Below are 57671 nucleotides of genomic sequence, written 5' to 3' on the forward strand. Positions count from 1 at the left end.
GGGGTTTAACAAACTTTCACTGGTGGCCTCAAGTTCCAGTTTCGGCTTAATTATGGGTAAGTACCCGGACATGATATAAGCATCTGATCGGAAAAATCTGCGATCGAAGTTATGCCGAAAAAGCCCGTTCCGCGACCAGAAGATGAAGAGTCGCATTTGAAGAAGCTCGGGGAAGAACTGGAGATGAGTCAGGAAGATTTGGCGCGAGAGCTTGGCGTTTCGTCGCAAACCATCAGCCGTTGGGAGTTGGGAAAGAAGGTACCCACGTTCACCGTTAAGCAGATGAAAGCTTTGGAGAAATTGCTCGCTAGCATCGGCAGGTCGATCGGCGATTTGCCAGACAATCTCTGATGAAACCATTAAACAAGCCCACGGATAAATCTGTGGATCACTTTTTCCAATCTAAAATCTAAAATCTAACATCTAAAATCACTCGATCGCGCCCTTTGTCTTTAGCTTGATAAAGCGCGCGGTCTGCCGCTGCAATCAAGTTTTTTTGTGCAGTGGACGATCGAGGAACCGTACTCGCTACCCCCATACTCAGCGTCACGGAAGAACACACCTCCGAATTAATGTGTTCTATTTCTAGTTCTTTTATCCACAGTCGAATTTTCTCTGCAATCGAGACAGCTATTTCAGGTGAAGTCCGAGGCAAAATCACTGCAAATTCTTCGCCTCCGTAACGAGCTACCAGAGTCTCCCCCGAAACTTCGCGTGTTGAGTAATTTACAGCCTCAACAATAGTTTTCGCTACCTGTTGCAAACAAGCGTCTCCCGCTTGATGTCCGTAAGTATCGTTGTATTGTTTAAAAAAGTCAATATCGCATAAAATTAAAGATAGTTCTGCTGCTTCTTGTCCCAATTCCTGCCATTTTTTCTCGAAGAATTCGTTAAAACAGCGGCGGTTCGCCACCTGAGTTAACCCATCTGAGTTCGCAAGGCGATACAATTCGGAATTAGCTGATTTTAATTGAGAATTAGCTGCTTCTAACTCGGCTTGTGTTACCGATAAATTGTAATACAGTTGCCTAATATACCCAGTAGCTTGTTGGTGAATTTCGGATAAAGCTACCAATACTTGATGCACGTCTAATAGTCGGTAAACTTGAGCTTCTAACTGCACAACAATCGGCTCGTAAAGCAGTTCGGGCTGCCGCTGCATGGCTCGCTGAGCTGCCACGACAATTAAGGCTACTCCTGGTAAAATCAAAATATCAGTTTGAGCTATTTGATACAAAGCCATAATTGGTCGGCCAGCAAATGTATCTAGTCCGTAAGGGCGGCTCATGCGTTCCATAAATCGCCTGCGCGATATCATCCCTAAAAATTCGCCATTTACGGTCAAGATAACTCCCGGAAGCAGCGGGTGAGCTTGAAAAAACCGGGCTACTTCTTTGGCTAGGGATGAAGCTTCAACTTGAAAATTTAATACAGCCAAATCCTTAAGAGTAGACTCTAAAGATAGATTTTTTGGTAGTTTTTCTGGTGAGTTAGATGGCGGGAGAAATTCAACAGACACAGCGCAGATCCGAATAAACAATAAAGCAGCAACAAAGCTTGTCTCAACTATTAACTTATCTTAGTATTTGTTTCGTACCATTGGCTGTATTTACTACACTATCTAATATTTAAGAGAATAAACTAACGCCTGACTTTATTCCCTGCCTGCATTGCATTGATTCATCATTACTACCTTAGAGATTTATTAAATTATTACTTGATTGTTTACTGTTAATTTGGGCGGAGTAAAAAACCGATTTGAGCGCCATTCCTTAACTCATTCACGCGGCCAACAAACTCAAGAAATCTGGTTGTTAAAAAGGGGTCGATGCTTGTGAAAAGGTTTTGCGTAAAAAAACGTGGTTTCTGCCCCTGTTTTAAACTCAAAACTCAACACTCAACATTCCCTCACCACCCCCAAGTTCCTGGCCCTCCCTTAAACGGGCCCACAATATCTTTGGTAATCCAGCCGCCGTAAAAATCCCCTGGTTGAGATTGCACTAATTCCCCGTCCACATAACAGGCATCCATCTTGCTCGGATAAAAAGCCACATAATCTTTAATAGCTGCAAAAACCTGATTAGGATTGGGATAAAACCAAGCCGCATTTACTACTTCTTTGGACTCTACCGTCACAGTGTAATAACCGGCTTGTCCCTTCCACTCACACCAAGAGCCCTGTAAAGTTTTGTGCAAATATTCCATTTTGATGTCTTCGGGGCAGATATAGTAAACCGGAGGGTGGCTTGTCTCCAGTACCCGCTGAGGGCGGCGCGTGTCTGCGATCGTCACTCCATTAAAAACTATCTGTACGTGTTTGGTCGATTCCTCAAGGCGAGGGGGACGCGGGTAATCCCAAACAGACTCTTCACCAGGGCCCGGCTCTATTCGATCGAAGTTCATTTGCACAATCTCCCCTGAAAACAAACAATTAGCGACTTAGCATTACAATTTAATGTACCCTTAATCGAGTCGCTGCTTCAGACCAAACCAGCTTTTCTCAACTCTTCGTAATATGAGTATTCGCGGTATAGATGTTTCCGACTACCAGCCCAATATCAATTGGCAAGCAGTTGCCCGGGATGGTATTGCCTTCAGTTTTGTCAAAGCGACGGAGGGTGCAACGTTAGTGGCCCAAACTTTCGCCCGCAATTGGGCGGCTATGAAAGCAGCGGGGATTCAACGCGGTGCTTACCACTTTTTTCGACCTGCAAGCAGCATTCAAGGACAAATAGATTTGTTCTTGAAAACTGTAAAACTCGAACCTGGGGATTTGCCGGCAGTCTTGGATTTGGAAACTACAGGCGGTTTGAGTGTGGGTGAATTCTGCGATCGAGCCGCAATTTGGCTAGAAGCAGTCGAAAAAGCCACCTTGATGCGGCCGATTATCTACACGTACCCCGGTTTCTGGGACAACCTGGGGACAAAACGGTTTGCGGATTACCCGCTGTGGATTGCTCACTATACCAGTGCTGAAGAACCTTGGGTTCCCGGCGGCTGGAAAACTTGGACTTTTTGGCAGTACAGCGACACCGGCAGCGTGTCCGGCGTCTCGGGCAATGTAGACACCAATATTTTTGAAAGCGTCCGAGAAGGCGCCCTAAGTTATAAAGTTGCAGACATCCAGAGGCAATTAAGAATTAAAGGTTTTTATCAAGGCGCGATGGATGCTAAATTTGGAGCCACTACCACAGCAGCGCTCATCTCGTTTCAGAAATCTCAAGGTCTCAATCCAGACGGCATTGCAACCCTCAAAACTTGGGCCGCTTTGATGCGAAAATCTCCCAAAGTAGTTGTCCCCCCTCCAACCCCGACTCCCGCTCCGACTCCCACTCCCATATCAGGCGTGCGACTGACTCAGGTATTCTCGTCTTATAAAGCTAGCGCTAGCCAAGATACTGCCTTAATTTGGCTGCAAAGTCAGGTTCCTACCTCTGTTTTAGGGGAATTTGCTCAAAAATGGCGGGCAACTGCCTTACCTCAAGACAGTAATTTGCGATTGATAGATGTGGGCAAATTTTATCGCGGTTTAGCACAACAAGACCAAGCTTTAGATTGGCTGCAAAAACAAATTTCTCCGGCTATTATTACCGAGTTTGCACAAAAATGGCGCTCTCAATCTATTGTCACTAATTCTCCGATTCGGCTGATAGATGCGTGCAAATTTTATCGGGCCGCCCCCCAGCAAAACCAGGCTTTAGATTGGCTGGAAGGGCGAATTTCGCCGGCAATTCTATCGGAGTTTTTTCGCAGGTGGCAGGATGCCAATCGATGATTGATTTTAGATTTTAGAGAGACTCTACAGATGAATCTTGCGATTTTAGAGTTTTTTAGATAGGAGATTGACTCGACAAATGAATCTGGGGGTTTGACCGCTCTGTAATTGAAAAGCCGCCAAATCTTGCTATTTGAGATTTGAGAGTTCTCCACATCAAAACTGGTCAAATCCTCTCCCTCTCTCCCCGCCTCTCCATTAGACTCTCGAACATAACAGACAATATCTCGCTTAGCTACAGCTTGCTGCCATCTTTGACGCCAAGAGAATTATCTGATAAAGTTATAGCGACTATCAAGGTTTTTTAATCTTATTGGGAAAAATGCAGGGCCGTGCCGAGTTTGTAAGCTGCGCCGAAAATAGCGCCTGCACTCCAATTACCCGCGATCGAACATTTAAAACTAAGCGGGCAGCCTGTAACAATTATATCTATGGAAATCCCCTTTAACATCACCCAGTTGATGGTCATGACCGTCATCTGTGGCATCAGCGCTCAAGTTCTGGCCGCTTATCTGAAAGTTCCGGCGATCGTCTTTTTGCTATTGTTTGGCATTTTAGCCGGCCCAGACTGCTTGGGAGTGCTGCACCCGAATCTGCTGGGCAGCGGTTTGGAAGTTATGGTATCGCTTTGCGTAGCGTTAATTCTGTTTGAAGGCGGCTTGAATTTGGAATTGCGAGATTTAGGAAAACTTTCCGGCAGCATCCGCAATTTAGTTACAGTAGGCACTTTAATTACGCTAATTGGCGGCGGAATGGCCGCACACTGGTTGGGGGAATTTCCCTGGCCGATCGCATTTCTGTATGCTTCTCTAGTAGTCGTCACCGGCCCGACGGTAATCGGCCCTTTGCTCAAACAAGTATCCGTTGACAAACAAGTCGCCGCCTTGCTAGAAGCAGAAGGCGTTTTAATCGATCCTGTCGGGGCAATTCTGGCAGTATTGGTGCTGAATATTATTTTGAACGGCAATGCTGATTTGCTGGTTTTGTTCCGAGATTTAATCGTGCGACTATTAGTTGGCACAGTCGTCGGAGTTGCGGGAGGTTGGCTGCTGGGATTCATTCTCAAGCGATCGCAATTTCTCTCAGAAGACCTCAAAAACTTAGTAGTTTTAGCCGGTTTGTGGGGATTTTTCGGCTTAGCAGAAGAAATCCGCAGCGAATCGGGACTGATGGCAACTGTCGTATCCGGCATCGTCCTCAGAGCCGCTGCTGTGCCGGAAGAAAGGCTGCTGAGGAGGTTTAAAGGTCAACTCACAGTCCTGGCTATTTCCATGCTGTTCGTGCTGCTGGCGGCTGATTTATCCCTCGCTAGTGTGGTCGCCCTCGGTTGGGGAAGTTTGTTTACAGTTTTAGCTTTAATGTGGGTAGTGCGGCCGATCAACGTTTGGCTGTGTACTTGGAACAGCGGACTGAATTGGCGGCAGAAATTATTTGTTTGTTGGGTAGCGCCGAGGGGAATTGTCTCAGCCTCGATCGCATCTTTATTTGCAATTTTGCTCACCCAGCGGGGAATCAACGGCGGCGACTCGATTAAAGCCTTAGTTTTCCTAACAATTATTATGACAGTTTTCGTCCAGGGACTAACAGCCGGAGGGATCGCTCAACTTTTGGGCATCACCTCAAAATCCGCAACCGGTGCTGCAATTGTGGGGTCAAATCCTTTGAGCAGATTAATTGCTCGCTTGTTTCAAGAACGCGGAGAATCTGTGGCAATTATCGACACCGACCCGGAAGCTTGCGCCCAAGCAGAACGAGAGGGTTTGCGGGTGTTTTTGAGCAGTGCTCTCGACCACAGCGTTTTAGAAGAAGCCGGACTAGATTCGATGGGAACTTTTCTGGCAATGACTAACAACGGCGAGGTAAACTTAGTGTTAGCTCAGCGAGCGGCAGAAGAGTTTGCGCCGCCGAGGGTTTTGGCAATATTCCCCAAAGATCCGCAAGCAAATACGCCTGCAAATCAGACTAAAATCAATCAAGCTTTTGTATCCGATTTGTCGCTGAAGGATTGGAACGTATATTTGAGCGATAGCGAAGTAAAATTGGGAGAAACTGAGTTAAAAAGTGAGGGATTGCAGTTTCAGATTGCTCACTTGCAAGCTTTGGTTCAAGCCGGGGAGTTGGTGCCGCTGCTGCTGGAAAGGCAAGGGTACTTGCAAGTAGTGTCGGCGACTCAGATTTGGCAAGCAGGCGATCGAATTATTTATTTGCTGTACGATCCGACACCAAAATTGTTGAAAAGATTGTCTGGTTCGTCGCAGTCTCGTTTGACTTTGGAAAAGCATCAGCTAGTTGAAGAAGTGCCCATTCCTTCTCCGGTTTTAGAGGAGGTTTTGGAGTCAGCGGAAATAGCAAAGGATGCTAAAGTTTTGCAGCCACCAGTTTCGCGATAGGGGCAGTAAGCTGTCGTGCATCTAGATTGTCTGTGGTATTAGAGGGGGAGAGGGGGAGAAGGGGAGAGGGGGAGAGGATTTGACAATTTTTGATATGGGATTGAAATATACAATTTCAATGCACAACATATATCAGATCGCTCGCGACAAGCAGATTAGAGCGATCGTCCTTACTCTGCCTCCCCAATTAAAGTAAATGCCGCCCAATTTCGCGGCTGGGGATGAGTTTTCATCGTGGTTAACATTGCCTGCCGAAGTGCCTGTGCTTTGTCGGGATTATTTTGCAAATTTTGATAAAACGACTGCATCAATTCCGATGTCGGCGCATCGGGAACCGCCCATAAAGAAACAATTACACTCGGCACTCCTGCCGAAATCAAAGCGCGCGACAAGCCAATCACCCCATCCCCGGTAATTCTTCCTTCTCCGGTGTTGCAAGCACTCAAAACGACTAAGTTTGCTTGCAGTTTCATGTCGAAAATCTCTTCTGCTGTCAATAAGCCGTCATCGCTACCAGAAGGAGCCATAGCGATCGCACTTGCCAATCCGCGCACATTATCCAGCAATCCATGCGTTGCTAAGTGAATAATCGATGCTTGGGGCATTTTTTGGACGATCTGGGCTTTTGTCCCTTGTGCGCCTGTGATGGCTTGGGTATTGAGCAGAGGGGCGATCGCGATCGCTTCAGCTTCGGCCCCAGGTAGAGCAGACAATTGCTGTTTGGGCTCTCCCAGAGAGAGAGACACGCTTGGCATAGTAGGATTGCCCAATACTAGAGCCCTGCTGCTGTTGACTGGCTTCTGTGCTAACTTCTGTCGTTGTTGTCGAGTCAAATCCAATACTTGAATCGAGGGGGCGGTGAGAATGGTGTGTTTTTCGATTAAGTAAGTGCCGTTGGCATCTTGCAGGGCGGGAAAAGGTACTTGGAAAAGCGATCGTTGGGGAATGAAAATGACATGGGCATTGGGATCTTTTGGCAAAAGCGTTTCAATTGGGTCAATCAGCAGTTGATGCAGCGTCGGTAAGTTGGGTTGGGGTTGAATAAAACCAGTGCTGCTGCGACTGCGAACGGCAAGAAACTCCTGATTGCCAATAATTAGATCGGCTAGAGAGGCGTTGTGCTGTTGCCAGAGGGGTTTGAGGTCTACTTCGCGGAATGTGATTTCGCCCGTGGGTTGAATCACCCAAATGTAGAGGGCGGATTCACGCCCTACTTGTTTGCCCTGAATCTGGAATTCGTCGTAGATGATAGAATACTGCACCAAAGTGGCGTTCTGTGCTTTGGCGATTTGGCGGATTTGCTCCTGGTTCGGAGAAGTGTTAATCACCGGATTGGTAGAACCTGACGATAAGCGCTGTGTCAGGAGATCGACAAAGGCACGGGCACGCCCCCGTTCGGCAATTTCTAACGCTGCGATCGGGTTATTCTGAGCCACCCGGACTTCTTGTAAAGTCCGATAAGTCATAGCTTGTCCTTCAAAGATGGAGACTTTATACGCGTCGTTAGAGCCGAGCATTTGACGCATCGATTCCCAAACTTGAATCGCATTGAGGAGCATTTTCTCAGCTTCTGTGGGGTTGCCAGCCTTTAAGAACGCCGCTCCGAGGTTGTTGAGCGCCACACCCTCCGTCCGAGGGTCTTTAATTTCGCGGGCGATGGCTAACTGTTGCTGTGAATACTCAATGGCTTTGGCATAGTTGCCCAGAGAGTAGTAAGTGATTCCCAAATTGCCCAGTGACGCAGCCTCCCCAGAGCGATCTTTAATGGAGCGGGCGATAGCTAACCACTGCTGTGAATACTCAATGGCTTTGGCATAGTCGCCCAGATAGCGGTAAGCGACTCCCAAATAGCCCAGTGCCATACCTTCCCCCTGACGGTCTTTAATTTCGCGGGCGATCGCTAAATATTGCTGTGCATGCTCAATGGCTTTGGCATAGTCGCCCAGATCGATGTAAACGAGTCCCAACTGGCCCAGTGCCCCACCCTCCCCTTGGGGGTCTTTAATGGAGCGGGCGATGGCTAACCACTGCTGTAAATACTCGATGGCTTTGGCATAGTTGCCCAGATAACTGTAAGAGATTCCCAACTTGCCCAGTGCCCTACCTTCACTTTGGCGGTCTTTAATGGAGCGGGCGATGACTAACCACTGCTGTGCATACTCAATGGCTTGGGCATAGTTGCCCAGAGAGCCGTAAGCGACTCCCAAATTGCCCAGTGCCCTACCTTCCCCTACGCGGTCTTTAATTTCGCGGGCGATCGCTAAATATTGCTGTGTATACTCAATGGCTTTGGTATAGTTGCCCAGAAAGCGGTAAGCCTCTCCCAAACTGCCTAGTGTTAGACCCTCCAACCTACGGTCTTTAATTGCGCGGGCGATAGCTAACTGTTGCTGTATATATTCAATGGCTTTGATATGGTCGCCCAGATAAAGGTAAGCGACTCCCAAATAGCTTAGTGCCAGACTCTCCTGCTGGCGATCCTTAATTTCACGGGCGATCGCTAAATGTTGCTGCGAATACTCAATGACTTTGGCATAATTGCCCAGAGAGAGGTAAGCACCTCCCAAATTGTTTAGTGCCAGACTCTCTTGCTGGCGGTCCTTAATTTCACGGGCAATAGCTAAATGTTGCTGTGAATACTCAATGGCTTTGGTCGAGTTGCCCAGATCGCGGTAAGCGGCTCCCAAATTGCCCAGTGCCACCTTTTCACTGTCGCGGTCTTTAATTTCGCGGGCGATGGGTAAACTCTGCTGTGTATATTCAATGGCTTTGGTATGCTCGCCCAGTTTGAGGTAAGCGGCTCCCAAATTGGCCAGTGCCCTACCCTCCCTCTGACGGTCTTTAATTTCGCGGGCGATGGGTAAACTCTGCTGTAAATACTCAATGGCTTTGGCATAGTTGCCCAGATAAAGGTAAGCACGTCCCAAAGTGCCCAGTGCCCAACCTTCAGTTTTGCGATCTTTAATTTCGCGGGCGATGGCTAAACTTTGCTGTGAATATTCAATGGTTTTGGCCCAGTTGCCCAGAGAGTAGTAAGCACGTCCCAAATCGGCCAGTGCCAAACCTTCTGTTTGACGGTCTTTAATTTCCCGGGTGATGGCTAAATGTTGCTGTGCATATTCAATGGCTTTGGCATAATTGCCCAGAGATTGGTAAGCCATTCCCAGATTGCCCAGTGCCCAACCCTCTCCTTGGCGGTTTTTGAGGGCGCGATAAATTGGCAGTGCCTGTTGCCAGAAATTCAGCGCTGCTTGGAATTGCCCAGTCTGATATTGTTGGGTGCCCTGCTGCAAGAGCCGATCGGCCTCTGCTTCACGAGCATCGGTAGTTTGAGCGATCGCTGGGAATTGAGAGTCAGGATTAGTTAATAGAGACATAGTGGCAAGCAAGAATAGGGAAATGGAAGCTAGGAAAACATTAGTGAGCCTATAGTGGGTTGATTTGAGTCGCTTAAATGGGGAATACAGCATAGGATTCTAGAGTTGGATTTTAGAGAATTAGCCCGATCGCTCTTTCTGCCGTCGTCGTGCGATCGCCTCAATCTGCCACAGGCGATCGACCTTCATAGAAGCTTACTCTGTCTCCCCGATCTCGCCGCAGGGATGGGGACTCTAATCTGGATTAGACGACAATTTTAGCGATCGCCCGATCGGTTTGAATCAAACCATTACCCACTGGCATAGTCAAGTCCAAAATCAAAACCTGGCGTGTTTAGATCGTCCATATCCAGAGCCGTCTGCTCTAATGCTCGATTAATGTCCGCAGGACTTAAGTGGGGATTTGCAATGCTATCCTGTCAACCCATTTCGATTAGCTGTTGTCGTCAAAATGTTCTCAACTTGAGCCGGAGTTAAAGTCGGATTAGCATTCAAAACTAAAGCCGCTACACCCGCTACTTGTGGCGTTGCCATAGATGTGCCAGTTAGGGTGTCATAGGAGCTATAGGGAGTTGTAGAATAGATGTCTACTCCCGGAGCAACTAAGTAATCTAAAGGTGTGGAGCCCGCACGGTTCGAGGTGTCTGCCATCCTGCCGTTTATATCAATGCTGCCCACTGCAATTCCCAAGCTATCGGCATTACGAGCTGGATAATCTGGTTGGTCAACACCCGAGTTTCCGGCTGCCATAACCACAACAGAGCCTTTGTTATTTGCATACTCAATTGCGTTATTTACTACGTTGGAAGGGACAAACTCACTTCCCAAGCTGAGGTTAATTACATTGGCTCCATTATCAGCAGCATAGCGGATTCCAGCAGCAATATTATTCCCCGAGCCACCACCAAAGGCGGGCAACACTCTAACAGGCATAATCTTAGCATTGGGCGCAACTCCTGTGATGCCAAAATTATTTCGTTCTGCCGCGATCGCACCTGCTATGTGAGTCCCGTGACCGTGGAAATCCATATCCATTGGGTTGTTGTCACTAGCCACAAAATCCCAACCCCGAATATCATCAATATATCCGTTGCGATCGTCATCGATACCATTTCCAGCAATTTCATCAGTATTTTGCCAAATATTGCCATCCAAATCGGGATGGGTGTAGTCAACACCAGTATCCACGACAGCTACAACAATGCCATTTCCTGTAATGTTTTGATTCCAAACTTCCGGCGCATTTATCACATCTAGCGCCCACTTATTCCCCCCCAGATCGGGAATATCGGGGAAAAGACTTGAACGATTTAAGGTATGGGAAACTGCGGCATTTGCATTCACTAAACCGTAGCCGTAGTTAGTATTATAAACACCATTAGTTGTGGTAATATCTGGCACTACAGGAATAGATATTGCAGAACAATTCAGGTTGTAATTAGTAGAGTTGTTGAAGAAGCTAGAGACTTGAACATAGTAGGTTCCTGGAACCAGATTGGGTACATTAATCACGTCCGGGATGGTGCCAATCTCAATAGAGCTGGCAATAGTTTCACCACGATCGACACCACCGTTGCGGTTTCTATCGTGAATTAACCTGACATTAGCATCCCTGGTTAAACCATCCAGACGCAGGTTAAAATTGCTCTTAGTGTTGATATCGAAGCGGTAGAAATCGTCGCGATCGCCTGTGCCCACAAAATCAGTTAAGTTGATGCTACCATTTTCAACACCAACAACATTACGAGCTGTCGAAAGAGAGTTACCTGGATCTGCGAAATTCAACTGGGAAGCAGATAGCGTTCCTGTTAGCGGATCTGCGTTTGCGATCGCCGATTCTGACTGCGGTTTGAGTTGAGAATCGGCGACATCGCCAGTAACTCGATCGCTCGCAGAGAAACTGAGGTGATCGCCTGCATGAGCTACAATAAAATCTGCTATCTGTGTCTGTTGGTCGATGCTGGATGCTGCGGGATTAGTCAAGCTAGATTCAGCACTATAACCAGGAATATTCAATGGCTCGATCGCTCCGTTGAGCAAGTCGCTGTTAGTCGGAAATATTGATGTGGCGAGATCGTTTGGCTGTTGATTTAAATAAAGGCGATCGTTAGGATTGGTTTTGATGTCTAACATAATTTAAAAACCCCGATGTTTCGATTCATTCTTTAGTTAAATCTTAAGCAGCCCAAATGGAAAAATCATTCGTTCTACCCACAGACTTCATGAAGTACCGGGTGCAAAATAGATTGCGGGAAAGTGCAAAGTATGTGAATATGTAGAGTAGATGGTTCACTTCCATCAGTTTTGAGATTGAGACGCGAGCGCGAACAAAGATTCATTCCACAGTCCGCCAGAGAATTAATTCCCTGTCTCATAGCACAAGTCCTCTAAAAGAGGACTGAAGAATATAATTCATTAGTCCTCTTTCAGATATAAATGAATTCAACTATCAAATAGAAATATCGCTCTTCCTGACAGCGAGCTAACAGTTCCGGTATGCGATCGTGCTTGCCCAATTTTCACAATACTCGCGCTTCCCGCTCGAACAACTTGGTTGTTTCGATCGACTGAATTTTCAAACGTTTGACTGCACATAAAGGGCGATCGGGCAAATCTTCATCTCCCGCAAGATAAGTATCGCTAAACTCGGTACTTACCAACTGTTCGGTAATTCGATAACGCATTCGCAGTTTTCTGTCCAGCATCGGATCTGGCGGTACGGGGGGTTGACTTTTTTGTACAGATTCCGACTGCACGCTTTGCTGTGCCACTCTCATCGCGGACTCCCACAAATTTTTGTTGCGGACTCTTTCGTCCGGGTCGATAATTCCTGCATCTTTCAATACCTCTGTCAGCAATTTCCACAAATGATAAGCAACGTATCGCGCTAAGTAGCATATTTGATAGTTCCGCGCGATCGCATAATTATTCTTGATTTCTTGGTATGTCAAACCATCTAACACTCCTTGAATAATTGCTCGCTGTAAGCGGTTCAAGGGTTGGCCTCTCTTTTCCTGTACCAGGTTATCGAGAATGTTTGTAGCTGATTCTGCATTCATAAAGTTACGCAGTAAGTTGACAGTTGACCGTTGACCTGTGGTAGGGGCGGTGCCAAGAGAGCCCGCCCTCTTAGTTGAGAGTTGACAGTTGACAGTTGATATAGCAATCCTAAATGAGTCGTAAATTTTTTACCCCGATCGACAAAGTAACAAATTCGGATGTATTGTCGCCAATTAATCGTCGAGATTCTGAGGGATAGGCTTGTAAAGCCATAAAAAAATCCTCTTAACACTTGACTTAAATCTTAAGCAACCCACATGGGAAAATCATTCGTTCTACCCACAGACTTGATGAAGTACAGGGTGCAAAATAGATTGCGGGAAAGTGCAATGTATGTGAATATGTAGAGTAAATGGTTCATTTCCATCAGTTTTGAGATTGAGAAGATAACTCGGCGGTTGAAACCGCGTCTACACAAACAAAGTCTGCCTGCGCGGACTAAAGAATAAAGATCGTTTCCGATTGCATCGGAATTATTAGTATCCGAAAAGGATACGGCAGTGCCGTTTCCCTACAATGTTATTTTGGGTAGGGAAACCGCACTGCCGTCTGCTCTATCATTCCGGTACAACCGGAATTGATATAATTTAGGATAAAATTTAGGATAAAAACATGGAGCCAATTCGCTATTAATAAAAACTTACTCGGCCTCCCCAATTAACGTGAACGCTGCCCAATTTCGCGGCTGGGGATGAGTTTTCATCGTGGTTAACATTGCCTGCCGAAGTGCCTGTGCTTTGTCGGGATTATTTTGCAAGTTTTGATAAAACGATTGCATTAATTCCGATGTCGGCGCATCGGGAACCGCCCATAAAGAAACAATCACGCTCGGCACTCCTGCCGAAATCAAAGCGCGTGACAAGCCAATCACACCATCCCCGGTAATTCGGCCTTCTCCAGTGTTACAGGCACTCAAAACGACTAAATTTGCTTGCAGTTTCATGTCGAAAATCTCTTCTGCGGTCAATAAGCCGTCATCGCTACCAGAAGGAGCCAGGGCGATCGCACTTGCCAATCCGCGCACATTATCCAGCAATCCATGGGTTGCTAAGTGAATAATCGATGCCTGGGGCATTTTTTGGACGATCGCAGCTTTTGTCCCTTGTGCGCCTGTGATGGCTTGGGTATTGAGCAGAGGGGCGATCGCTCTAGCTTCAGCTTCGGCTCCCGGTAGAGGAGACAATTGCTGTTTGGGCTCTCCCAGAGAGAGAGACACGCTTGGCATCGTGGGATTGCCCAAGACTAGAGCCCTGCCGTTGTTGGCTGGCTTCTGTGCTAACTTCTGCCGTTGCTGTCGAGTCAAATCCAATACTTGAATCGAAGGGGCGGTAAGAATGGTGTGTTTTTCGATTAAGTAAGTGCCGCTGGCATCTTGCAGGGCGGGAAAGGGCACCTGGAACAGTGACTCTTGGGGAATGAAAATGACGCGGGCATCGGGATCTTTGGGTAAGAGGCTGGCAATCGGATCGATCAGCAGTTGATGCAGCGTCGGTAAGTCGGGTTGGGGTTGGGTAAAACCAGTGCTGCTGCGACTGCGGACAGCCAGGAATTCTTGATTGCCAACGATTAAGCTGTCTAGAGAGGCGGTGTGATTCTGCCACAGGGGTTTGAGGTCTACCTCGCGAAACGCGATCTCGCCCGTGGGTTGAATCACCCAAATGTAAAGCGCGGATTCTAGCCATACTTGTTTGCCCTGAATCTGGAATTGGTCGTAGATGATGGAATACTGCACCAAAGTGGCGTTCTGTGCTTTGGCGATTTGGCGGATTTGATCCTGGTTGGGAGCAGAGGCGATGACCGGATTGGCATCACCAGTTGATAAGCGTTGTGTGAGTAGATCGACAAAGGCACGAGCACGTCCCCGTTCGGCAATTTCTAAGGCTGCATTGGGGTTATTCTGAGTCACCCGGACTTGTTGCAGATGGCGATAGGTGCGAGCTTGTCCTTCAAAGATGGAGACTTTATTCGCGTCGTTGGAGCCGAGCATTTGACGCATTGATTCCCAAACTTGAATCCCATTGAGGAGCATTTTCTCAGCTTCTATCAGGTTGCCAGCCTTTAAGAATGCTGCTCCGAGGTTGTTGAGCGCCATACCTTCCCCCTGGCGGTTTTTAATTTCGCGGGCGATGGCTAAATGTTGCTGTGTATACTCAATGGCTTTGGCATAGTTGCCCAGAGAGTGGTAAGCGATTCCCAAATTGCCCAGTGCCCCACCCTCCCCTCGGCGGTCTTTAATTTCGCGGGCGATGGCTAAACTCTGCTGTGTATACTCAATGGCTTTGGCCGAGTTGCCCCAATAGACGTAAGCGACTCCCAAATTGGCCAGTGCCCCACCCTCCAGGTGGCGGTCTTTAAATTCGCGGAAGATGGTTAAACTCTGCTGTATATACTCAATGCCTTTGGCATAGTTGCCCAGAGAAATGTAAGCGCCTCCCAAATTGCTCAGTGCTCCACCCTCCCCTCGGCGGTTTTTAATTTCGCGGAAGATGGTTAAACTCTGCTGTGTATACTCAATGGCTTTGGCATAGTTGCCCAGAGAGCGGTAAGTATCTCCCAAATTGCCCAGTGCTGCCCCTTCCCCTCGGCGGTTTTTAATTTCGCGGGCGATGACTAACCTTTGCTCCCAATACTCAATGGCTTTGGCATAGTTGCCCAAAGAGAGGTAAGCGAGTCCCAAATTGTGCAGTGCCCCACCCTCTCTTGGACGGTTTTTGAGGGCGCGATAAATTTGCAGTGCCTGTTGCCAGGAATTCAACGCTGCTGGGAATTGGCCGGTCTGATACTGTTGGTTGCCCTGCAGCAAGAGCCGATCGCCCTCTGCTTGACGGGCATCGATCACCTGAGCAACAACCGGGAGTTGAGAGTGCCGAGGAATGTAAAAGGCAACAGACAACAGGCAAAAGGCGAGGGGAAAGAGGAAGCCCGATCGCACTTTACGATCGCGGGATTTAAGCAGTTTTAGCGAGAAAGATTTCATAGGATTTAGTCTTTGGAGTGCGAGGCTTAGCGCTGTCCTTGGCGTTGTTGTTCGATCGCTCTAATCTGCTTCAATCGATCGCTCCAATCTTTCAAAGGTTCGGCTTCCGAACTAGCGAGAGAATCTAGCAGTTCCAGCACCGCCGCTTGGCTTTGAGAAGTCTCAGAGGCTTTGCGCGCTTCTGCGATCGCGTCATACCACAGCCCCGCCCCCGCATACAGGTCGATCCGCTGCTGGGGAGTTTGGGCGGCTGCAAGTTGAGACTGCAACGACGCCGCAGGCTGGACTACTTGGATTTCTCCCGTCGCCACCACATTCCTCGAAGGAACCATCGGATCGCAGACCAACACCACTTGCCACTGATAGGATTGCCCGATCGACAGTTGGGGCAGATTTGAGGGCAAAGCAACCGACATAATCCCTTGCTGACTCTGCATCTCGGTTCTGTAGAGCAGTTGTCCCGTGCGAGTAAAGAGCCTCAATTGCAGCGGACGAGGAGTGCGATCGGGTACAAACCAGGTAAAGGTGGGATGCCCAGAAATCGTCTCTCCCACATGGCTAAACGGCACCAAGACAGTCAATCTCGCCGATGAATTAGCTTCGCAACTGCCGCCGCGAGTGGTATTCGTCCCGGTGTCTTTCGGTTTAGAAGGGTTTTCAGGAGGAGTATATTTTGCCAGCGCTACAGGAGCGATCCAGAACGAAACACTCAGCATTAAACTCGCAATGCCGGCACAGTAAACCGTTCGACGTTTCAACTCGTGAGTCATCATCTGAATCCTCATCTGTAACTATCTTCTAGAGTAATCACGAATACACAAACACAATAGAGGACTCTCCGCAAGCTTAGTTTGCGGGAAGGTGCAAAGATATTGGTATCAGCTTAAGGGCAAACCCTCAGTCCGGCAGTCCGGCAGGGGTTTAAACCCCTGCCTCAAAGCGAAAGTCGTCTGAAGACGACTAATGAGTTCTTCAGTCCTCTTTGAGAGGACTTTCGCTCTGAGACAGGGAATTCATTCCCTGGCGGACTGCCGGGTGGGCGGGAGGACTGGGTGGACTGACAGCTTAAGTTGACACGCTTTGGGCATTGCCGTATCCAGAGTTGCCGTGTTGTCGATCGTTATATCTAAGCTCTTAGACCATTCTCAAGAACGGGCAAGATGCCCGTTCCACAAAGAGTGAATTTCTTGTGGAACGGGCATCCTGCCCGTTCATAAATGCCTTATTGAAAAGGGTGCAATATCTCATCTCAATTAGCTCCGATTTGACAAGGGTGAACCCAACCAATCACCAGAACCACCGCCGTTTTGCTGGCCAGGTTAACTCGCACACTGTCCCCTTCGGTTGATTCGGGTAGCGCCGAAATGCTCCGCCTAACTGTTTGGCTAAGTTCTTTGCAAGCTGGGTTCCTAATCCTGAAGGTTGAAGTTTAGGGTTTGGATCTTCGGTTATTTCCCTGTCTCGATCCATTGCAGCCAAGCTAAGCGTTTCTGACTGAGACTGTTTCCCCCTACCATTATCCGCCACCCGAATCACCTGCCGATCGCCTTCCTGAGTGCAAATTACAGTCAAGCGAGTGGCTTCGATCGCGTGTTTCCCGACATTGCAGAGCGCTTCTTCCAGAAAGCGGCAGAGTGCTCGCTTGTGTTCCAACCGCAGATGCGAGGTGTTCAAGGGATCGAACTGCACAATTTTGAATTTGATCGTTTTGAGGTAGGGCAATTCTTGTTCGAGCGTGTTGGAATAGACTTTGTAGAGCAATTCATGCAATGGAGCCTGCAGGGCCAATTCGATCGCACTCCCCATGCGGAGATGCGGTTCATCCGCGATCGCGTCTCGTTGCACAGAGCCGTAAACTGCCCGCAATTCTTGATTCAAGCGTTGCAACTCCGGTAGAAATAACGGCGGTGTGGCTTGTTCTTGAGCAGTTCTCAAAATTCCAACCAATGTTTGTAACGGGCCGCTATGAATTGCATTAAAGGTCTGCTCGATCGCAAACTGACGTTCCTCCAACCGCAGTCGGAGTTCTTGTTCGTGGCGATAAAATAACGCTGCCATCAAACCAGCCCCATTCAACACCAGCACGAGCAACACAGGTACGATCGGCACCCACCATCCCAAAAGAATCAGCCAGTAACAGAGCGCGATCGAGCTGACACTGGCGACTAAGAGCCCCAACAAAATTTTCCAGGGCGATCGCAAAAACCGCCCCAGACTTATCCCCAAAAGTCCCCATGCCACAATCCAGAGATATTCCCATGCGTCTGCCCAAACCCGAAGCAACGATCGCCCATCGAGCACCGCACTAACGATCTGGCTAGTGGCGTGCGCCTGGATTTCGACTCCGTAAATCCGTCCCGGATTGATGCCAAGGATCGCACCTGAACTTGCCAAATCCTTCGCGCTAAAAGACATCATCCCTATCAGCACAATCCTGCCTCGAATCCAATCCGGGTGCACCTGTCCCGATTTGATTTGCGAGAGAGAAAGCACGCGAAACGGCATTGTCCCGCTGCGAACATTGAGTAAAATCTGGTTGCCGCCAGCATCCGCCCCCACATATCCGCCAGAGTTTGACTGCACTCTGGTCAATTCAATGCTGCCAAAGCGCTTCGCGTCTGGGTCGCGAATTCCATTACCCAACTCAATTCCTCGGGCTGCTAAATAGCGTTCTGCCAGCCGGATCGCCAACGAAAAACGGTATTCCTGCTGGGGGTTGTGAGCGCCCAATAAACTGCGGCGCTGGTAGCCATCCGCATCGAGAACGGCATCTGCAAAGCCAACCTGTTCCGATCGCAGCGCGGGCGGAGGTGCGACGGTAAAGCCACTGCGATCGGGCAGGGCAATCTCCACTCCGATCGTATTCTTGCTGCTGCGAAACACCGATGTTAGTTCAGCATTACCCGGCTCAACCGGAATATCGCGTACAATATCCAGCCCGATCGCGATCGGTTGATACGTCTGCAAAGATTTGACAAGTTCAGCAATTTCACGATCGGGAATCGGATAAGTTCTGGCGCGTTGAATATCTTCCTCGGTGATACTTACGATTACAGTCCTTTCATCCATTGGCTCAGGAGGACGCAGCAGCAGAAATCGATCGAACGTCACCAACTCCAAAAACTGAAGCGCACCGGTCAATCGAGCCATCATCACAGCGACAATCACCATCACCCCTGGAAGCGCTCCTCGTCCCCAAGTCGTGACCCCCGCTTTCACTGCTTGCCATCGATCGGGCTTCATAATAATGTCCGGTTGAATAGTTATCATACTTTTGTACGACTGTTTGGCCGATGCCCGATGCCCGATGCCCGATGCCCGATGCCACTACAGGATTTATAAGTAATTAACCAGACTTGATACCACTAATCAATCAACCCTTGTTCCCTAGCTCGCACTTCCGTTTGAATCCGCAGATTCTTATCATCATCCTTATACACCTCTAGCACATCTCGAATCTTAGTCCAGTAACACTGTACAGTGCGTTCAGAAACATTCATCCGTTTGGCGATCGCAGTATCCTGCAAGCTTTCTTGAAAAGCAAATTGCAACACCTGCATCCAGGCGGGTTTGAGTTGCAGCCCATTGCGGATCTCTCTGGGTGTATAAATCCGCTCGTGCAGCGCCCAATCAACCATTGCCAGCAAGTCTTTCATCGGCTGGCTCTTATCGACAACTGTGAAGCCGCCCATGTGATTGTCGATCGACGGTTTCAGCCAAACTAAAGTCCGAACATGGGCACTCTGCACCACAATATTCAGACTCGGATACTGCTCCATCAACGTTTTGAGGAGTAGAAGCCCTGAATTTGCTTGAGCTATGGAGCCGATCGTCTCTGGCATCACCAGATCCACAATCACCAAATCCGGGGTCGTCTGCGCTATTTGCTCAAGGGCTGCCTGAGCCGTCGGAGCCGTCAGAATGTCTGCCTCTGGATATTCTTGCTTCAGAATGTTAAGCGTGCCACCTAACACCATCGCATGGTCATCCACAACTAAAAATGTTCGTTTCTCCGGTTGAGGTAAAGTCTGGGGCATAATTGATTCGTTGCCACACAACATCGTCAGTTTAAGTAATCCGTCAACCCATTTTAGATTTGGGATTTACGATTTTCGATTTGTGACCTAGTTGAAACTAGGGGCTTTAAACCGCTGAAATTCTCATTCAAGATCCCAAATCCCAAATCTAAAATCGTCTCGGTCATCTTCTTACAATAGAGGAATTACCTGGCTCCCGTCCTGCATCTGTCCGCCAATTGGGGTTGGGGATGTCCGCAACGAGAATTGCGCTAAAGCGCAGTTCTATTATAATCTAAGTGTCCAAGCAAGAATAAAGATGATTTTATGGCAGCCGAAGGTTCGTATCAAGCCAGCACGTACAATCTGGAATTTGAGGGAGAAATTCAGCGGTTAAAAGCTCAAGTTCTCCTCAGTTGGGAAAAGGAAGCGCGCACTTTAAAGTGGTTCGGTTTAGCCGACGGGATGAATGTTTTGGAAGCGGGTAGCGGACCAGGATTTTTCACCGAAAAACTGTTAGAATTACTGCCAAACAGTGCGGTAACAGCGGTAGAAATTGACCCGCTACTGCACGAAAAAGCAGTAGGATATTTGCAAGACAAAGGGGGCGATCGAGTAAATCGCATCCAAGCATCAGTTGCGGATACTGGTTTGGCGGCGAACACTTTCGACTTTGCGATCGCCCGTTTGCTGTTCGTTCACCTCCCAGATCCCGTCGCAGCAGCTAGAGAAATGTTCCGCATTTTGAAACCGGGCGGCAAACTGGTGATTATTGATAACGATGCGGATCTGTTTTGGCTGACAAATCCGCCTTGGTCAGTCGAGATTGTCCGCGAGAAATTCAAGCAGGTGATAGCATCGCGGGGCGGCAATTTATGCGTCGGCCGCAATCTGTGTCGCATACTCAAAGAAGCTGGGTTTGTTAGCGTTGATTTAGAAGCGGTTGTCAGCCACAGCGATTTAATTGGAATTGAAGCGTTTGAACCTTTGCTGGACTCCGGACCCATTTTGCAAATGGTCAAACAAGGGTTGATTTCCGAGTCGGAAATAGAAAGCTATCTGGTTTCGCGGGATGAGTTTGTAGCTGCGGGCGATCGATCGATGATGAGTTTTTGGTTGATGGCTTGCGGGAAAAAAAATGAATAAAATTAAGACAATTTTTTTCACCACACATTGATGTTCTGCCGCAGCCAAAACTCTAGCACAATCGCTAAATTTTGAGTTAACAAAGCCAACTTATCTAACAGTAAAAAACGAAAAACTTCCGAATAAATTCTCCCCTCAGAATTAGGTTAAAGCTGCACGTATAGCTCTAGAATCGTATCATATCAAATCCGGTAGCATCGTCGGGCGTCAAATCTAGTCAACAGTCAGGAATCAGGAATTGTGCAACCAGATTTGATCTAATTCGTCTGCGTTAATCTGTGTTTATCTGCCCTCATCTGCGGTTAAAAAATTCTCTTTTTTTAACCGCAGAGGACAATGGATTGACGCTGATTCACGCAGAGGTCGAGAAGAGAAATAGGAATAATTCCGATTCTAAAAGATTTCATATAAAAGCTATAAGTTTTCATATTTTTGAGCTTAGTAACTTTACACCTACCAGTCTAACAAATCCTTGGAGCCGATCGCGCAAAGGTTATTTGTGAGAGCCAATGGTTGTCTGTCACATTTTAGCTTAACCAATCAAGCCCTTAGCGAAGCCCTCGTAGACGATCGCACTTTTTACCAACTCCTCAGCATTCAACCCACTTGCCGAACCCCATTAAGAAACTCAGTCCTTGCCTCAATCCTTGAAGGCATTAAAACGCAGCTTACCAACAATTCTAAATCCAATTCCGGCAGCAACTCACTTCTTGAAATTTGCTCATAATTATCCTCGCGCAGCCCATAAACAGAAAGCCGATTATTTTCCCAAAACCAAACTTCTGGAATGCGAAGTCGCAGATATTTAGCTAGTTTATTTGTGCTACCGCTAGTAATCGTTACTTCCACGGCTAGATCGGGATGCTCTTTTCTTGAACCTATATAATAAGATTCGTCTGGTTCAAAGGATACATCTCTTGCCCGGTCTCTGCGAGTTGCACTCCCTACAGGAATATATTCAATTCCCATTTCACAAAAGTAGAGTTGTAGCAAAAAATTAAGAATACAACTGATTGTCTCATGTTCTTCGCCCAGTGTCCTAAACTCGATCCACCCATCAAGATAAGTTATCCGTAAACCCGGAGAGTCGGCCATCAAAGATTCGAGATCCTCAAATTGCTCCCAAGTATAATAACCGGGGAGAATCAATCGCTGTTCTGCAAGCGTACCTATTTCTTCTAAAATTTTTGCTGTCATAGGTATCACCATCCTATTTTAAATATTACTAGCCCCTACCCAGCACAAACCAGGCAGGGGCATTCACTCAAATTCTAACTTAATGAACTAGCTCGATCGCCCTTTTAGTCAACGCCTCAGCAGTCAACCCATTAAACGCCATCAACTGACCAGCACTAGCAGTAGTTTCCCCCCGCTTCCAAGCGAAAGTATCCCGCTTGCAATTGCTCCGTAGCATCACTGGTTCCAACATCCCAGAAGCACCGCCTGTCACGCCAATCAAGGCATCTCCGGCAAACAATTGGGCAAATTTATCATCGCTCAAAAAGCCGCCGTCAGCTTCCGAACAAGTATCCCAAGCAACATCGCTAGCACGGTACAAACGCCGGGGATTCACAATAGAAACAATCCGCACTCCAATCCCTTCTGTTTCCAAAAATGCCGCCGCTTCAAACACTGGCATTAACGTCATGTCGCCGACAACTGCAAACACAACTTTCTTGCTCCCCCCTTGATTGTGGGGAGCTTGGGGCGAATCGACTTCGTGCAGCACTATTGCACCGTCTTGCAAACCTTGGCGAGTCTGTTCAAAAGTAGTGCGAATTGGCAGCGGCGACTTGCTCGCAGTAATCACAACTCCCTTATTTTTAGCAGCCAAAGCCCACTCATAACAAGCTTGAATGCTGTTAGCATCGGGTGGAAACAAAGGAAACACATTTCCGTTCCGCATCATCGCCGCAAAATAAGCCTCAATTTCCGGCCGCTGGTGCGTCCAACCGTTGCGGCCTTGTTCCAATGCACCCGCTGTAAATAAGGTGACAGTTGCCGGAGTTGGACGGCGCAATTCTGCCATTGCTTGAGTTACAGTTTGCCAAATTGGTAAACCGTTGATGGCAAAAGATTCGTAGGAGCACCACAAACTCCGCGCTCCAAATAGCGATAAACCTACGGCTAAACCAGCGCAAGCATCTTCGCTCAAAGGTTCGTAAACTTGACCGTTTGGCGATTGATTGTACAGGTCATCTGTCGTCGGGTGAATAATCTTGAGAGCTTGGTTGATATTGGCAATTGCCGATGCTTCATTGCCGTCAGCATTAGTGACAACAAAAGTACGATCGCGCTCGCCCACTTTCCCTACCAAAACCCCCATTGCTGTTGTCGAAATCTTCGGTTCTCCCCCAACTGCAAATTCTTCCAAAGGCAATTCGCCTAAATCTGCCAGCGGCAATGTAAACTCAGTAACAACTGTTTTAGCCGCCGGCCCGCCGCCCGCACGCTCGCAATTTGTCCGCACCAACTCCCAAGCAGCAGCAGTCAAAGCGCGCTCTTTTAAAGCACTGATAATGTGCGGAGCATCCAGCGTATCTTTCGGATAAAGGTTGTGAGATTTTGCTCCGCGCGCGTGGACGCCGGCACCTTTCAACTGTTTGATAATAAACACAGTTAATTTGCCGCCGAGAGCAGATTTTGCCGCTTTGTCAACTCCTTGTAAAACAGCTTTGGTAAATGCCATGCGCTGTTCGAGCGAAAAAGCAGTGCTGTCGACATAATCTTCCGGTTGATTTTTATCGTCAAATTCCTTAGCATCAACTAAGATAACTTCTTCAAAACCGTTGCCTTGCCAATAAGCAATCATTTCAGCATTAGTTTTAGTCGAAACCATGCTGTGATGTTCCTGAGAATATCCGTTCCAAACCAACACAGGCAAAAAGTTAGTAACGCTGGGATAAGCAGTGTGGAAATGCCCCATGCTGCTCATCGGATAGGGTTCGCCCATGCCGCCGTCGCCTATTGTGAAAGCAAACAATTTTTCGCGGTGCAAAAGCGCTCCTGCCATTGCGAAATGCTGCCCTTGTCCGAGGGGACCGGCCGGTGCTAAAAGGCCGGGAATGAAACCGGAAAGATGTCCTAACAAACCGTCTTTTTCTCGGAATTTATCGCGCACTTGCTGCACGTTAACAATTCCCATATCCTCCAAAGATCGATCGAGAAACATGGCGCTGTAAAATCCCGGCGCGTGATGGCCGACTTCGGTGACAATGTTCTTGTGTCCGAGCATTACCAAAGCGGCATAAGCCTCAGCTTGGCTAGCAAAACCCCCCGGATGTCCCGATGCCTTGCTGGCGGTAACTTGCAGTGTCAGGTAGCGCAGGGCGTCTGCTCCCAGCATCGTTTGAAAGACGGCGACGGGATCGGCAGGATCGGCGATCGACTTGCTCCCCTCGGCGATCGCAGGTGCTTTCCCATAAGTCTCAAAACCAGGGAGTGTTTCCGAAAAATATTGAATGCCTTCGCAAAAAGCGGGCGTTGTTGACGTTGCCTGCGGGGTAGTTGCTGTCATGCTTGATACCTAAAAAATTTGAATTCGATTAATGTAAGAGTAATTTTATAGCTTCCGCGTTCCAAAAAATCATGAGTTCTATTATGTCAGTGATAAATAAGTAAAATATCTCAATTTTTAAGCTAATAAGTAGTTATTTGAGAACCCCGACTTATTAAAAAAGTTGGGGTTCTGTGTTTACCCATTACTAATCCATCTCAAATCCCAAATCTAAAATTGTTCCAGCCGTTCCCGGACATCGATATAAAGCGGAGTACCGCTTTCAGAAAGAGAAGGCACAGCCTTTTGATTCCCCAGCCAAACAAAAAAACTGCTAAGTGCAGGAGTCGGGTCTTGATCGCGGCGCAGCGTGTAGATCAAACCTTCGCAAGGCCCATTAACGCGGCTAGTCGTGCAAATCGCTTTCTGGTTATTTACAATACCCACCGTGACATAATTTAGCTGTTTATTTCGGTTATAATTTTCAAGGCGCTGAGTAACTTGTTGGCAGCGAGTTAGAGGATCGTAGCCAGAACTAGAAAAGAAATTAGAATTCCAGCGAATCCAAGGCTCCCTGAACCCTTGCGGATTTTGATACACAGTCACCGGCTCGCCCGTCGAGGTATCGCACACAAATCCTCCATAACCCCGATTCGGTTGGTTTTGACCAGAGGCGCTGCTGAGAGAAAGATTGCTGAGAATATCAAAGCCGTTATGCTTATTTTGTGATAGCAACTCTTTAAAAGCATCGATCGGGATTGCCGCGTTCAACCCCGTTTTTATCTCCTCAATCTGACCGTTCCACTGACTCCTAATTGTGCCAACAGTATCCCCCTGGCCGTGAATTCCTACCACCCTGCCATCAGCATCAAATACAGGCCCGCCACTCATCCCGCGCCTGGTGACAGCTTGGTAGCGCAGACGATACCCTGATGAGGCGCTGCCCAAGCGAGAAGAGATGATACCAGCAGTAAACTCAAGTTTTCGTTCAAATCCCGAAATTGGCAGCGGATAGCCAGAAACGTAAATAGCAGAACCGACAACAGCACGTTCTGACTCGCCCATTGGTGCTACTGGATACTGTTCTCGGCTCTGAAACTGTATCAAAGCCAAGTCTATATCCCGGTCATTTTTCGGGAGGCGCTGTATTCTAATCGCAGCATAATCCTTCTCCAAATGAGTGCGAATGCTGTATTTTTGAGCGAGGCTTGCCACCACATGATTAGCTGTCAGAACAGTGTAAATATTACCCTGTTTGGCAATAATTACTCCCGATCCACTAGCCAAAAAACCCAGCGTATTGTTGACTTCCACGGTTGTCAACGTCGCTAGCTGGGCAATTTCTTCGGCTGTTTTGGCACAGGCAGCATATTGTTGGCTGACAACCGCCGTCACTGTTAATGCACCTGTCAAGATGATTGTCAGCGCGTCAAACCGCAAACTCCACACATTCATCGATAACTCCCTAGATGAAACGAGGCGAACTGCAAATATATACTAATCGGAATTCCCCAACTGGATTTAACCTTTTTCTCCGATAATTCCGCTGTTGGTTCACTTCGATCTTCAAAAGCATAGACGCCAAAATTTGGCTCTCGATACTTGCCCCTACCGTTAATGCCAACCAAGAAACCTTTGGCATTAAAAATCGGGTCGCCACTCATACCGATTTTAACCTCATTTGTATAGCCCAAGCTCCTTGAGGCAAAGATTGGGGTAGCAGCACCGAAACGAAGCCCGCGTCACCGCCAAAGTCGCAACCTCAGCACCCGCAGGAAAGCCGGCTGCCAGCACGGGATCAGACACCGCTCCGGGTTCAATGGTAAATGGTGCTATTTTATACTCGCTCGCGCTGCGAAACTGAACGATCGCCCCATAGGTATTGCCCAGCCGCCTCAGAACTCCTAGCAGTGGGTGGAGGAGGCCGTCGTCGGTGACCATTGTCCGATCGCCACAACGTGCTAGTTAGTCAGCACCGTATAGGTTTGGCCCTGCTGCCGGGCGATCGTCCCGGAACCAGAAGATTTCCCCGTCCGGATGCGAACCGCTGTTTGATGCGCCAAGTTTTCCACCTCAATCCTGGGAATTGGTGATGGGATGGAAAATTTGCCAATCTTTAAGGCTGTCCGAACGGTGAGGAAAAGGGGGCAGTTGCGCCTCATCGGCAGTGTTTTCCCCTAGCTTTTCGCTGACATCAATGTAAGGAATTTTACTGGCTTCATCAAAAGACGACATCCCGACATATCCTTGGCGCCAAGCCAGCAAATTATATAAAGAGCCGATCGGGTCTTGGCCGGGTCTGAGGGTATAAATCAAATTTTGACACCGCCCATTGACTTGATTCGCCGTGCAGATGACGTTCTGGCCGTTCATTTGGCCTGCAGTAATGTACTTAAGCATTCGTTGGCGGCGATAGGTTTCGAGGCGTTGACTCACTAATTGACACCGAGTTGCCGGATCGTAGCCCGAACCGGAGAAATAATCGGAAGTCCACTCAATCCAAGGCTCTACGGCACCTTGAGCGTTTTGGTACACCGTCACCGGCGCACCGGTCGAGGTGCTGCACCAAAATCCACTTTCCCCCGGTGCAAGCCTACTGTAACTCGGTTGAGAAGCAACCGTCAGGCCGCTGAGGGCGATCGCTGTTGTCGCCAAAACTTTTGTCAATAATTGCTGTTTCATGATGTGTTCACTCTTTTTTATGGGATTGGCGACAAAAATCACCAAATGCTGCCATAACACCCTTGACGCGCCAGTTCGTTACAGATCCGCTGACTGGGGAATTATGTGATTCGCGACTTGACCAGAAACCAGGTTTTTTTACGAAAACACTTCGTTGCAGCCCTTATGCCTGGTTAAAAAACCCGGTTTTTTTGCTCTTGATGCGTAAGTTTTGATATTGTTCGCGACTTGCACGATCCCTCTAACCGCGATTTCGGCGCTGTTAAAAAAGCGCTCCGAAGCCGAGCTTAAAATGCGCGCGCAAGTCGGAATTCTGTCCTCATTACTACTAATCAAACTCAGGCTTTTACCAACGGGAAAGAGGCTTTTCACCTCAGACCTTGGAAGGGATCGAGTTGCAACGGTACATCACACCACTGACAAGGTATTTGATATCACTTACGAGCTGGGTCGCCAGCTTGATCTGCTGAGACAGGTAAACTGCTGGGTTACACCACTGAGGGGTAAAACCCCTACTACCTGATCTAACACTAAAATCAACGTATTAACAAGAACTCTTAACTTGTTTTCATCTCCGTACTGGGGGAAATACTTCTAAGTGAGTGTAATCAGGGTCTAAGTGCTTTCTACAACCAAAATTCACCCTCCATACACTGACGTTTAGTAAAGTATTAAAAACTATGAACCGTATCTGCAAACAGTTAGGATATTTAGGCGTTTGGTTAATTTTGATGGGCGGTAGCAGTTGTTCTAGCTCAGATGCAGCTACCTCAACCGAAAACCAGAGCCAACTCTCAGCCAACGCCCCTCAGTTCCAAAACCTACAGCTAACGGGAAATCAAATTGAGGCTCAATTGAGTCAATTAACGCAGCCTTCTAACTCTGTTGCCTCAGTTTTAGGCAGTGCTGCCCTCTCAGAAAATACTGCCACCGTTACGGTTTATAAGGTAGATAATTTGTGTCAAACTCTGAAGCCGGAAACAGTTACAGGCCCAGAGAACCAGTTAATGTCATCGGCGGTTAATGAAGTGTTAAAGCAGCAGATTTTCGATAGTCTTGGTTTGGCTGGTTATCGCCTCAAGATCGATCGCGACCTCGGAATAGCTACCGTGGATCTGCGAGCCTCCGGAAATTCGCGGCAGAAATTGCAAAATCTGTCGAGTTGCCAGATGTTAGGTTTGTTCGGGGGCGTGCGCCAAACTTTAACCAGTTATGCTCCTTGGCAAATCAAAACTGTTCGTTTTACAGAGCTTGGAGAGGATATTTTGAGCACCGTTCGAGAATAAGCTATTAAAATTATTGGAGATGGGACTTACGCAATTCTCCCCTTAAAAACAAGGGTTGGGAGAGATTGAACAAACCTTCATATCCTTTGAGATTTGTTGATACTGCTAAGTCCTGTGACCCAAACCCCGGTAATTCCTATGACACTACCTAACGGCCCCAAAGCTCCACCCCTTGTGCAGCTAATTCAATGGATCGGCGATCCGCTGAGATACATGGATAAATGTGCCAAACAATACGGCGACATTTTCACAGCTCAAGTGAACAACGGGAAACCATGGGTGATGATCCACCACCCCCAAGCTGTCCAGGAGATGCTCAATAGCAGCGCGTTTCACGCTCCAGGCAGCCTGAACAGCCTCCTAAAACCCTTGATGGGAGAACAATCCATGATTCTTCTCTCAGGAGAAAGGCACAAACGATCGCGCCAATTATTGATGCCACCTTTTCACGGGGAACGGATGCGGAATTACGGCCAACTAATTTGCGCTATCGCTCAAGATGTGGCCAGCAAGTGGTCGGTCGATCGACCTTTTGTGGCCCGCAGCGCCATGCAGGAAGTCACCATGCGGGTAATCTTACAAGCTGTCTTCGGCCTGGATGACGGGCCGCGGTTGGAAGAGATCAAGCCCCTACTTACCTCAGTCCTGGATATGACTGGTTCTCCGTTGCGATCGAGTATGCTGTTTTTCGGCTGGATGCAGCAAGATTGGGGCTCTTGGAGTCCTTGGGGACGCATGAAACAGCGGAAGCAGAAACTTGACGATCTGATATATGCCGAAATTGAAGAACGCAGACTGCAACCAGACGCCAACCGCACCGACATTCTCAGCTTAATGATGGCCGCCCGCGACGAAAACGGGCAACCAATGACCAATGAAGAATTGCGCGACGAGTTGATGACGCTGCTGCTTGCAGGCCACGAAACCACAGCAACGGCCCTAGCTTGGGCGTTTTACTGGATTCACCGCTTGCCCTCGGTGCGCCAGAAGTTGCTGCAAGAATTGGACAGTTTGGGGGAAAATCCCGATCCGATGGAGATTTTCCGCTTACCTTACCTGAGTGCAGTTTGTCAGGAGACGCTGCGAATTTACCCGGTCGCAATGCTGACGTTTTCGCGAGAAGTTCTCACGCCCGTGGAACTGATGGGACACCAACTCGAACCGGGCACGGTTGTCATCGGCTCGATTTATTTGACCCACAGACGGGAGGATTTGTATCCAGAACCGCTGCAATTTAAACCGGAACGGTTTTTGGAGAGGCAATTCTCGCCTTACGAGTATTTGCCGTTTGGAGGCGGCAGCCGCCGCTGTATCGGCTTGGCGCTGGCGCAGTTGGAGATGAAACTGGTGCTGGCAACCATTTTGCGGAATTTCGACCTAGTATTGGCCGAGAAAAAGCCCGTACAGGCCAAACGCCGAGGGGTGACTTTAGGACCAGCAGGCGGCGTGCGGATGGCCCTGCTGGGGCGGCGGACGCCGCAGCAGAAGCCTGAACCTGTCGCTAGTGGGGTTTGAAGTCGCAGCGGTTACAGCAGGCGATCGAACTTTCTGCTTTGAGTGCCCACCATTTAGGGAGAAGGTGCGATCGTCCGCCAAGGCCACCATTTTTTGTAGCACCCGCTACAGATAAATAGCTAGAATCCTTAACCTGTAACCCTCGCCCCCTCTTACTTTTCAAATTTTCAGTCTAAAATGATATGAACCTTGCAAACACAGCCTGAAAGCAAAAGTGGGTGATTGCAATAGTCCTCTTGATATCTCAAAAGCCTGCCTGCCATACTTTAAAAACATATGCATACCCTGTTATTCAGCAAGGTCGGAAGCGTGTTGGCATTGCCAGCAATTTTCCGGCCTCTTTATTTTTTGGGCTACTTGAGGCATTGGAGACAAGATGTAGAAGGCAAGGCAAAAGTATAAATTCTCCCCCTGTCCTCGTCTCCCCCTGTCCCCAATCTAGAGCTTCTGCCTCTAATTCCAATAGAATCCGACAGCAAGTTTAAGGAATCACTAAGGAATAATTAATAACTTGTTAAATTATCTCCTTCTGCCCTTCTCTCAATCTTCTGTTTTCAGAAATTCCGATACCGAGACAGACTTCGGGAGACTCTCCAGATCTTGAATTTCGCTTTCGTGGGCAAAAAACTCGACTTCTTTGTCGTCAATCTGGATCTGATAGCTAGCGGTAGCTGTCACAACCCGTCGCTTTTTTTTATCTTCTATTAAAACCCAACACACGACAGGTCTTACCCATCTCTCAACGTGCTGGCTTTGCTTCGTGCTCCCAAAGGCATACCAGCCTTTAGCTTCAATAATTTGAAGCACTTTAAAATCGTTATTTGCCATATATCTCTATCGCGTTAACTTCAGTATTCTTCTTAGATAGAACGGCTAGCTTGCTAAGCAGGGCATAGGTTGAGCAATTCCAAGCCGCACTAGATAACCTGATTTTTACTCAGGAGAAGCGGGTTTGCCGGGCCTTGTCTGCGTTGTTGCTTGCTAAATGTATTGCGAGCTTTTTGGACTCTCCCACAATTACCGTAAAGTATCTATACCGCATCCTCAAAAATTATTATCGCATTAGCCTCAACAGCAGCAAACTAGACCTTAGCTAGCTGCATCTAACTGGACGCCAACTGCTTCAAACGCCTGGTTGGTGAGAGCGATCGGCATACAATCTTGTTAAGACTTTTTGGTGCAATCAACTATCATCTTTACCCGATGGGGTAAAACTTAACTAGAGGTTGCTGCTTTCAATTCTAAGCCTCGGCGCGCCTAATTCCTAATTAATTGTATGGTGTAGTTGATAATTGCCAAACCGTCGATCGCACTAAACTACCGTGTCTGACTCTTCAATTACCGTCACAGTTAAACTGTTCGCCGCCTTCGGTGAAGCCTACGGCGTTTCGGAACTTACATTAGAACTTCCTCCCGAAACCCCAGTGTCTCAAGTGCTCGAAAGGTCGATCGCCCAATATCCTCAATTAGAACAATGGCGCGATCGCACCCGCTTCGGCCTCAACCTGGAATTCGTCTCCCCCGACACCATCCTCCAAGACGGCGACGAAGTTGTACTCATCCCCCCCGTCAGCGGCGGGTAGGCTAAGTTGGTTAATCTGAAATGTTGCACCATTCTCAATAAGCTTTTTATGAACAGGCTTTCCGGCCTGTTCCACAAGAGATGAATTTTATTGTGGAACAGGCGGGAAAGCCTGTTAAGCGAGAATGGTGCAACATCTCAGTTCATCAAAAATTCGAGGTTTTGTAGTTGTGTTCGATCGCACGACTGATTAATTGTTAGCCCAAAAAAGATTTATTAAGTTTTGTAACAATTCCGTCGGCAAATCATCCTTGAGCTCGATCGGGTTCGCGTGCCAGCCTGACAATCTGGATTCCCAGCCCGATCCTGAAAACAAGTCAAATCCTTGTGGGGTGGGCGTCCCGCCCGCCCAACTATCAAAGTTAAATACACCACTTTTTAACTCAAAAGTAACTGAAAAATCAATCCCGACTAAAAAAATCGGGTATGGTTGACGGGGTAAATTGACCGTGCTAATCTTGCACAAGAATTAGAAAACATCGCAAAACTAGAGAGTTGAGCTATGACCCAGGCGACCAGAACCCAATCCACAGCAGCAACCTTCACAGCCCTTAAATGTAAAGAATGCGGTGAAGAGTACGAACTCCAAGCCAAGCACGTCTGCGATTGCTGTTTTGGCCCGCTTGAAGTCAAGTACGACTACGATGCCATCCGCCGCACCGTCACTCGCCAAACCATCCAAGCCGGCCCCAACTCGATCTGGCGCTACCGCGCATTTTTACCAGTCGCTACAGATAACGTCATTGATGTCGGCACTGGGATGACTCCTCTATTAAAATCCCACCGCTTGGCGCGCCGCCTCGGTCTAAAAAATCTTTATATTAAAAACGATGCCGTCAATATGCCCACTCTCAGCTTTAAAGACAGAGTGGTGTCAGTCGCCCTCAGCAGAGCGAGAGAATTGGGTTTCACAACGGTATCCTGTGCCAGCACCGGTAATTTAGCTAACTCTACGGCTGCGATCGCCGCCCACGCCGGACTCGACTGCGTAGTCTTCATCCCCTCCGACTTAGAAGCAGGCAAAGTCCTCGGCACTCTGATTTACAATCCAACTGTCATGGCAGTTCACGGCAACTACGACCAAGTTAACCGTCTCTGTTGCGAAGTCGCCAATACCCATGGCTGGGGATTTGTCAATATCAACTTGCGTCCCTACTATTCTGAAGGCTCAAAAACCCTCGGTTACGAAGTTGCCGAACAGCTAGGCTGGCAATTGCCAGATCACATCGTCGCTCCCCTCGCCTCCGGCTCTTTGTTCACAAAAATTTACAAAGGTTTTCAAGAATTCATCGAAGTCGGTTTAGTTGACGAAAAGAAAGTTCGGTTCAGCGGCGCCCAAGCTGACGGCTGTTCCCCCATCGCTCAAGCATTCCGCGAAGACCGTGATTTCGTAAAACCGGTGAAACCGAATACAATTGCTAAGTCGATCGCGATCGGCAATCCAGCCGACGGTATGTACGCCTTGGAAATCGCCCGCAAAACTAACGGCAACATTGAATCCGTCAGCGACACCGAAATCATCGAAGGCATGAAACTGCTAGCAGAAACTGAAGGCATATTCACAGAAACTGCAGGTGGCACGACAATCGCAGTCTTGAAGAAACTCGTAGAAGCAGGTAAAATCAATCCCGATGAAACCACCGTCGCTTACATCACCGGCAACGGTTTGAAAACGCAAGAAGCAGTTCAAGGCTACATCGGCGAACCCATCACCCTCGAACCGAAATTAGAAGCGTTCGAGCGCGCCCTAGAACGCGCCCGCACGCTCGAACGCTTAGAATGGCAACAAGTTTCGGTTTAACAGCTATTAGCCAGTAGTCGGCAGTCATTAGTCATTGCTTGTTAAGCTGTTGACTGATGACTACTGACTGATTACTGAGGACTAATGACTGAGGACTAATAACTAATAAATGACTACTGACTAAGGACTAAAAAAATGACCGTCAAAGTTTTAATTCCCACTCCCCTGCAAAAATTTACCAACAATCAAGCCACCATCGAATGCGCCGGCGATAACATTTCCGAACTAATTGAATCGCTGGAAACAAATTGTCCCGGCATCAAAAAAAGCCTGTGCGACGAAAAGGGAGAACCCCGGAGATTTCTCAACTTCTACGTCAACAGCGAAGACATCCGCTTTTTAGATGGCTCAAAAACAGCCCTCCAAGATGGCGATGAAGTCAGCATTGTTCCTGCTGTTGCTGGTGGCTGATTAATTTTAAAATAAACGCAAGTGAACGCAGATAGTTATTTAAATCTATCTGCGTTCACTTGCGTTTATTTACGGTTTAAAAACTACTCCTTCCCTAACCGAGAAAATCCTACAAATCCCGGATTTGGTAAGTAGCTGTCATCATGTTTCCATTCCGCTTAAAAGGTTTGGGAAAGAGACTCGCAGAGTAAACCGTGCCCAAACACAGCATTAAAAATAATCCCAAAAACACCAAAATCCACCGGCTTTTTCCTGTGGGCATTCCAAAAACTTGTAGCGATTGAGGGCTTTCTCTAAGACTGCTTCCTAAAATACATCGAGTCGCAACTCTTCAATCTTGACAAGTTTAAATGGCTTAGCAAGATAGAGCTCATATCAAATCCGTTGGCATCGGAATGATTCATCTCTCTCTTCCCTTTCTCTGTATCCTCTGCGCCCTCTGCGGTTTAATCATTCCAATACAACCGGAATTCATATCAGGAGTTACGTCAATCTATACTGACATTTTTTGAGGTGGAGGTACTTATGAAATCAAATCTAGGTTTGTAGTTGCGCTTGGGTACCCAAGCGCAACTACAAAACCTAAAACTCCTTTCTTGGTTCGCAGTGCGTCGGAGAATTATCGCCCTAAGAAGCTGCCCTTGCAGCAGTCCGGGGACGGCGCCGGCCCGTCACCTGATTGGCAGGAGATGGCAAGGATGGGGATGATGGCGATGATGGGGAGGGCGATGAAGGCGAGGATAATAGCTTAGGTGCTTCCAAGGAACCTGGAGATACTGCTGCCTTTTCAGATCGCACTGCTTCTTCAGGAATTTGCATCAGGAATACCAGCATTGGATTGCTTTGCAGTTCGCGGCGCATTACCCGCTGAATTGCTTTTTCTATTTGGGTTTGCACTCCTACCCAGTCAATGTCAACTTGCGAGTCAGCAGTGGCGGGTTTGACAAATTCTGACCAGCGATCGCTCAAAACTGTTTCAATGGTTTGAGTGATTAATTTGATCACCTCCGCGCGATCGGCTGATGTCACTACACCTTTCAAGTGTACTTCCGGCTTAGCAACTAATTTGCCTTCCCAATTCAAAGCGGCTGCTACAGTTACAACGCCATCTCCGGCTAACTGCTGACGTTCCTTGAGGACGCTCGCTTTGACAACGCCCGATCGAGAAGAATCTACTAATTCAATTCCTGAAGGCACTTGACCAGCGACTCGGATTGAATTTTCGGTCAACTCTACGACATCGCCGTTGTCAATAATCACCATATTGCTAGCGGGAATGCCCATGCTTTGAGCCGTCTTGGAGTGCTGGATCAGCATCCGGTGTTCCCCGTGAACCGGCAAGAAGAACTTGGGACGAGTCATGTTAATCATTAACTTTTGGTCTTCTTGACAACCGTGACCCGAAACGTGAATGCCTTTGTCGCGGCCGTAAACCACGTGTGCTCCCAGCATCATCAGTTTATCGATCGTGTTTACCACTGCGATCGTATTTCCCGGAATCGGATTAGCTGAGAAAATGACTGTATCGCCCTTTCTGATTTTCAGTTCGTGATGTTCGCCGTTAGCAATGCGAGTCATCGCCGCCATCGGTTCGCCTTGGGAACCTGTAGTTAAAATCAGTACCTTGTCTTCAGCCAAATTGCGGATTTCTTTCAGCGGTTTGAAAATACTATCTTCGCATTTGATGTAGCCGAGATTGCGGCAGTGAGCGATGACGTTAAGCATCGACCGGCCAACCACTCCGACATACCGATTGTTTTTCTTAGCCAAGTCCAAAACAATTTGCAATCGGTGTACCGACGAAGCAAAAGTCGTCAGCATCACTCGTCCCGGTGCTTGAGCGATAATTCTGTCTAAATTCGGCGCCACAGAACTTTCCGAAGCGGTAAAACCGGGAACTTCCGAGTTAGTAGAATCGCTGATCAAGCACAGCACGCCTTTCTCGCCGTACTCGGCCAGCTTTTGCAAATCAAAATGCTCGCCGTCTACAGGAGTGTGGTCAATTTTAAAGTCTCCCGTGTGGATCACAATTCCAACGGGAGTGTGAATTGCCACAGTAAAACTGTCGGCCATCGAGTGAGTGTTGCGAATGTATTCGACTAAGAAATTCTTGCCAATTCTGACAGTATCTCTCGGTCGAACCGTTCTCAATTCAGTGCGGTGAGACACTCCGGCTTCTTCGATTTTTCCGGCTAGCAAAGCCATCGCCAAACGGGGGCCGTAGATGACCGGAATTTCAAATTGTTTGAGGTGATAAGGGATGCCGCCTATGTGGTCTTCGTGACCGTGAGTCACGATCATACCTTTAATTTTGTGGCTGTTTTCCCGCAGGTAAGTCATGTCTGGGAGGACAATATTTACCCCGTGCATTCCATCTGTCGGGAACGCTAAACCGGCATCTAAAAGAATGATTTCGTCGCCGTACTCGAACACACAAGTGTTTTTACCGATTTCGTGCAGCCCGCCGAGGGGAATAACTTTTAGAGCAGATGCAGTTGTATTTTTGTTGATCATGCGTATCCTTTGTTAGTTATTTTTGTTATTGGTCTGTGGTCTGTGGTCTGTCGTCTTTCGTCTTTCGTCTACTGTTCGTTGGTAGGGCGATATTTTTCCAAATATTTATGGAAAACTCCCTGGCGGGTTTTACTATCCCGTACAGTCAGTTGTCTTAGGCCTTCATTCTTCTATCTTCAGTCTTTAATCCTTGACTGTTAGCTACTGACTAACACTTAATTACTAATGACTGATGACTAAGAACTAATGACTGATAACAACCAATATTCAGTTGTCTGAAAACTCGTTCTCGCTCGTCTTGCTAGCTGATACTGCGGCTAGCTGATTCAGTACGTCCTTTAACTTTTGAGTTACCTCAACGGGCGGATCGCACAGTGGCGGACGGGTGGAGCCTACATCCCAGCCTTGAAGTTTGAGAGCTGTCTTGACGGGAATGGGATTTGTGGTGAGAAAAAGAGCTTTAAACAGGTCAAAAAGTTGCAAGTGAATCTGGGTAGCGACTTGAACTTGACCGGCCTCGAAAGCTTCGATCATCTGTTGCAGTTGCTCTCCTACCAGATGGCTGGCTACGCTAACTACACCAGATCCTCCTACCGCCAACATTGGCAAAGTTAGGGAATCATCTCCAGAATAGATGGCAAATTCAGGGGATGTCAAGCACCGAATTTGACTTGCTTGATCCAAGTTGCCACTTGCTTCTTTTACGGCCACAATGTTGGGGATTTCTGCCAATCGAGCCACCGTCTCCGGCAACATATTCTGACCTGTGCGACCGGGGATGTTATATAACATTATAGGCAATTCTGGAGCAGATTGCGCGATCGCCCGGAAATGATTATATAAACCTTCTTGCGGGGGTTTGTTGTAATAAGGAACCACCTGCAAACAGCCGTCTAACCCGAGTTTAGCTGCTTTTTGGGTAGCTGCGACTGCTTCTGAAGTAGAATTCGATCCGGCTCCTGCGATTACCAACGCCTTACCGACCACCGCCTTTTGTACCACCTGAAATAATTCGTACTCTTCATCCCAGGTCATAGTGGGAGACTCGCCTGTAGTGCCGCACACTACCAAGCTATCTGTACCGTGATCGGCTAAATGAACTGCCAATTGTTCTGCTACCGCATAGTTAACGCTGCCGTCTTCCTTAAACGGCGTAATCATTGCAGTCAGAACCCGTCCAAACTTTACCACACTTTCTCCGATTTTAGACTGTTGATTTTTGATTTTAAATTTTAGATTTCAGATGAAAGGTTTATCTAAAATCCCCACTTTCAATTTCCCAATTGCCAGAATTTCCGCTAATTAGAAGCCGCGGCCACTTGGGTTCGCAACAAATTTTTTTCTACCAGCAACTCAGCTATCTGCACCGCATTTAAAGCCGCCCCTTTGCGAATTTGATCGCCCGACAGCCACATCTCCAACCCGCAGGGGTGAGAAATATCTTGGCGAATCCTGCCCACTAACACCTCATCCTTACCGCTAGCTTCTGCGGGCATCGGGAAATAATTAGCTTGCCAGTCTTCTACCAGCTTAACCCCGCTTGCCTGCTTTAAGATTTCCCTGGCCTCGCTCGCGCTAAAAGGCTCTGCAAACTCTAGATTAATCGCTTCCGAATGAGCCCGCAGTACGGGAACCCGCACACAAGTTGCCGTAATTTTAATCTCGTCCGTACCAAATATCTTCCGAGTTTCGTTTACCATTTTCATCTCTTCTTCACAATACCCCAAATCATTAATCGGGGTGTTGTGCGGAAACAAATTAAATGCTAACGGGTAGGGAAATATATCTGTTTTGGGCGTTTCCCCCTGCAAAATTGCTCTTGCTTGAGCTTTCATTTCCTCCATTGCCCTTGCCCCCGCCCCGCTGGCAGACTGGTAAGTCGCTACAACGATGCGCTGTATCGGCCTAACTTTGTGAAGTGGCCAAACGGCAACTGCCATCAAAATAGTCGTGCAGTTGGGATTAGCAATTATACCTCGGTGAGCTGCAGCCGCTTGGGGATTGACTTCTGGAACCACTAGCGGTACGGTCGCATCCATGCGGAAAGCGCTAGAATTGTCAATTACCACTGCCCCGGCTGCCACCGCTTGCGGAGCCCATAACTTAGAAGTAGAGCCGCCGGCAGAGGCGAGCACCAGATCTACATTATCAAAAGATCGCGCCGAAACTGCTTCGACCGGCAGCATCTCACCGCCAAAAGGCAAAGTTGTGCCTGCTGAACGTTCCGAAGCCAGCAGCTTCAAGTTAGAAATCGGAAAACTCCGGCTGTGCAATAGTTCTAGCAACTCGGCACCGACTGCGCCGGTAGCTCCTAAAATGGCAACTCGATAGGATTGAGACAAATTAGTTTCCTCCACAAATTAAAGTCTAAACGATCGAAATCAAAAATTTAAATAACTGCAATTCTCAATATCAAACTTAATTAATGTTATGCGACATCAGGAGCATGAGAGGATAGCAATGGTGCAGTTAAGCGAAAAGGGCGATCGAACTTCCCGATCGATCCGTGCGATCGCACCCAATGCCAGTTTAGCATCTTTTGCCAATCGCCCACGCCCAATCCGCATCCGGTTAAGTTTTGCGATATATCTGCATTTTCGCAGGCGCATCCATTGACTTTGACTGGCCGCAGAGGCCGGCAAGATTGACATCACAGGGCGATATGTGCTATGGTGCATCGGCAATTAGTGGACTTAACCTCCACATTCCTAGCAGCAAAAGCTAGTATCCTCAAACCAAAACTATTTGGCAAGAGCCAAAAAAGTAGCCGGAAATGACTTACAGTCTCATCCGGTAAAGGTGTTGTAGTTGTGCCGTTACGAGTCAAAGCGTACAAAATTAAAATGCAGGCAAAGTCAGATTTGTATGTATTTTATCAAGGAAATTGGGTCTAAAACCCTGTCCTTCTAGGACGGCTTTAATTTCTTAAATCCCTTCCTAAAAGTCAGGAAATTTCTAGTAGACTACAGTAGTCAAGGTTAAACTCCTGCGCCATAGTGCATAAAAACAGTTAACGACACACTTTTAGGCGTAAACCGGGGGACAAAGAGCGGCGAAAACTCTATAAACAGCTAGGGGCTTAACACAGTTCCTTTAACCAGAGAAACCAACTATTTAGTCTTGTTAAGTAGGGTAGGGCATACCCGAACTCTAGGTAAATATCCTAGTACGCTTTTGGAGATAGACCCTCTGGGATGACTGCGAATCAGGCTCGTTAATTGGTAGGATTTCTACGGTTAAAAAGTTTGAGTATTGCCGAAAGGACGCAACATTTTAAGGTCAGTCGCTGAATTAAGAATCCCTGTCCTTTAGGTCAGGGAGTGTCAATACACTATTGTTAAATATCAAAAAAGCCGATGAAAGTAACCCAGGAAAAACTTCCAGCTAGCCAAATTGGTCTGGAAATCGAAGTACCGTCAGAAAAGTCAAAACAAGCTTACGAGCAAGTAATTAAACAATTTGCTCGCGAGGTTAATATTCCTGGGTTCCGCAAAGGCAAAGTTCCCCGTCAAGTTTTGCTACAGCGCCTAGGCCAGACTCGCTTGAAGGCGACGGCGTTGGAAAATTTGATTAATGATTCCCTGCAAAAAGCCCTCGAACAAGAAAAAATTGCCGCAATTGGCAGTTTTGAACTTCGCACCGAGTTTGAAGAATTACTAGCTAAGTTCGATCCAGAACAGCCTCTGATTTTTTCGGCAAAGGTTGATGTACAACCAGAAGTGAAAATGGGTCAGTACACAGGTTTGCAGCTTCAAGCAGAAGAAGCTAAGTATGATGAGGCTCAGGTAGATGAGGTTCTGGCAAAATATCGATCGGACAAAGCTGCTTTAATCCCCGTAGAAGGCCGGCCAGCTCAGTTGGGAGACATGGCTTTGGTTGATTTCTCCGGTAGATTTGCCGAAGCACCTGAAGGCGAAACTCCCGCAGAAATTCCCGGCGGTCAAGCAGAAGACTTTCAAGTAGAATTATCGGAAAATCAGTTTGTACCGGGCTTTATCCAAGGCATGATCGGGATGAATCCAGGAGAAACTAGAGAAGTTTCTGTACAGTTCCCAGATGAGTATAGCAGTGAAGAACTAGCAGGAAAACCGGCAGTCTTTACGATTACTCTCAAAGAACTTAAGGAAAAAGAATTGCCGGAGTTGGACGACGACTTCGCCCAAGAAGTCAGTGAGTTTGAAACTTTAGCAGAACTGCGCGAATCGCTCGAAACTCGGTTTAAAGCAGACCAAGAAAACAAGACATCAGCAAATAAGGAAAAAGCTATATCAGCAGCCCTCGTGCAGCTAATAGACGTGGAAATTCCCGAAACAATGGTCGATCGCGAAATCGATTATTTGTTGAATCAACAAGCCGTCCAATTGAAAAATTACGGCATAGATATCAACCAACTGTTTACCGAAGAAAATATGGGCCCGATGCGGGAACGCTCGCGCCCGGAAGCAATCGAGCGCCTCAAGCAGAATTTAGCTCTGGCAGAAATAGCCAAGCTGGAATCCTTATCTGTTGAACCAGCAGAAGTAGCAGCCGAAGTAGCCAAAATCAGAAAGCAGTTTCCCAAAGGAGATTTTGACCCCCAAAGGTTGCAGGAATTTGTAGCAGAAGACTTGCTAAAACAAAAAACCCTGAAATGGTTGGAAGAAAAAGGGACAATCGAACTCCTACCTGAAGGCTCTCTGACTCCTGCTGCTGCAGAATCAGAAGAATCAGACGCTGAAGATTCAGCAGAAGCAGCCACGAGCGTTGAAGTGGAAGTCGTAGGCGAAGAATAGAACTTAATGCGTTCAAATGTCCTAATTGGGGGCATGAAATGAACCGTGATTTTAACGGCGCACCCGATCCTTAACTACAAGCTCCGGGTGCGCCCGATCCTTACTAAAAGCTCGCGGTGTCCACTAGAAGCAGCGATGATTTACCAGTAAGTATTTTAACTCATTCACCCCGCGAGCCTTGCGAGTCACTCCAGCGTTGCGCCCAGCGCAGAAAGCACTTTCAAAACTCAAAACTCCCCATTCCCCCGATATCCGTTCAGAAGAGGCATAATAGTTAAAAGCTGGCGGCTTAATTTAAAGCTTTCATCAGCAGCAGCAAATTGTCTAGAATCCTTGACTGGTGTCTTATGGTTGTATCTCAATCTTCCAATTACCTAATTACAAGCTATAACGATTTTGATGTCAGTTCCAGCCCCAGCAATGTAGTGCCGATGGTGCTAGAACAGTCGGGGATGGGCGAGCGGGCCTTTGACATTTACTCGCGCTTGCTGCGGGAGCGAATTGTGTTTTTAGGAACTCCCGTAACCGACGAAGTTGCTGACTCAATAGTGGCTCAGCTATTGTATCTAGATGCCGAAGACCCAGAAAAAGATGTCCAAATGTACATAAATTCCCCCGGCGGCTCGGTGACGGCCGGCATGGCAATTTATGACACAATGCAGCAAATCCGCCCGGATGTGGTGACGATTTGTTACGGTTTGGCAGCCAGTATGGGCGCATTTCTGCTGACAGCAGGAGCCCACGGTAAGCGGATGTCTCTTCCGAGTTCCCGGATTATGATCCACCAGCCGCTTGGAGGCGCTCAAGGTCAAGCAGTTGATATTGAGATTCAAGCCAAAGAAATCCTTTATCATAAGCGTAAGCTGAATCAACTGCTAGCGCACCACACGGGTCAACCGATCGAGAAATTAGAGGCTGATACAGAGCGCGACTTTTTTATGTCAGCCGAGGAAGCCAAAAATTACGGTTTGGTCGATCGAGTTATCGCTAAAGAAAACCTTCCGGCGGCGGGAGAGAATGTCACTGCACTGAATTAAGAGGCTGTTATGTCTAAGTACGACTCCCATCTAAAATGTTCGTTTTGTGGCAAGTCTCAAGAGCAAGTACGCAAGTTGATCGCAGGGCCCGGGGTGTATATCTGCGACGAATGCGTAGACTTGTGCAATGAAATTTTAGATGAGGAGTTGTTTGATTCGAGTGCAGTGCCTGCAACGGCGGTGCCCCCGAAGCAGGAAACGACGCAAAAGCGCCGCGCTACCTCGGGCAAAAGTATGTTGATGAGCCAAATCCCGAAGCCGAGGGAAATTAAAAATTACCTCGACGAAAACGCGATCGGGCAAAATGAGGCGAAAAAGGTGCTCTCGGTGGCTGTTTACAACCACTACAAGCGCCTGAGCTTTATCCATGCCAAAAATAGTGGCAAGCACCCGCCGGAAGAAGTAGAACTGCAAAAATCGAATATTTTGTTAATCGGGCCGACGGGCTGCGGAAAAACTCTGCTGGCTCAGACGTTGGCGGATATGCTGGACGTACCGTTTGCGGTGGCTGACGCGACGACGCTGACGGAAGCAGGCTATGTCGGGGAAGATGTGGAAAATATTTTGCTGCGGCTGCTGCAAGTGGCAGATATGGACGTGGAAGAGGCGCAGCGCGGAATTATTTATATTGATGAAATTGACAAAATTGCCCGCAAGAGCGAAAATCCTTCGATTACGCGGGATGTGTCGGGTGAAGGCGTGCAGCAGGCGCTGCTGAAAATGCTTGAGGGGACGATCGCGAACGTACCTCCCCAAGGCGGGCGCAAGCATCCCTACCAAGACTGCATCCAAATTGATACTAGCAATATCATGTTTATCTGCGGCGGTGCTTTTGTCGGTCTGGAAAAAGTGATAGAGCAGAGAACTGGCAAAAAGTCAATGGGTTTTATTCAGCCCGGAGAAGCTCAGCCGAAGGAAAAGCGGGCTGCTGATGTACTCAAGCAACTGGAACCCGAGGATTTGGTGAAGTTTGGGATGATTCCTGAGTTTATCGGGCGGGTGCCGGTGGCGGCGGTGTTGGAACCGCTGGATGAGGAAACGCTGATGGCGATTTTGACGGAGCCCCGAAATGCTTTGGTTAAGCAGTATCAAAAGCTGCTGAAGATGGATAATGTGCAGTTGGACTTTAAGCCAGAGGCGATTCGGGCGATCGCCCAGGAAGCATACCGCCGCAAAACAGGAGCGCGGGCGCTGCGGGGAATTGTCGAAGAATTGATGTTGGATGTGATGTACGAGTTGCCGTCGCGCAAGGATGTTGCCCGGTGTACGATTACTAAGGAAATGGTCGAGAAGCGATCGACGGCTGAGTTGTTGGTACTTCCGTCTTCGCTGCCCAAGCCAGAGTCAGCTTAAAAGTAGATATTCACAATCACTAGGTGACTCTAATTAAACCTAAAACTTTTAGGGTATTAAGAAACCTGGAAGGGCGGCCACTCTTAGCAGCGCCCCTACTAAAAAAAACCGGGTTTCTCGGTTTTTTTTAGTGATCTATAGCAATCCTTGCATCATTGGTGATTTCTTACTCCCTCCCCGCGGGTTCGGGGAGGGTTGGGGTGGGGTAAAAAATTTACGACTCCTGCAAGGATTGCTATACTTACCAATCTATAAAATCATCCTCACCTAACTCAGAAGATAACTCGGGAAAATCCGGTTCAGATTCCAATCTAAAAGTTTCCGACTCCCAAATCTCCAAGTCATCCGACAAATCGACTACTTCCCCGTCAAACATATCAGCCAATTGCCTAGCCGTATTCGCGACATATTGAGCGTCATCACGCACCGCTATAGCCTGAGCGTTAAAGTCATTTTGAGAGTCTGTAGAACCGTTTGTGGGCGATCGCGATTCGGAAATTGCCGGCACATTAACGGCGGTATTTTCAGGCGTTGGCGGGTGCTTTTGTTCTTCTCCACCATTCCCCAAAAAATCATCTGTAATCTCAGAATCCGCCGACTTCTGCACCTGTTGGCCCGCATCACTCACAGGATGAGAATTCCTAGGATTTTCGGCAACACGTCCGTTAGAAGTAGGCAAATCCTTGGCGCGGGAACTATTAGTTTCAGCGGGATTTGTCAAGCCCACTTTTACTGTTACTCGACGGTTAAAAATTTGCAAAAAAGCTTCTTCAATATTAGCTACTTTGTCTTTAACCATATTGAGCAACGGTTGCGAACTAATCTTAACATGAGCAGTATTATTGCTGAAAATTACTAGCTGTCCATGTTGGCGAAGCAGCGATTGAGTTCCATGCGGCCGCACGCGCTCAAGTACCTGTTCCCACACTCGATTTAAATCGATTTCATCGGCTGAATTAGTCTGTGAATAATTTGTTTGATTCGTTTCAGCAGTTGGTACAGGTGCGGGAATCGCTGCAGGAGGTGGGCTTTCTGTTCGATTAGCCACAGGCTGCGACTGAGGTGGATGATTTTGCGAATTGGAAACTGAAGATTGTTCAATATTAGATATCTGACTCGCCCCCTTAGCAAGGGGGGGTTGGGGGGGGTGAATTTGTGACGGAGCAATATTTTTAGCTGGTTCCGCTGTTGGTTGCTGCTGAGTTCTAATTGCTGAGGGCAACAATCCCAACAGCGTTACTTCCAGCCACAAACGCGGCTGAGTAGTGTTTTTAATTTGCACTTCGTGGGTTTGCAAATGTTTCTGACCTGCCAAAATCAACTCCGCATCCCAATTGCGGGCAAAATCCCCCAGTTTTTCCCAAGTTGTAGATGTTAAAGCTACTAAATCTGACCGTTTCGGTGCAGCTTTGGCTATTAGCAAATCTCGGTAAAAGCTCGCGAGACTTTGCAGCACGATTAGCGGTTCCCGACCGCGATCCATGAGATGGCGGGTCATGTCTATTAATGCTGTAGCGTTATCTGTATCAATAGCTTGCAGCAACTCCATTAAGTCATTCTCGGGGACTGCACCGACTAAATCCCAAACTTTTTCAACTGTTACTTCACCCTGAAATAAGCTTAGTTGGTCGAGCAAACTTTCGGCATCTCGCAGACCTCCTTGGGCGATTTGAGCAACCATTTGTACTGCATCGCTGGCAATATTGATGTTTTCTAATTTGGCAATTTTGTGCAAATGAGCAATCATTGCATCGAGGGGTATGCGGCGGAAGTCGAACTTTTGGCAACGAGAAATAATAGTTGGTAATACTCTTTGTGGGTCGGTTGTGGCGAGAACGAATACAACGCGATCGGGCGGTTCTTCTAGGGTTTTGAGTAGAGAGTTGAATGCCTGGGTGCTTAGCATATGGCAATTATGAACCAGAAGACCGTTAGCGACAAAATTGTGGTTGTCTTCTACTTCAATATCATAAACTTTCTCGACCCCAGCGACTTTTACAGATTCGACTGTCTCCAAACTTGTAATCCATTGAAGGGATTGAATACTTTTTAAAGTCTGATACCCATTTTCTACTGGTTTCAGCACCCATGTGTATGTAGTCGTAGGTTTTACAGGTGTTAGACCTTCTGTAAAATTTAGTTGTTGTTGGGTATCCCAAACCTGTAAGCCAATTGGCAAGGAGTTGATTTTCTGCCCTAGAATATCCTTCTGTATGAATTTGGATAGTTGGACTTCCTTCTGGGGAAATGCTGAGCGAGCCATCATCCATGTACCACCAAGCAAGTCCTTCTGGAGTGACGCGCTCGAGCCAATCCATTGTGACGTATTTTCCGTTTCTGTTGGGTTTAACAGCGTCAAAGACATCTCTAAGTTGGGGATGGCAGACTGTGTTGCAACAGACTGATATATTTCCGTATCCTCGGTTAGGTGTAACTCGTAACTTTGGTCGCAGTGTCGAAAGGCAAGAAGCTTTGTATTCCAACCATTCCCGCTGCTTTTCTCCGTGTGTCCAGCCCAATCTTGGAAATCGGCTATATTTATTTGGGTAGGTGATAAAACCGTCTCCAAGCAATGTTCCGTAGATGAGTCCGAGTGTTTCTGGTTGCAAAACTTCGGCATTTGCCAAGAACTTTTCCGTTCTTGCATCCCAAAGTCCATGTCCTTTTTTATACGGATGTCGCTGCCAATTAGACTGAATGCTCTTAATCCCTTTGCCTTTTTTTTGTAAAAAGTCTGGTATTTCGAGTTGTTCTCCACAGCCACACGCACAGAGAGGTCGGAGGGCTTGAGCCTGTTCGAGAATAGAGGCAAAGTCGTAGGATTTTTGTCCGTAGGTATTCCCGTAAAATTGATGTCCTCTGGCAAATCTCCGCAAGCGTCCATCTGTTCCAATTTTGTGAATGAGGGTGCCGCACCCACATTCACAGGGGATAGTATCTTCACTCCTTCTTTTACGTCTTTTGCTCGTATCCATCCCTGTTCTGTCCTGATTGGATGATTGCCCGTACATCTGATTTCTCGGTTGGCGGTTTTAATCACCAGTGTTTGTTTCTCCCCTCGGTCTAACCACCTCAAAACTTTTTTAAATTCCCAAACTTCTGAAGTTTCGTTATAGCTGAGAACTTGTTTTCCTTTGATGTTGCGATTGTCGATCCGCATCAGACCTTCGCTAGTTTTTACCTGAGAATCACCGGTCAAACACTCGTCTATTACATATACTTTATAGCGGCACTGTACGGGAGCAAATTGAGCTCGTTCGATCAAATCCCGAATGTTATCTACTCCGGTGTTGCTGGCGGCGTCAATTTCGATGACATCTAGTGTGGAACCTCGGGCAATTTCTTGGCAAACGTTGCATTTGCCACAGGGTGTGGGGGTGGGGGCAACCGTAGAAATACAGTTAAGGGATTTGGCGAAAATTCTGGCACTAGAGGTTTTACCGGTGCCTCTGGGGCCGGTGAATAGATATGCTGGTGCTATGCGCTCTTGTAGGATGGCGCTGGTGAGGGTTTGGGCGATCGCCTCTTGACCGACTAATTCGGCAAATGTCTGAGGGCGATATTTGTGGTGCAGGGGTTCGTAGGTCACGATCGAATATTGGTGGTATTAGCTGTAATCTTAGCTAAGGAGACGTTGTTCGATCGCACCTTAGCCAGACTCTCACAGCAAGCCGCCCGGTGGGCTTGCACGGCGGGAGTCAGCCAACAGTAGGAATTAGCACTCTCCCAACGTCCGCCCCTCGATCGTCCGGGCGATCGTCGGCTGTTCTCCTTGATGTTTTCCGCTGCTGGCTCCCAGAGTTACTATTAATTTATGTGTATTTCTTTTTATTTTTCTAGAAACGGAGACCGCCGAACAAACATTTTTTTTAGATATCTTGGTATAATATATTACAGACAATTCACCATTTCTATTTGCCAGTGCCAGCGCGCGATTTTCCGATATTTCGGAAACCTGCTTGCAGTTAAAGATAAAGTATTAATTAGAGGGTGCGTGCTCCAGTTGCAGAAATCCAGTTGTACCAAGATGATGGTGGAATGATGTCAATGTTGGTTGATCCAGTTGCACTACCAGCTCTACTCTGGAGTTTTGTATAAATCTAGCGTCAAATTTTACCCTTTAAAAGCCCATGTCAACCCAAATAATCCTTGTAGAACCAAGGTTGGCAGTAGCCTCTCCCAAACCTAAACAGGCTAAACCCGGAGATCCGTCCTCAGACCAACTCTTCATGGGAGCGTCGGGATTACTGTTATTATTGCTTATCGGTTTAGCAGTGTTTACCAAGCTAAAACTCGACGATTTGAGCAAAAAGCTCAAATTTGAGGAGTTTAGAAATCGAGAACTCCAGAAAAAATACAAAATGGCTCTGGAAACCATGTTAAAGATGGAAAAGAATCCCGACCTTATCCACTCGCGAGACTTTAATTTAGACTACCTGAGAATGCGGATGGCGGAAGAAGTCTTTCACTTTGCCATTGTGAACCAGATCAAGGTAAAAGTTAAAGAAAAAATTAGTATTGCCCTGCGTCCGACTCAGGGGGCAGTGGGAGATAAAAATGGGAATGCGGGCAGCGGCAGGCAAGTGGATTCGATGTTTGATATCGAATACGAAACTGGCGATCCGGCAATAAAAATAGAAAAACGCGTGCTGTTTCGGATTCAAATTAAGTTGATGAAACTGCCGACTCAGGCAACATCAGCGACAATTAATCAAATTATTGACTGTTTGGAAACTTATCTGAGTCCTTCAGACGACCACGACAGTTGGCAGCCCACAATTCAAGGTCGCATCGTTCATATTGAGTGGGATCAAAAAGCCAAGCCGACGCCGATGTTGGTGCTGGAACAGTCGAATGAAGGGGTGAATGTTACCTTTAGGACTACGAGAACGCCTGCCGGCCGACCTGCAAATGCCACTGAGGGCCAATTGGTAGGAGCTAAGGGTCAAAAAAGTAGCAAAAGTAGTTCTAAAAGTCCAGCCAAAGGTGGGACAAAAAGTCCTGCTAAGGTAGGAGGAAAGCGTCCCGTTTCTCGGAAATAAGTGTAGGTGGGTTAATATTATTTTCCCGAAAGAACGCTGGTTGCCACCGTTGTTGATGTGTCTTGTGCGAGGTAGCCGTCTTCCATGTGAATAATGCGATCGGCTATGTCTAAAATGCGGTTGTCGTGCGTGACAAGCAAAATAGTGCAGTGCTGTTCTTTTGCCAAACCTCGCATAATTTCTACCACATCTCGACCTGATTTACTGTCTAGTGCTGCTGTGGGTTCGTCTGCTAATACTAATTTCGGCTGGCTGACTAATGCCCGGGCGATCGCAACTCTTTGTTTCTGGCCGCCCGAAAGACTGTCCGGGTAATAATCTATTCTTTCTCCCAAGCCTACAGCTTGCAGCATTCCCTCTATTTTATCATTAGTTTCTTGGCGAGAAAGATGGCTGTGCAGTTCTAAAGACATTTGCACGTTTTGCCTAGCTGTCAAGCATTTGAGCAAATTGTGACCTTGGAAAATATAGCCGATGTCGCGGCGGATTTTAACTAATTTATTTTTCGGCGTTCCCCGCAATTCTTGGCCAAGAATTTTAAGACTACCTTCTTGGATCGATCGCAAAGCTCCAATCAAGGTTAACAATGTTGTTTTACCAGACCCCGAAGGCCCAGTCATCAGCACGATTTCGCCCGGATAAATTTCGAGGTTGATGTCAAATAATGTCTGTTTGCGAAGTTGTCCTTCGCCGAAGGAATGATTGAGATTTTTAATCGAGACAACTGGTAAAGTATTCATGGGTAATTTGTAGCTGTTAATTCGTAATTGGTAATTGGTATTTCCTTCTTCCTTTCTTCCTTCTTCCTTCTTCCTTTCTTCCTTCTTCCTTCTTCCTTCCTTAAAAAATATCCGCTGGGTCAGCCGCCTGCAACTTCCTAACTGCGATCGCCCCCGACACAAAACACATGATCGTTGTCATTGTAAACACAGTTACAACTTTTCCCAAAGTCATGTACATCGGTAAAGTCGTAGCAGTTCTAGCTAAATTGTACAACACCACAGAAATCCCAAGTCCTGGCAAATAACCAAGGATTGCCAAAATTAAAGCCTCTTGAAAAACCACACTCAAAAAGTAACCGTCTTTATATCCCATCGCCTTCAGCGTAGCGTATTCTGGCAAATGGTCATTAACATCAGTATAGAGAATTTGATAGACAATCACGATTCCCACGATAAATCCCATAGTCGCGCCGAGAGTGAAAATAAATCCGATCGCCGTGCTTTCCTCCCAATATTTTCTCTCAAAATCTATAAACTCTTCTTTAGAAGCAATTGTCACGTCTTGCGGTAAAGTTGCCCTCATTTTTTCAATAACTGCCTTGACATCAGTTCCCGGCTGCAAGTGAACAATTCCGACATCAATTAAACCTTTACTTCTTCTACCGTGAAAAATTCGCATAAAGTTCAAATCGCTGGTAATAATATTGCCATCAGCACCGAAAGATGCTCCTAAAGTAAATAGCGCCTCTACAGTAACGCGGCGGTTATCTATTTCAGTTTCCACAGGCTTTCCCTGGTTGAAATATTCTGCTACTGGCCCAAACTCCGGGCGGGAAGCTCGATCGAATAAAACGACATCTGAAATTTTGATTTTGTCCAAATTATTTTTGACTTCCGGCATCTCAAAGATGGGATGAGCGGGGTCAAAACCGATTACCATCAGTTGGCGGGTATTGTTTTTGTCTGGTGCGGGATTTTTCCACAACCCAAAGCCTAAATATACCGGGCTAATTCCTGTAACGCCATTAAAACTCAAAGCTTGATACAAACGCCGTTGGGGAAAGCTTTTCATGGCTATTAAAGCCGTAGATTGCGTGCTGGTGATAAAAATATCCCCTTTTAATTGGGAGTGAAAGGTGGTGGAACTTTCAAATAGCGCGTCTCTAAATCCGAACTGTATAAACATCAGCAAGTCGGCAAATCCAATGCCGGCTATCGCGATTACTAAACGCATTTTTTCGCGCGTTAATTGTGCCCAAGCTAGCGGTATTTTTGCCATAACAGTCAATTTTAGATTTTAGATTTGGGATTTGGGAGTAAATAATTTTAGGATTTAAGCACGGGTGTTGAGAAATCGGTTTTTTTTACCCTTATATTTGATTCAAACCCTTAATCTCGGTTAAAAACCAGGTTGCTTGAGTCCCCATGCGTAAGTCCTGTCAAGGTAAAATTTAGATCTCTATTTTGACTTCAACCTGCAAGTTTGTTAGGGTTGCAACTTTCTTGCTCGATTCCGGAGCAAGGCGAATTCTTACTTCGATAACTCTCGCGTCGGTGTCGGCTGCGGGGTCTGTATTGAGCACATCTTTTTTGCCGATTTGTTTGCCGATGCGAGCGACTGTTCCTTCCAAAGTGCCTTCAAATACGGGGCTGGTGACTGTTGCGCGCTGACCGTTTCGCACTTTGGCGATGTCGGTTTCGTAAACTTCTGCTACGGCGTACATTTGGTCGGTGCCACCTAGTTCTACGATGCCATCTTGAGTGTTGACACTTTCTCCTTGTCGGCTGTGAACTTTGAGGATGTAGCCGGATACGGGTGCTTTGACGTAACTTAAGTTTAAGTCTACTTGAGCTTTTTGTTTGGTGGCGATCGCACTTTCGACGGCGGCTTGGGCGGCTTGCACGTCTTCGGGACGGACTTCGGCAATTTGGTCTAGATTTGCTTTGGCTTGATTGATTTGTTCTTGGCCAGTTTCTGCTTTTTGTTTTAGTATTGCTTCGGCTTGATTGATTTGTTCTCGTCCTGTTTCTATCTTTTGATTTAAGGTGGCTCGGGCTTGGTTAATTTCCTGCCTACCTGTTTCTAACTTGCGTCGGAGATTGGCTCGGGATTGATTGATTTCCTGCTTGCCTGTTTCTACTGTTTGTTTGATTGTTGCTTTCGTTTCAACTATTTGCTCTTGCAGTGTTTGCACTGTTTTTTCTAATATCGCTTCAGCTTCTCTGACTTTTTCACGAGCCGTATCTACAGTTAAACGCTTTGTGTCATAAACTGAAGCAGAAATTGCACCTGTTTCAGCTAGTTCTTTGTTGCGTTGTTGCTCGGCTTCGGCATTTTTCAATTCTGCTTTTAGCCGATCGACTGTAGCGTTTTGAGAGGCAATTTCGCCGCGCAATTGAGCTTCTAGCCTAGCCAATTTCGATTGCTGCACCTCTGTTTCTCTTTCGAGTTGTGCCTCAAATTTGGCAAGATTAGCTTGTTCGGCTTCGGTTTCTCTTTGGAGTTGTGCCTCAAATTTGGCGACGTTAGCTTGTTCGGCTTCGGTTTCTCTTCGCAGTTGAGCTTCTAAGCGGGCGACATTGGCTGCTTCGGCTTCGGTTTCCCTTTGCAGTTGTGCTTGAAACTTGGCCACTTCGGCTTTTTGAGCGCCGACAACGCCTGTTTTTGCGCCTGCTTGAATTTTCGCTAATTCTGCTTGTTTGACTTTGACTTCTTTGTCGGCTTGTTGGAGGATTGCTTGGAGCCGATCGCGCGTATCGAGAACTGCTATGATTTGTCCTTGACTGACTCGATCGCCCTCTTCCACCTGCAACTGTTCAATTCTTGCTCCCTCCGACGCAGAAGGGGCCGACAATTTGATAACTTCCCCCTGGGGAGTCAACCTACCCAAAGCTGTGACGCTGTTGCGGGTGGCGACGGAAGTTGCAGCCGCCGCTGCAGCCGCCGCTGCCTTTAACTCTTCGGCTTTTCTAATTTGAGATACTTGCCAAAAACCGACTCCTGTGGTAACGACCGTGGCGGCGATCGCTAAACCGATGATTCGTCGTCCTGGGGGTTTTAAAAATGATTTATCCTTGACCCGTGATTCCTTTCCCATGACTTATAAAGTAGGTGATTTCCTGATTAAGTTTTTTTCACCCACTGTGAAGTATTGTAAACCAATTTCAGCTATTTAGGGATATCAAAAAGCACCTCGGTCATGTAATGTTCGGCCCAATCTTTACCGAAAGCTTTTTCGAGTATGCGACGGGTTTTGTCGTTTTGCTGCTGCTGGGTGCAGTAGTAAATTTGAGCGTCGAGAATTTTCGAGGCTTCGGCGGCAGAGACTGGTTCGGAAGCGACTGCCTGTTTGCAGTGAATTTCAACGTAGGATTCAACTATGTCCAGAAATCTGCTTTCTTCTTCGATCGACTCTGGCCGCACAAACAGACAAAATTCTGAGAAAATATCCCCCCATTCGGGAATTTGGCGGGGACAAGAAAATTGATCGATCGGCAATATTGCCAGTTGGGTTCGGTAGGTTTCCGACAAAGTTCGATCGGGATTGAGGGGAGAAAGGTCTGCGATCGCGGCGCTAACTTGACCTTTGCCTGCTACGATATCCGTACCGAACATGGGCAAAGCGTAATTCGGCCTCGGAAACATCACGCAGTGCAGGATATCCAGCATTGGTCCGACTTTAGCGAGTTCGAGGTGTATTTTGCGGAACTGGGGCGTTTGATAGCAGCGGTTTTCAATGATCAGTTTTTCTCCTTCCAAGCGCCCTTCTACGTATCCCAACTCAGCGGGCAGGTGGTAGGGTTCGAGGTCGAGATAGCGGTGCCATACTGCTTCCATCCGGTCTGCTAAATCGCGGATGAGATGGTGCTGTTGGTCGCGCAGGGAAGGCTGGGATATTTCTAACATTCCTATTTATCGGGGGATAGCTTAATTAAACTTGATTCTACTGTTGCAAGATGCAGGAAAAAAGGTAGATACTTTAACAATATCAGTAGATTGACTTACGATCGAGCCAGTTTTACAGGAGATTTTGTATGTTTGGTCTGGGATTGCCTGAAATGGGCATTGTTGCGGTGGTGGCTATTCTAATTTTCGGCCCCAAGAAGATTCCTGAGTTAGGAAATGCTTTGGGCAAAACGCTGCGGAGTTTTAAGGAAGGGGTTGGTCAATCTGAGGATGAAGCTGTTGAGAAGGATAAAGAGGAAGAGGGCCAGCCGAAAGTGTAAATTAGGTTTGTAGTGAGGATTTTAGTCTTCCTTTTTAAGGGCTCAAGCCCTCACTAAGAACCTATTCGGGAAATTTGCCTTCTCTAACTTCAAGGGAATAATCTGTGACAGCTTGGGTAATCGTTTCTCGCAAATTGGCGTAAGCTTTCGCAAAAGGCGGCTGTTTTTCCGAAAGTCCCAACAAATCGGAAGTAACTAAAACTTGGCCGTCGCAGTGCGGCCCGGCGCCGATACCAATGGTGGGAATAGTTAATTTTTGGGTAATTTGAGCGGCTAAGTCTGCGGGAATGTGTTCTAAGACGATCGCAAAGGCACCTGCTTCTTGAAGCGCGATCGACTCTGCTAGGATGCGATCGGCTGCTTCGGCAGTTTTCCCTTGTTTTTTGTAGCCGAGTTGGTGTACCGACTGCGGAGTTAAACCAACGTGCCCCATCACCGGAATTCCGGCGGATGTTAGCTGGGAAACTGTGGCGGCCATTGCTGGATATCCACCTTCTAATTTTACAGCTTGAGCGCCAGTTTCTTTCAAAGCTCTCCCGGCCGAGTGCATGGCTTGCTGGGGACTTTCTTGGTAAGTCAAAAACGGCAAATCTACAACAATTAATGCTTGTTTAACTCCACGGCGCACTGCTTTAGCGTGGTGCAGCATTTCATCGAGGGTTATGGGTAGGGTTGTGTCGTAGCCTAAGACTGTCATGGCGAGGGAATCGCCGACTAGGATGATATCTACGCCTGCTCGATCGATGAGTTGGGCGATCGCATAATCATAAGCTGTCAGGGCAACAATTGACCGCCCTTGTTGTTTCCACTGAATTAATTGATGAGTAGTGACTGACATTTTAGTGCAAAAATATAATATTATCCCCTGCTATTACTTATAATATCAAATATAACAAATTATATACAATCCATATTGTAGACTGGGTGAGGCGTGGCGATTAAGAATTGTCACAAGTTGAGCAACTTGATTCAGCGCCTCACGCACTCTGAAAAACTCAATGCACGCCTGTAATGATGCGCCTCAGCACTAGGTATAAGCGGCGAGCGATCAACTAAATAATCTACAATCTAGGCTGCATCTTGTATATTTTAACAATATTTGTAACGGAGAGCGATATTTTTATTTATTCCTGAAGTTCTGCTAATAACTGTTCCCCGAAAGGATGTTTTTGCAATTGCTCAAATGTCAAATCTCCTTTACTGATTCCTTGCCGCCACAGCCCAACATAATTTTTCCAACCTATGAGAACATTAGGATGATTTTCAGGCCATTTGCTGCGAAGAATTTCCACAGCTTGCAAATACAGCGGTTCCGCTTCCGAGTACCGGCCTTGGGATTGATAAAGGAAAGCTAAATTGTTGAGGCGAGTGGCTAAACTGGGATGGTCTTCTGGGAGCGAGCGTCTGCCTATCTCTAATGCTTGTAAATACAGCGGTTCTGCTTCCAAGTACCTGCCTTGGGATTCATAAAGTCCGGCTAAATTGTTGAGGTCAATAGCTAAACTGGGATGGTCTTCAGGAAGCGAGCGCCTGTCTATTTCCACAGCTTGCAAGTACAGCGGTTCCGCTTCCGAGTACCTTCCTTGGGATTCATAAAGTCCAGCTAAATTGTTGAGGTCAATAGCTAAACTGGGATGGTCTTCAGGAAGCGATCGCCTGTCTATTTCCACAGCTTGCAAATACAGCGGTTCCGCTTCCGAGTACCTGCCTTGGGATTTATAAAGTAGGGCTAAATTGTTGAGGTGATTAGCTAAATTGGGATGGTCTTCAGGAAGCGATCGCTTGTCTATCTCCAAAGCTTGCAAATACAGCGGTTCCGCTTCCGAGTACCTTCCTTGGGATTTATAAAGTCCGGCTAAATTGTTGAGGTGAATAGCTAAATCTGGATGGTCTTGAGGAAGCGATCGCCTACCTATTTCCACAGCTTGCAAGTACAGCGGTTCCGCTTCCGAGTACCTGCCTTGGGATTTATAAAGTCCGGCTAAATTGTTGAGGTGAGTGGCTAAACTGGGATGGTCTTCAGGGAGCGAGCGCCTATCTATTTCTAATGCTTGCAAATACAGCGGTTCCGCTTCCGAGTACCTTCCTTGGGATTGATAAAGTGCGGCGAGGTTATTTAAACTACTTGATAATTCCAGTTCCCGATCTAACTCTTGTTGAAGGGCGATCGCCTTTTGAAAATAATCGATCGCCAATTCATACTCTTGCTGAAAATTTTCGCACTCTCCCGACTCGATCCTTCTGTCATAAATCTTCCCCATACTCGCATAAAGACTTGCCAAACTGGGGTCTTGGAGTCCTTTTTTCTGTTCGGTTCGCGCGATTAAATCCTGCAAATCTTCCAGCGGAATCAAACTCGGCGGTTCGCGATCGTCCTCTTCAACTAGGGATCGAAACGGTTCAAATTCAGTTTTGGGAACAGCCGCAGTTTTTTTCGTATCAAAGCGAAACACACCTTTCCGCCAACTCCAAAAATCAGGAGACTCATTGCTAATCAGAATTTCAATTTGTCGCGTCACCCACAAGACAATCGAAAACGGAAACTCCCGCATTGCTTCCCGCGTCCATTGCAAATAGCCAAAAAACACTTCTTGTTCCGATCGACTTTCGCCAAATTGTTTAAAAAATCGCAGTCTTTCCACACCCGTCACGGTGATCACGGCTTTTTCCCGCTGCTGCAAATATGCTTCTTGTTCGACTAAATTGGCGATCGCCGATCGCAAACTCGGTTCACCCCTCGCCAATTCTACGCGATAGCGGCGGATATCCGGTTCGAGTTGTGCTTCATAATCCGAAATCAGGCGATCGCGACAGTCGCTATCATCGCAAACTGCGATTAGCAAGTTGAGAATATCTTTACCCGCTTCAATTGACACGAGTAAATCTTCATAATTATCTTGGTTTTGACTGTTGAGATTCGACATAATTGATTGTCATTTGTATCGAAGTCTCGATCCCCCTAAATCCCCCTTAATAAGGGGGACTTTGAGAATACTCTTGTCCCCCCCTTAATAAGGGGGACTTTGAGAATACTCTTGTCCCCCCCTTCTTAAGGGGGGCTAGGGGGGATCGACTTTGGACTTAGACATTACCTTAGTCGGCGTAGGCCGACTTTGTTTGTGTGCTCGCGTTGCTAGCGGTTTCAACCGCCGAGTTTAATTGTTGAGTATAAAAGAAATTATTAACGCGGAAAATCATCTCGCTGCTTTAACAATTCTAGCACGATCGGGTGAATGTCGTACCACAAAACACCATTGCGATATTCCAAAACATATAACCCATGCAGCAAATCCAAAAACCCTTGTGCTTTCGGGTCAGCCGGTTTAAAATCTCTGTAAGTTGCCATCAACATCTCATAATCAGTTGTTCCTAAACGGGTATCAAAATCGATCCGCAATTTATTAATCGCTTCCTCAAACACCTCAGCATTAATTTTAATGGCAGCTTCTGGATTCCGTCGCACCAACCGCAAACAAATGCGGCAGCATTCGTTAGCAATTCTAATCAATTCTCGCAATACTCCACCGCTGTATGCGACAACGCGATCCAGTGTTTCCGGTTCGATCAATTCGCTTCCCAAGCGTTTAGCTAAAATCTCTTTCAATCTCGCCGCCGGTTCCGCCATTGCAACAGCATCAGCATTCCGACTTTCCCCGCGTTTAAACAGCTTTGTGACTGGCATGAACACGATTTGATCGTTAGTTTCCGTTTCCACTGTAGCGGCCAAAGAGACATCTCGCAGCGCGGAAATAGGAGTTGTTAAAATCATCCTAAAATTCGGCAAAAATAGGGCTTTGATATGTTCTTGATAAACTTGGCGAACGACACCTAAATCCAACTTATCCAGGTCATCAATCACTACAATTACATCTTTTTTGGCGCCTTCTCGAACTACGGCAGCAATCTCGTTAATTGTCGCCACCAAATCCGAAACTTTGCGAATAAATTCTTGTTTTATTTCTTCACGAATCGTCGCATCAGCTTTTAACTTCCCTGTAATCATCTTAAACAAGTTAAAACCGACCGATCCGCTGGCGCCCAATTCGTCAATTTTTGTTTTAGTTTTAGTGGCAAACCAGTTATAAAATGATTCTTTAATTGATTTTTTGATGGGAATTTCCTGTTTTTCTGCTGCATCCATCAACTGAACTGCGATCGCAAACAAGATATTGATATGATTGACATCCGACATTTCAATCAAGTCGGAAATCGAGAAAAAGACTGTAAAATAACGATCGTCCATCTGGCGGCAAAATTCCGCCAACAGTGTAGATTTACCGCAACCGCGATGTCCGCTAAAAATAATTTTACCCCTACCGGAAGGGTCATCTTCGACTAATTGCTCTAATTGTTCGAGCACTTCCGTCCCGTATTCTACTCGGAAGTTCTCGACTTCTTTCGGAGTTATCAGCGGCGATAACTCCATATTTGCATAGGCTGTCCGAAATGATTCTAATAATATTTTTGACATGGCACTCTGAGACTATTAT

General features: G+C 47.2%; 42 protein-coding genes. 15 read left to right on the plus strand and 27 right to left on the minus strand.

What is annotated here, in order from left to right; genetic code table 11:
* Positions 1-111: 111 nt before the first annotated feature.
* Entirely contained in the window at positions 112-351 is a 240-nt protein-coding gene (locus tag QUA71_RS18235; RefSeq protein WP_333287078.1) for a helix-turn-helix transcriptional regulator, read from the plus strand.
* Between the two features lie 58 nt (positions 352-409).
* Here the strand turns inward: QUA71_RS18235 and QUA71_RS18240 are convergent, their stop codons facing one another.
* Positions 410-1519, minus strand: coding sequence for a diguanylate cyclase (locus QUA71_RS18240; RefSeq protein ID WP_333287080.1), 1110 nt, complete (start codon positions 1517-1519; stop codon positions 410-412).
* 389 nt (positions 1520-1908) lie between these two features.
* Positions 1909-2403 carry a DUF427 domain-containing protein gene (locus QUA71_RS18245; protein WP_333287082.1) on the minus strand — a complete coding sequence of 165 codons (495 nt, stop codon included), beginning with the start codon at positions 2401-2403 and terminating at the stop codon, positions 1909-1911.
* Positions 2404-2515: 112 nt separating this feature from the next.
* On the opposite strand from QUA71_RS18245, the gene QUA71_RS18250 reads away from it, so the two are divergent.
* Positions 2516-3775, plus strand: coding sequence for a GH25 family lysozyme (locus tag QUA71_RS18250; protein WP_333287084.1), 1260 nt, complete (start codon positions 2516-2518; stop codon positions 3773-3775).
* A gap of 431 nt (positions 3776-4206) precedes the next feature.
* Positions 4207-6165 (plus strand): cation:proton antiporter domain-containing protein, encoded by a 1959-nt coding sequence (locus tag QUA71_RS18255; protein ID WP_333287086.1) that lies wholly within the window; start codon positions 4207-4209, stop codon positions 6163-6165.
* Between the two features lie 170 nt (positions 6166-6335).
* On the opposite strand, the gene QUA71_RS18260 is transcribed toward QUA71_RS18255, so the two are convergent.
* The 7 genes from QUA71_RS18260 to QUA71_RS18290 form a co-directional block, all read right to left on the minus strand.
* Positions 6336-9542 (minus strand): tetratricopeptide repeat protein, encoded by a 3207-nt coding sequence (locus QUA71_RS18260; RefSeq protein WP_333287088.1) that lies wholly within the window; start codon positions 9540-9542, stop codon positions 6336-6338.
* A gap of 411 nt (positions 9543-9953) precedes the next feature.
* Positions 9954-11675 carry a S8 family serine peptidase gene (locus QUA71_RS18265; RefSeq protein WP_333287090.1) on the minus strand — a complete coding sequence of 574 codons (1722 nt, stop codon included), beginning with the start codon at positions 11673-11675 and terminating at the stop codon, positions 9954-9956.
* 386 nt (positions 11676-12061) lie between these two features.
* Positions 12062-12601 (minus strand): hypothetical protein, encoded by a 540-nt coding sequence (locus QUA71_RS18270; protein WP_333287092.1) that lies wholly within the window; start codon positions 12599-12601, stop codon positions 12062-12064.
* A gap of 641 nt (positions 12602-13242) precedes the next feature.
* On the minus strand, positions 13243-15579 hold the full coding sequence (locus tag QUA71_RS18275; RefSeq protein WP_333287094.1) for a CHAT domain-containing protein: 2337 nt from the start codon (positions 15577-15579) through the stop codon (positions 13243-13245).
* 26 nt (positions 15580-15605) lie between these two features.
* The gene (locus tag QUA71_RS18280) at positions 15606-16352 is read right to left on the minus strand and encodes a DUF928 domain-containing protein (RefSeq protein WP_333287096.1); all 747 of its coding nucleotides are present in this window, start codon (positions 16350-16352) and stop codon (positions 15606-15608) included.
* A gap of 514 nt (positions 16353-16866) precedes the next feature.
* Complete coding sequence (locus QUA71_RS18285) at positions 16867-18849, minus strand: CHASE2 domain-containing protein (RefSeq protein WP_333287098.1); 1983 nt, start codon at positions 18847-18849, stop codon at positions 16867-16869.
* 95 nt (positions 18850-18944) lie between these two features.
* Positions 18945-19616, minus strand: coding sequence for a response regulator transcription factor (locus tag QUA71_RS18290; protein ID WP_333287100.1), 672 nt, complete (start codon positions 19614-19616; stop codon positions 18945-18947).
* A gap of 306 nt (positions 19617-19922) precedes the next feature.
* On the opposite strand from QUA71_RS18290, the gene QUA71_RS18295 reads away from it, so the two are divergent.
* Positions 19923-20741 (plus strand): methyltransferase domain-containing protein, encoded by an 819-nt coding sequence (locus QUA71_RS18295; protein WP_333287102.1) that lies wholly within the window; start codon positions 19923-19925, stop codon positions 20739-20741.
* Positions 20742-21338: 597 nt separating this feature from the next.
* On the opposite strand, the gene QUA71_RS18300 is transcribed toward QUA71_RS18295, so the two are convergent.
* From QUA71_RS18300 to QUA71_RS18320, 5 genes are all read right to left on the minus strand, one after another.
* Positions 21339-21938 (minus strand): Uma2 family endonuclease, encoded by a 600-nt coding sequence (locus QUA71_RS18300; protein WP_333287104.1) that lies wholly within the window; start codon positions 21936-21938, stop codon positions 21339-21341.
* A 79-nt stretch (positions 21939-22017) separates the two neighbouring features.
* On the minus strand, positions 22018-24258 hold the full coding sequence (locus tag QUA71_RS18305; protein WP_333287106.1) for a phosphoketolase: 2241 nt from the start codon (positions 24256-24258) through the stop codon (positions 22018-22020).
* Between the two features lie 210 nt (positions 24259-24468).
* Positions 24469-25692 carry a COP23 domain-containing protein gene (locus QUA71_RS18310; protein WP_333287109.1) on the minus strand — a complete coding sequence of 408 codons (1224 nt, stop codon included), beginning with the start codon at positions 25690-25692 and terminating at the stop codon, positions 24469-24471.
* A gap of 222 nt (positions 25693-25914) precedes the next feature.
* On the minus strand, positions 25915-26178 hold the full coding sequence (locus tag QUA71_RS18315; RefSeq protein ID WP_333287111.1) for a hypothetical protein: 264 nt from the start codon (positions 26176-26178) through the stop codon (positions 25915-25917).
* Between the two features lie 132 nt (positions 26179-26310).
* The gene (locus QUA71_RS18320; RefSeq protein WP_333287113.1) at positions 26311-26919 is read right to left on the minus strand and encodes a COP23 domain-containing protein; all 609 of its coding nucleotides are present in this window, start codon (positions 26917-26919) and stop codon (positions 26311-26313) included.
* Positions 26920-27599: 680 nt separating this feature from the next.
* Here QUA71_RS18320 and QUA71_RS18325 point away from each other — a divergent pair.
* Both QUA71_RS18325 and QUA71_RS18330 read left to right on the plus strand, forming a co-directional pair.
* Positions 27600-28205 carry a hypothetical protein gene (locus QUA71_RS18325; RefSeq protein ID WP_333287114.1) on the plus strand — a complete coding sequence of 202 codons (606 nt, stop codon included), beginning with the start codon at positions 27600-27602 and terminating at the stop codon, positions 28203-28205.
* Positions 28206-28343: 138 nt separating this feature from the next.
* A complete protein-coding gene (locus QUA71_RS18330; RefSeq protein WP_333287116.1) occupies positions 28344-29720 on the plus strand; it encodes a cytochrome P450 in 1377 nt (458 codons plus the stop codon).
* Between the two features lie 540 nt (positions 29721-30260).
* On the opposite strand, the gene QUA71_RS18335 is transcribed toward QUA71_RS18330, so the two are convergent.
* Entirely contained in the window at positions 30261-30548 is a 288-nt protein-coding gene (locus QUA71_RS18335; protein ID WP_006632921.1) for a hypothetical protein, read from the minus strand.
* Positions 30549-31042: 494 nt separating this feature from the next.
* On the opposite strand from QUA71_RS18335, the gene QUA71_RS18340 reads away from it, so the two are divergent.
* The 3 genes from QUA71_RS18340 (at position 31043) to QUA71_RS18350 (ending at position 33514) form a co-directional block, all read left to right on the plus strand.
* Entirely contained in the window at positions 31043-31303 is a 261-nt protein-coding gene (locus QUA71_RS18340) for a MoaD/ThiS family protein (protein WP_333287118.1), read from the plus strand.
* Positions 31304-31804: 501 nt separating this feature from the next.
* The gene (gene thrC, locus QUA71_RS18345) at positions 31805-33103 is read left to right on the plus strand and encodes a threonine synthase (protein ID WP_006632923.1); all 1299 of its coding nucleotides are present in this window, start codon (positions 31805-31807) and stop codon (positions 33101-33103) included.
* A gap of 135 nt (positions 33104-33238) precedes the next feature.
* Positions 33239-33514, plus strand: a complete 276-nt coding sequence (locus QUA71_RS18350; protein WP_006632924.1) for a MoaD/ThiS family protein — start codon at positions 33239-33241, stop codon at positions 33512-33514.
* Positions 33515-33623: 109 nt separating this feature from the next.
* On the opposite strand, the gene QUA71_RS18355 is transcribed toward QUA71_RS18350, so the two are convergent.
* The 4 genes from QUA71_RS18355 to QUA71_RS18370 form a co-directional block, all read right to left on the minus strand.
* Entirely contained in the window at positions 33624-33776 is a 153-nt protein-coding gene (locus QUA71_RS18355) for a hypothetical protein (RefSeq protein WP_333287121.1), read from the minus strand.
* A gap of 365 nt (positions 33777-34141) precedes the next feature.
* Positions 34142-36028, minus strand: a complete 1887-nt coding sequence (locus QUA71_RS18360) for a ribonuclease J (RefSeq protein ID WP_333216612.1) — start codon at positions 36026-36028, stop codon at positions 34142-34144.
* Positions 36029-36295: 267 nt separating this feature from the next.
* Entirely contained in the window at positions 36296-37219 is a 924-nt protein-coding gene (gene dapA / locus QUA71_RS18365; protein WP_333287123.1) for a 4-hydroxy-tetrahydrodipicolinate synthase, read from the minus strand.
* 107 nt (positions 37220-37326) lie between these two features.
* On the minus strand, positions 37327-38370 hold the full coding sequence (locus tag QUA71_RS18370; RefSeq protein WP_333287125.1) for an aspartate-semialdehyde dehydrogenase: 1044 nt from the start codon (positions 38368-38370) through the stop codon (positions 37327-37329).
* Between the two features lie 118 nt (positions 38371-38488).
* Between QUA71_RS18370 and QUA71_RS18375 the strand changes: the two genes are divergently transcribed.
* The 4 genes from QUA71_RS18375 (at position 38489) to clpX (ending at position 43190) form a co-directional block, all read left to right on the plus strand.
* Positions 38489-38644, plus strand: coding sequence for a hypothetical protein (locus QUA71_RS18375; RefSeq protein ID WP_190660536.1), 156 nt, complete (start codon positions 38489-38491; stop codon positions 38642-38644).
* 740 nt (positions 38645-39384) lie between these two features.
* On the plus strand, positions 39385-40800 hold the full coding sequence (tig, locus tag QUA71_RS18380; protein ID WP_333287128.1) for a trigger factor: 1416 nt from the start codon (positions 39385-39387) through the stop codon (positions 40798-40800).
* Between the two features lie 347 nt (positions 40801-41147).
* Entirely contained in the window at positions 41148-41837 is a 690-nt protein-coding gene (gene clpP, locus QUA71_RS18385; RefSeq protein WP_015179195.1) for an ATP-dependent Clp endopeptidase proteolytic subunit ClpP, read from the plus strand.
* 9 nt (positions 41838-41846) lie between these two features.
* Complete coding sequence (gene clpX / locus QUA71_RS18390) at positions 41847-43190, plus strand: ATP-dependent protease ATP-binding subunit ClpX (RefSeq protein WP_333287130.1); 1344 nt, start codon at positions 41847-41849, stop codon at positions 43188-43190.
* A gap of 241 nt (positions 43191-43431) precedes the next feature.
* Here the strand turns inward: clpX and dnaX are convergent, their stop codons facing one another.
* A complete protein-coding gene (gene dnaX / locus QUA71_RS18395; protein ID WP_333287132.1) occupies positions 43432-46779 on the minus strand; it encodes a DNA polymerase III subunit gamma/tau in 3348 nt (1115 codons plus the stop codon).
* Positions 46780-47320: 541 nt separating this feature from the next.
* Here dnaX and QUA71_RS18400 point away from each other — a divergent pair.
* Positions 47321-48232 carry a hypothetical protein gene (locus QUA71_RS18400; protein ID WP_190660546.1) on the plus strand — a complete coding sequence of 304 codons (912 nt, stop codon included), beginning with the start codon at positions 47321-47323 and terminating at the stop codon, positions 48230-48232.
* Between the two features lie 17 nt (positions 48233-48249).
* Here the strand turns inward: QUA71_RS18400 and QUA71_RS18405 are convergent, their stop codons facing one another.
* The 4 genes from QUA71_RS18405 to QUA71_RS18420 all read right to left on the minus strand — a co-directional run bounded on the left by QUA71_RS18405 (position 48250) and on the right by QUA71_RS18420 (position 52861).
* Complete coding sequence (locus QUA71_RS18405; RefSeq protein WP_333287166.1) at positions 48250-48972, minus strand: DevA family ABC transporter ATP-binding protein; 723 nt, start codon at positions 48970-48972, stop codon at positions 48250-48252.
* Between the two features lie 100 nt (positions 48973-49072).
* Entirely contained in the window at positions 49073-50233 is a 1161-nt protein-coding gene (devC, locus tag QUA71_RS18410) for an ABC transporter permease DevC (protein ID WP_333287134.1), read from the minus strand.
* Positions 50234-50405: 172 nt separating this feature from the next.
* The gene (locus QUA71_RS18415) at positions 50406-52052 is read right to left on the minus strand and encodes an HlyD family efflux transporter periplasmic adaptor subunit (protein WP_333287136.1); all 1647 of its coding nucleotides are present in this window, start codon (positions 52050-52052) and stop codon (positions 50406-50408) included.
* Positions 52053-52123: 71 nt separating this feature from the next.
* A complete protein-coding gene (locus QUA71_RS18420) occupies positions 52124-52861 on the minus strand; it encodes a phycocyanobilin:ferredoxin oxidoreductase (protein WP_333287138.1) in 738 nt (245 codons plus the stop codon).
* 128 nt (positions 52862-52989) lie between these two features.
* Between QUA71_RS18420 and tatA the strand changes: the two genes are divergently transcribed.
* Positions 52990-53181, plus strand: a complete 192-nt coding sequence (gene tatA / locus QUA71_RS18425) for a twin-arginine translocase TatA/TatE family subunit (RefSeq protein WP_190734631.1) — start codon at positions 52990-52992, stop codon at positions 53179-53181.
* 61 nt (positions 53182-53242) lie between these two features.
* Here the strand turns inward: tatA and panB are convergent, their stop codons facing one another.
* The 3 genes from panB to QUA71_RS18440 all read right to left on the minus strand — a co-directional run bounded on the left by panB (position 53243) and on the right by QUA71_RS18440 (position 57652).
* Complete coding sequence (panB, locus tag QUA71_RS18430) at positions 53243-54019, minus strand: 3-methyl-2-oxobutanoate hydroxymethyltransferase (protein ID WP_333287140.1); 777 nt, start codon at positions 54017-54019, stop codon at positions 53243-53245.
* Between the two features lie 286 nt (positions 54020-54305).
* The gene (locus QUA71_RS18435) at positions 54306-56105 is read right to left on the minus strand and encodes a tetratricopeptide repeat protein (RefSeq protein WP_333287142.1); all 1800 of its coding nucleotides are present in this window, start codon (positions 56103-56105) and stop codon (positions 54306-54308) included.
* A gap of 257 nt (positions 56106-56362) precedes the next feature.
* Complete coding sequence (locus QUA71_RS18440) at positions 56363-57652, minus strand: ATP-binding protein (protein WP_333287144.1); 1290 nt, start codon at positions 57650-57652, stop codon at positions 56363-56365.
* Positions 57653-57671: the final 19 nt, after the last annotated feature.

This window comes from Microcoleus sp. MON1_C5, from assembly GCF_036701875.1.
Taxonomy (GTDB): Bacteria; Cyanobacteriota; Cyanobacteriia; order Cyanobacteriales; family Microcoleaceae; genus Microcoleus.

Excerpts from the sequence above, each read along its gene's own strand:
- QUA71_RS18315 (WP_333287111.1), bottom strand. The coding sequence starts at position 26,178 with ATGGTCACCGACGACGGCCTCCTCCACCCACTGCTAGGAGTTCTGAGG.
- thrC (WP_006632923.1), top strand. The coding sequence starts at position 31,805 with ATGACCCAGGCGACCAGAACCCAATCCACAGCAGCAACCTTCACAGCC.
- QUA71_RS18295 (WP_333287102.1), top strand. The coding sequence starts at position 19,923 with ATGGCAGCCGAAGGTTCGTATCAAGCCAGCACGTACAATCTGGAATTT.
- QUA71_RS18355 (WP_333287121.1), bottom strand. The coding sequence starts at position 33,776 with ATGCCCACAGGAAAAAGCCGGTGGATTTTGGTGTTTTTGGGATTATTT.
- tatA (WP_190734631.1), top strand. The coding sequence starts at position 52,990 with ATGTTTGGTCTGGGATTGCCTGAAATGGGCATTGTTGCGGTGGTGGCT.
- QUA71_RS18375 (WP_190660536.1), top strand. The coding sequence starts at position 38,489 with ATGGTGCAGTTAAGCGAAAAGGGCGATCGAACTTCCCGATCGATCCGT.
- QUA71_RS18405 (WP_333287166.1), bottom strand. The coding sequence starts at position 48,972 with ATGAATACTTTACCAGTTGTCTCGATTAAAAATCTCAATCATTCCTTC.
- QUA71_RS18255 (WP_333287086.1), top strand. The coding sequence starts at position 4,207 with ATGGAAATCCCCTTTAACATCACCCAGTTGATGGTCATGACCGTCATC.
- devC (WP_333287134.1), bottom strand. The coding sequence starts at position 50,233 with ATGGCAAAAATACCGCTAGCTTGGGCACAATTAACGCGCGAAAAAATG.
- clpX (WP_333287130.1), top strand. The coding sequence starts at position 41,847 with ATGTCTAAGTACGACTCCCATCTAAAATGTTCGTTTTGTGGCAAGTCT.
- QUA71_RS18350 (WP_006632924.1), top strand. The coding sequence starts at position 33,239 with ATGACCGTCAAAGTTTTAATTCCCACTCCCCTGCAAAAATTTACCAAC.
- QUA71_RS18290 (WP_333287100.1), bottom strand. The coding sequence starts at position 19,616 with ATGCCCCAGACTTTACCTCAACCGGAGAAACGAACATTTTTAGTTGTG.
- clpP (WP_015179195.1), top strand. The coding sequence starts at position 41,148 with ATGGTTGTATCTCAATCTTCCAATTACCTAATTACAAGCTATAACGAT.
- QUA71_RS18260 (WP_333287088.1), bottom strand. The coding sequence starts at position 9,542 with ATGTCTCTATTAACTAATCCTGACTCTCAATTCCCAGCGATCGCTCAA.
- QUA71_RS18440 (WP_333287144.1), bottom strand. The coding sequence starts at position 57,652 with ATGTCAAAAATATTATTAGAATCATTTCGGACAGCCTATGCAAATATG.
- QUA71_RS18270 (WP_333287092.1), bottom strand. The coding sequence starts at position 12,601 with ATGAATGCAGAATCAGCTACAAACATTCTCGATAACCTGGTACAGGAA.
- QUA71_RS18275 (WP_333287094.1), bottom strand. The coding sequence starts at position 15,579 with ATGAAATCTTTCTCGCTAAAACTGCTTAAATCCCGCGATCGTAAAGTG.
- QUA71_RS18330 (WP_333287116.1), top strand. The coding sequence starts at position 28,344 with ATGACACTACCTAACGGCCCCAAAGCTCCACCCCTTGTGCAGCTAATT.
- QUA71_RS18335 (WP_006632921.1), bottom strand. The coding sequence starts at position 30,548 with ATGGCAAATAACGATTTTAAAGTGCTTCAAATTATTGAAGCTAAAGGC.
- QUA71_RS18245 (WP_333287082.1), bottom strand. The coding sequence starts at position 2,403 with ATGAACTTCGATCGAATAGAGCCGGGCCCTGGTGAAGAGTCTGTTTGG.
- QUA71_RS18360 (WP_333216612.1), bottom strand. The coding sequence starts at position 36,028 with ATGATCAACAAAAATACAACTGCATCTGCTCTAAAAGTTATTCCCCTC.
- QUA71_RS18250 (WP_333287084.1), top strand. The coding sequence starts at position 2,516 with ATGAGTATTCGCGGTATAGATGTTTCCGACTACCAGCCCAATATCAAT.
- QUA71_RS18325 (WP_333287114.1), top strand. The coding sequence starts at position 27,600 with ATGAACCGTATCTGCAAACAGTTAGGATATTTAGGCGTTTGGTTAATT.
- QUA71_RS18305 (WP_333287106.1), bottom strand. The coding sequence starts at position 24,258 with ATGACAGCAACTACCCCGCAGGCAACGTCAACAACGCCCGCTTTTTGC.
- QUA71_RS18300 (WP_333287104.1), bottom strand. The coding sequence starts at position 21,938 with ATGACAGCAAAAATTTTAGAAGAAATAGGTACGCTTGCAGAACAGCGA.
- QUA71_RS18420 (WP_333287138.1), bottom strand. The coding sequence starts at position 52,861 with ATGTTAGAAATATCCCAGCCTTCCCTGCGCGACCAACAGCACCATCTC.
- QUA71_RS18435 (WP_333287142.1), bottom strand. The coding sequence starts at position 56,105 with ATGTCGAATCTCAACAGTCAAAACCAAGATAATTATGAAGATTTACTC.
- panB (WP_333287140.1), bottom strand. The coding sequence starts at position 54,019 with ATGTCAGTCACTACTCATCAATTAATTCAGTGGAAACAACAAGGGCGG.
- QUA71_RS18400 (WP_190660546.1), top strand. The coding sequence starts at position 47,321 with ATGTCAACCCAAATAATCCTTGTAGAACCAAGGTTGGCAGTAGCCTCT.
- QUA71_RS18415 (WP_333287136.1), bottom strand. The coding sequence starts at position 52,052 with ATGGGAAAGGAATCACGGGTCAAGGATAAATCATTTTTAAAACCCCCA.
- QUA71_RS18280 (WP_333287096.1), bottom strand. The coding sequence starts at position 16,352 with ATGATGACTCACGAGTTGAAACGTCGAACGGTTTACTGTGCCGGCATT.
- QUA71_RS18235 (WP_333287078.1), top strand. The coding sequence starts at position 112 with ATGCCGAAAAAGCCCGTTCCGCGACCAGAAGATGAAGAGTCGCATTTG.
- QUA71_RS18320 (WP_333287113.1), bottom strand. The coding sequence starts at position 26,919 with ATGAAACAGCAATTATTGACAAAAGTTTTGGCGACAACAGCGATCGCC.
- tig (WP_333287128.1), top strand. The coding sequence starts at position 39,385 with ATGAAAGTAACCCAGGAAAAACTTCCAGCTAGCCAAATTGGTCTGGAA.
- QUA71_RS18285 (WP_333287098.1), bottom strand. The coding sequence starts at position 18,849 with ATGATAACTATTCAACCGGACATTATTATGAAGCCCGATCGATGGCAA.
- QUA71_RS18265 (WP_333287090.1), bottom strand. The coding sequence starts at position 11,675 with ATGTTAGACATCAAAACCAATCCTAACGATCGCCTTTATTTAAATCAA.
- QUA71_RS18310 (WP_333287109.1), bottom strand. The coding sequence starts at position 25,692 with ATGAATGTGTGGAGTTTGCGGTTTGACGCGCTGACAATCATCTTGACA.